At 42.5% G+C, this 53,099-nt stretch carries 56 protein-coding genes; 44 read left to right on the top strand and 12 right to left on the bottom strand.

All coding sequences use genetic code 11. From position 1 onward, the window contains the following. The first annotated feature begins 69 nt into the window (after positions 1-69). Positions 70-285 (top strand): hypothetical protein, encoded by a 216-nt coding sequence (locus MKY98_RS26895; protein WP_069011638.1) that lies wholly within the window; start codon positions 70-72, stop codon positions 283-285. A 61-nt stretch (positions 286-346) separates the two neighbouring features. Here MKY98_RS26895 and MKY98_RS26890 read toward each other — a convergent pair whose 3' ends face one another. From MKY98_RS26890 to MKY98_RS26875, 4 genes are all read right to left on the bottom strand, one after another. Further along, positions 347-2,101 carry a hypothetical protein gene (locus tag MKY98_RS26890; protein WP_069011637.1) on the bottom strand — a complete coding sequence of 585 codons (1,755 nt, stop codon included), beginning with the start codon at positions 2,099-2,101 and terminating at the stop codon, positions 347-349. Between the two features lie 804 nt (positions 2,102-2,905). Beyond that, positions 2,906-4,123: an IS4 family transposase gene (locus MKY98_RS26885; protein WP_218061469.1), complete on the bottom strand. Its 1,218-nt coding sequence runs from the start codon at positions 4,121-4,123 to the stop codon at positions 2,906-2,908. A 572-nt stretch (positions 4,124-4,695) separates the two neighbouring features. Continuing rightward, positions 4,696-5,070, bottom strand: coding sequence for a hypothetical protein (locus tag MKY98_RS26880; protein WP_069011636.1), 375 nt, complete (start codon positions 5,068-5,070; stop codon positions 4,696-4,698). Continuing rightward, entirely contained in the window at positions 5,067-6,287 is a 1,221-nt protein-coding gene (locus tag MKY98_RS26875) for a ParM/StbA family protein (RefSeq protein WP_256026087.1), read from the bottom strand. Before MKY98_RS26875 ends, MKY98_RS26880 begins: the two co-directional genes overlap by 4 nt. Positions 6,288-6,917: 630 nt before the next feature. Here MKY98_RS26875 and MKY98_RS26870 point away from each other — a divergent pair. The 15 genes from MKY98_RS26870 to MKY98_RS26800 all read left to right on the top strand — a co-directional run bounded on the left by MKY98_RS26870 (position 6,918) and on the right by MKY98_RS26800 (position 23,228). Continuing rightward, positions 6,918-8,291 (top strand): primase C-terminal domain-containing protein, encoded by a 1,374-nt coding sequence (locus tag MKY98_RS26870; RefSeq protein ID WP_069011635.1) that lies wholly within the window; start codon positions 6,918-6,920, stop codon positions 8,289-8,291. Between the two features lie 1,080 nt (positions 8,292-9,371). Continuing rightward, on the top strand, positions 9,372-10,115 hold the full coding sequence (locus MKY98_RS26865; RefSeq protein WP_069011634.1) for a MarR family transcriptional regulator: 744 nt from the start codon (positions 9,372-9,374) through the stop codon (positions 10,113-10,115). Next, the gene (locus MKY98_RS26860) at positions 10,116-12,332 is read left to right on the top strand and encodes a TraM recognition domain-containing protein (protein WP_069011633.1); all 2,217 of its coding nucleotides are present in this window, start codon (positions 10,116-10,118) and stop codon (positions 12,330-12,332) included. Between the two features lie 16 nt (positions 12,333-12,348). Then, entirely contained in the window at positions 12,349-13,404 is a 1,056-nt protein-coding gene (locus MKY98_RS26855) for a conjugal transfer protein (protein WP_208332845.1), read from the top strand. Positions 13,405-13,416: 12 nt separating this feature from the next. Next, positions 13,417-13,641, top strand: coding sequence for a hypothetical protein (locus MKY98_RS26850; protein WP_069011631.1), 225 nt, complete (start codon positions 13,417-13,419; stop codon positions 13,639-13,641). 12 nt (positions 13,642-13,653) lie between these two features. After that, positions 13,654-14,148: a TcpE family conjugal transfer membrane protein gene (locus MKY98_RS26845; RefSeq protein ID WP_069011630.1), complete on the top strand. Its 495-nt coding sequence runs from the start codon at positions 13,654-13,656 to the stop codon at positions 14,146-14,148. Next, positions 14,145-16,742, top strand: coding sequence for an ATP-binding protein (locus MKY98_RS26840; RefSeq protein WP_069011629.1), 2,598 nt, complete (start codon positions 14,145-14,147; stop codon positions 16,740-16,742). Before MKY98_RS26845 ends, MKY98_RS26840 begins: the two co-directional genes overlap by 4 nt. Before the next feature lie 4 nt (positions 16,743-16,746). After that, positions 16,747-17,223, top strand: a complete 477-nt coding sequence (locus MKY98_RS26835; RefSeq protein WP_069011628.1) for a hypothetical protein — start codon at positions 16,747-16,749, stop codon at positions 17,221-17,223. Then, the gene (locus MKY98_RS26830; RefSeq protein WP_341011468.1) at positions 17,223-19,976 is read left to right on the top strand and encodes a CD3337/EF1877 family mobilome membrane protein; all 2,754 of its coding nucleotides are present in this window, start codon (positions 17,223-17,225) and stop codon (positions 19,974-19,976) included. The genes MKY98_RS26835 and MKY98_RS26830 overlap by 1 nt, the downstream gene beginning before the upstream one ends. Then, entirely contained in the window at positions 19,973-20,575 is a 603-nt protein-coding gene (locus MKY98_RS26825; protein ID WP_069011626.1) for a hypothetical protein, read from the top strand. The genes MKY98_RS26830 and MKY98_RS26825 overlap by 4 nt, the downstream gene beginning before the upstream one ends. Next, complete coding sequence (locus MKY98_RS26820; protein WP_069011625.1) at positions 20,572-21,645, top strand: peptidoglycan DD-metalloendopeptidase family protein; 1,074 nt, start codon at positions 20,572-20,574, stop codon at positions 21,643-21,645. The genes MKY98_RS26825 and MKY98_RS26820 overlap by 4 nt, the downstream gene beginning before the upstream one ends. Positions 21,646-21,666: 21 nt before the next feature. Next, positions 21,667-22,242 (top strand): hypothetical protein, encoded by a 576-nt coding sequence (locus MKY98_RS26815; protein ID WP_069011624.1) that lies wholly within the window; start codon positions 21,667-21,669, stop codon positions 22,240-22,242. Positions 22,243-22,259: 17 nt separating this feature from the next. After that, positions 22,260-22,637 carry a hypothetical protein gene (locus tag MKY98_RS26810; RefSeq protein WP_069011623.1) on the top strand — a complete coding sequence of 126 codons (378 nt, stop codon included), beginning with the start codon at positions 22,260-22,262 and terminating at the stop codon, positions 22,635-22,637. 15 nt (positions 22,638-22,652) lie between these two features. Beyond that, a complete protein-coding gene (locus MKY98_RS26805) occupies positions 22,653-23,021 on the top strand; it encodes a hypothetical protein (RefSeq protein WP_069011622.1) in 369 nt (122 codons plus the stop codon). A gap of 81 nt (positions 23,022-23,102) precedes the next feature. Next, on the top strand, positions 23,103-23,228 hold the full coding sequence (locus MKY98_RS26800; RefSeq protein ID WP_256026086.1) for a hypothetical protein: 126 nt from the start codon (positions 23,103-23,105) through the stop codon (positions 23,226-23,228). A gap of 310 nt (positions 23,229-23,538) precedes the next feature. On the opposite strand, the gene MKY98_RS26795 is transcribed toward MKY98_RS26800, so the two are convergent. After that, entirely contained in the window at positions 23,539-23,982 is a 444-nt protein-coding gene (locus tag MKY98_RS26795; protein WP_069011621.1) for an AbrB/MazE/SpoVT family DNA-binding domain-containing protein, read from the bottom strand. 616 nt (positions 23,983-24,598) lie between these two features. Between MKY98_RS26795 and MKY98_RS26790 the strand changes: the two genes are divergently transcribed. Next, positions 24,599-25,975 (top strand): helix-turn-helix domain-containing protein, encoded by a 1,377-nt coding sequence (locus tag MKY98_RS26790; protein WP_069011620.1) that lies wholly within the window; start codon positions 24,599-24,601, stop codon positions 25,973-25,975. A 786-nt stretch (positions 25,976-26,761) separates the two neighbouring features. Continuing rightward, the gene (locus tag MKY98_RS26785; RefSeq protein ID WP_176715727.1) at positions 26,762-27,184 is read left to right on the top strand and encodes a hypothetical protein; all 423 of its coding nucleotides are present in this window, start codon (positions 26,762-26,764) and stop codon (positions 27,182-27,184) included. A gap of 202 nt (positions 27,185-27,386) precedes the next feature. Here MKY98_RS26785 and MKY98_RS26780 read toward each other — a convergent pair whose 3' ends face one another. Further along, a complete protein-coding gene (locus MKY98_RS26780) occupies positions 27,387-27,638 on the bottom strand; it encodes a hypothetical protein (protein WP_141695499.1) in 252 nt (83 codons plus the stop codon). Positions 27,639-28,542: 904 nt separating this feature from the next. Here MKY98_RS26780 and MKY98_RS26775 point away from each other — a divergent pair. The 4 genes from MKY98_RS26775 (at position 28,543) to MKY98_RS26760 (ending at position 32,417) form a co-directional block, all read left to right on the top strand. After that, positions 28,543-29,526 carry a helix-turn-helix transcriptional regulator gene (locus tag MKY98_RS26775; RefSeq protein WP_081317585.1) on the top strand — a complete coding sequence of 328 codons (984 nt, stop codon included), beginning with the start codon at positions 28,543-28,545 and terminating at the stop codon, positions 29,524-29,526. Positions 29,527-29,690: 164 nt separating this feature from the next. Beyond that, positions 29,691-29,984 carry a YkgJ family cysteine cluster protein gene (locus tag MKY98_RS26770; RefSeq protein ID WP_069011617.1) on the top strand — a complete coding sequence of 98 codons (294 nt, stop codon included), beginning with the start codon at positions 29,691-29,693 and terminating at the stop codon, positions 29,982-29,984. 11 nt (positions 29,985-29,995) lie between these two features. After that, positions 29,996-30,835, top strand: a complete 840-nt coding sequence (locus tag MKY98_RS26765; RefSeq protein WP_069011616.1) for a hypothetical protein — start codon at positions 29,996-29,998, stop codon at positions 30,833-30,835. Beyond that, the gene (locus tag MKY98_RS26760) at positions 30,825-32,417 is read left to right on the top strand and encodes a bacteriocin class II family protein (RefSeq protein ID WP_069011615.1); all 1,593 of its coding nucleotides are present in this window, start codon (positions 30,825-30,827) and stop codon (positions 32,415-32,417) included. Before MKY98_RS26765 ends, MKY98_RS26760 begins: the two co-directional genes overlap by 11 nt. 241 nt (positions 32,418-32,658) lie before the next feature. Here MKY98_RS26760 and MKY98_RS26755 read toward each other — a convergent pair whose 3' ends face one another. The 3 genes from MKY98_RS26755 to MKY98_RS26745 form a co-directional block, all read right to left on the bottom strand. Continuing rightward, a complete protein-coding gene (locus MKY98_RS26755; RefSeq protein ID WP_069011614.1) occupies positions 32,659-33,267 on the bottom strand; it encodes a hypothetical protein in 609 nt (202 codons plus the stop codon). A 17-nt stretch (positions 33,268-33,284) separates the two neighbouring features. Further along, positions 33,285-34,241 carry a hypothetical protein gene (locus tag MKY98_RS26750; RefSeq protein ID WP_069011613.1) on the bottom strand — a complete coding sequence of 319 codons (957 nt, stop codon included), beginning with the start codon at positions 34,239-34,241 and terminating at the stop codon, positions 33,285-33,287. A 617-nt stretch (positions 34,242-34,858) separates the two neighbouring features. Continuing rightward, positions 34,859-35,062 (bottom strand): hypothetical protein, encoded by a 204-nt coding sequence (locus MKY98_RS26745; RefSeq protein ID WP_069011612.1) that lies wholly within the window; start codon positions 35,060-35,062, stop codon positions 34,859-34,861. Positions 35,063-35,872: 810 nt separating this feature from the next. On the opposite strand from MKY98_RS26745, the gene MKY98_RS26740 reads away from it, so the two are divergent. The 16 genes from MKY98_RS26740 (at position 35,873) to MKY98_RS26665 (ending at position 47,079) form a co-directional block, all read left to right on the top strand. Then, on the top strand, positions 35,873-36,772 hold the full coding sequence (locus MKY98_RS26740; protein WP_069011611.1) for a sigma-70 family RNA polymerase sigma factor: 900 nt from the start codon (positions 35,873-35,875) through the stop codon (positions 36,770-36,772). A 548-nt stretch (positions 36,773-37,320) separates the two neighbouring features. Next, positions 37,321-37,581, top strand: coding sequence for a colicin E3/pyocin S6 family cytotoxin (locus tag MKY98_RS26735; protein WP_069011610.1), 261 nt, complete (start codon positions 37,321-37,323; stop codon positions 37,579-37,581). A gap of 328 nt (positions 37,582-37,909) precedes the next feature. Beyond that, the gene (locus tag MKY98_RS26730; RefSeq protein ID WP_256026085.1) at positions 37,910-38,035 is read left to right on the top strand and encodes a hypothetical protein; all 126 of its coding nucleotides are present in this window, start codon (positions 37,910-37,912) and stop codon (positions 38,033-38,035) included. 509 nt (positions 38,036-38,544) lie between these two features. Further along, positions 38,545-39,150: a recombinase family protein gene (locus tag MKY98_RS26725; RefSeq protein ID WP_245231707.1), complete on the top strand. Its 606-nt coding sequence runs from the start codon at positions 38,545-38,547 to the stop codon at positions 39,148-39,150. Positions 39,151-39,265: 115 nt separating this feature from the next. Beyond that, the gene (locus tag MKY98_RS26720) at positions 39,266-39,442 is read left to right on the top strand and encodes a hypothetical protein (RefSeq protein WP_176715726.1); all 177 of its coding nucleotides are present in this window, start codon (positions 39,266-39,268) and stop codon (positions 39,440-39,442) included. Positions 39,443-39,635: 193 nt separating this feature from the next. Then, positions 39,636-39,860 (top strand): hypothetical protein, encoded by a 225-nt coding sequence (locus MKY98_RS26715; RefSeq protein ID WP_069011608.1) that lies wholly within the window; start codon positions 39,636-39,638, stop codon positions 39,858-39,860. Positions 39,861-40,559: 699 nt separating this feature from the next. Continuing rightward, positions 40,560-40,943: a hypothetical protein gene (locus MKY98_RS26710; RefSeq protein WP_256026084.1), complete on the top strand. Its 384-nt coding sequence runs from the start codon at positions 40,560-40,562 to the stop codon at positions 40,941-40,943. Between the two features lie 768 nt (positions 40,944-41,711). After that, positions 41,712-42,554, top strand: a complete 843-nt coding sequence (locus MKY98_RS26705; protein ID WP_208332850.1) for a DUF4878 domain-containing protein — start codon at positions 41,712-41,714, stop codon at positions 42,552-42,554. A gap of 75 nt (positions 42,555-42,629) precedes the next feature. Further along, a complete protein-coding gene (locus tag MKY98_RS26700; RefSeq protein ID WP_069010081.1) occupies positions 42,630-42,914 on the top strand; it encodes a hypothetical protein in 285 nt (94 codons plus the stop codon). Positions 42,915-43,633: 719 nt separating this feature from the next. Then, positions 43,634-43,912 carry a hypothetical protein gene (locus tag MKY98_RS26695; protein ID WP_069012683.1) on the top strand — a complete coding sequence of 93 codons (279 nt, stop codon included), beginning with the start codon at positions 43,634-43,636 and terminating at the stop codon, positions 43,910-43,912. Between the two features lie 12 nt (positions 43,913-43,924). Further along, the gene (locus tag MKY98_RS26690; protein ID WP_069012682.1) at positions 43,925-44,200 is read left to right on the top strand and encodes a hypothetical protein; all 276 of its coding nucleotides are present in this window, start codon (positions 43,925-43,927) and stop codon (positions 44,198-44,200) included. Positions 44,201-44,293: 93 nt separating this feature from the next. Continuing rightward, entirely contained in the window at positions 44,294-45,181 is an 888-nt protein-coding gene (locus MKY98_RS26685; RefSeq protein WP_069012681.1) for an ArdC family protein, read from the top strand. Between the two features lie 69 nt (positions 45,182-45,250). After that, positions 45,251-45,598 carry a hypothetical protein gene (locus MKY98_RS26680; protein ID WP_069012680.1) on the top strand — a complete coding sequence of 116 codons (348 nt, stop codon included), beginning with the start codon at positions 45,251-45,253 and terminating at the stop codon, positions 45,596-45,598. Beyond that, positions 45,595-45,957 (top strand): hypothetical protein, encoded by a 363-nt coding sequence (locus MKY98_RS26675; RefSeq protein WP_069012679.1) that lies wholly within the window; start codon positions 45,595-45,597, stop codon positions 45,955-45,957. The genes MKY98_RS26680 and MKY98_RS26675 overlap by 4 nt, the downstream gene beginning before the upstream one ends. Positions 45,958-46,515: 558 nt before the next feature. After that, a complete protein-coding gene (locus tag MKY98_RS26670; protein WP_069012678.1) occupies positions 46,516-46,890 on the top strand; it encodes a hypothetical protein in 375 nt (124 codons plus the stop codon). A gap of 21 nt (positions 46,891-46,911) precedes the next feature. After that, positions 46,912-47,079 (top strand): hypothetical protein, encoded by a 168-nt coding sequence (locus MKY98_RS26665; RefSeq protein WP_014280161.1) that lies wholly within the window; start codon positions 46,912-46,914, stop codon positions 47,077-47,079. A 14-nt stretch (positions 47,080-47,093) separates the two neighbouring features. Here MKY98_RS26665 and MKY98_RS26660 read toward each other — a convergent pair whose 3' ends face one another. The 3 genes from MKY98_RS26660 to MKY98_RS26650 all read right to left on the bottom strand — a co-directional run bounded on the left by MKY98_RS26660 (position 47,094) and on the right by MKY98_RS26650 (position 48,570). After that, positions 47,094-47,405 carry a hypothetical protein gene (locus MKY98_RS26660; RefSeq protein ID WP_069012677.1) on the bottom strand — a complete coding sequence of 104 codons (312 nt, stop codon included), beginning with the start codon at positions 47,403-47,405 and terminating at the stop codon, positions 47,094-47,096. A gap of 249 nt (positions 47,406-47,654) precedes the next feature. Further along, a complete protein-coding gene (locus tag MKY98_RS26655; protein WP_014280163.1) occupies positions 47,655-47,822 on the bottom strand; it encodes a hypothetical protein in 168 nt (55 codons plus the stop codon). 67 nt (positions 47,823-47,889) lie between these two features. Continuing rightward, the gene (locus MKY98_RS26650; protein ID WP_069012676.1) at positions 47,890-48,570 is read right to left on the bottom strand and encodes a hypothetical protein; all 681 of its coding nucleotides are present in this window, start codon (positions 48,568-48,570) and stop codon (positions 47,890-47,892) included. Positions 48,571-48,800: 230 nt separating this feature from the next. Between MKY98_RS26650 and MKY98_RS26645 the strand changes: the two genes are divergently transcribed. The 6 genes from MKY98_RS26645 (at position 48,801) to MKY98_RS26620 (ending at position 52,878) form a co-directional block, all read left to right on the top strand. Further along, a complete protein-coding gene (locus MKY98_RS26645; protein ID WP_208332852.1) occupies positions 48,801-49,682 on the top strand; it encodes a copper amine oxidase N-terminal domain-containing protein in 882 nt (293 codons plus the stop codon). A gap of 883 nt (positions 49,683-50,565) precedes the next feature. Beyond that, positions 50,566-50,781, top strand: coding sequence for a hypothetical protein (locus tag MKY98_RS26640; protein ID WP_069011642.1), 216 nt, complete (start codon positions 50,566-50,568; stop codon positions 50,779-50,781). 152 nt (positions 50,782-50,933) lie between these two features. Then, positions 50,934-51,410, top strand: a complete 477-nt coding sequence (locus MKY98_RS26635; RefSeq protein WP_141695501.1) for a hypothetical protein — start codon at positions 50,934-50,936, stop codon at positions 51,408-51,410. 46 nt (positions 51,411-51,456) lie between these two features. Next, positions 51,457-51,627, top strand: coding sequence for an aspartyl-phosphate phosphatase Spo0E family protein (locus MKY98_RS26630; protein WP_081317587.1), 171 nt, complete (start codon positions 51,457-51,459; stop codon positions 51,625-51,627). Positions 51,628-51,811: 184 nt separating this feature from the next. Continuing rightward, the gene (locus MKY98_RS26625) at positions 51,812-52,315 is read left to right on the top strand and encodes a hypothetical protein (RefSeq protein WP_069011640.1); all 504 of its coding nucleotides are present in this window, start codon (positions 51,812-51,814) and stop codon (positions 52,313-52,315) included. Between the two features lie 71 nt (positions 52,316-52,386). Beyond that, positions 52,387-52,878, top strand: coding sequence for a hypothetical protein (locus MKY98_RS26620; protein WP_069011639.1), 492 nt, complete (start codon positions 52,387-52,389; stop codon positions 52,876-52,878). The last annotated feature ends 221 nt before the right edge of the window (positions 52,879-53,099 follow it).

Here is a 53,099-nt window from a genome sequence, read left to right as displayed (position 1 = left end):
AAAAAAAGACTTGACAAGAAGATGGTCATATGTGGCGAAGCCCCTTGAAAAAACGAGGAGGTTACGCCAATGGATGAGTACGCAAATTCCCTAAAAGAAACGCTGACATCCCTCATACGAGAAATGTCAGCCGCACCAGCACCTTATGTCAAAAACCCTGAAAAAGATTTTACCCGAAAGAAAAAGCTGCCCTTTGAAACGGTTATGCAACTCCTGATCTCCATGGGGGGGAACAGCCTATATAAGGAACTCTTGGAATCACAAGATACACTCTCATGTAAATAATGAGTAAAAATCATCGTGTTGAAGCACATCGGCTAATTTCTACCTGGCCGCTAGTTTGTGGCTATATATCCTTAGCTACGATAGTAACGCCGGACGAAAAAGTAGGTGCGTAGGTTGCGTTCTCTACGACGCTCCCGACTACCTTAACAGATGCCGTTCTGCCGCCCGCGCAATTTACTAACCTCTGCCCTCCGGTACCCTTGAACGTCACACCCATCATAACAAGGTTGGTGTTGCTGTAAGTCATACCCGCGGTGCTTATATTATTAAGTACGATTGATGTATTCGTTATCTCGCTATTTACAAGCTTTATTGTGTCGACGGGAGTAGTAGCTGTGATTAATCGAGGGATGTCAGTCTGCATGTGTATATTTTCCAAAATGATGTTCTTCTGAATGGGCGGTGTTGCATTTGGGTAGTAACTACGGGAGTAGTTGTCCTTGTCAAGGTGGAGACTAACTGCGACGGGTCTGTTTTTCTGTAGGTAGATGTTTTTCAGGTGTACATTTCTACAACCTGCCGTATAGGTAACATCGTCCTGTATCATCACCCATTTAATATTACCGTCGAGAGTGACCGTCCCGTTTACGTGTGTAGGTGCCGTCATTGATGTGTACTTAGTGCCGTCGGGATTCGCGACTACTCGGTACAATCGCCCATTACTTACCACCGTGTCTGACTTTTGTAGCTCCATGCCGGAAAACCAATCAACCCAAGCGCCGGCGAGGACACGTAAGAAGTATCCAGTCGTAGATGCAGCGGCTAAATCGTAGCAATTTTCTATTAAGCCATTCTCGATCCAACCAAGCTGTGGATTTCCTGTATCGTAGTCATGCCCGTTTAACGCTATAGGATCATCGTACGTTTTAAATTTTCCATCACGGACTACGAAATTACTGCCTCTACCAAAGTGTACCGCGTCCTTGCCTCCCTCTACTCGTATCTTGTCTATGATTACATCCTCGAAGGTGCATATCTGTACGCAATAACTATAGGATAGGAGGTCGAGACATTCGAAGTTTTCGATTGAGAGATTTTTAACATAGAAAAAAGAGATTTGACCTCTCAACCCCGTAATTAAGTCTGAGCCCGCAGTGGATTCTTTACCGTTGCATATTAGCTTTAAACCTCTTATTACGATGTTTTTGTTGTAACTACGAGTAAATGCACCCTTATTGACGAGTACGTACCCGTTTGATGTGGTGCGCCTTAAAAAGACACCTGGACCAAAATTTAGAGTGACGTTGTCCCCGATCTTTATCGCTCTGTCGATATCGTAGATGCCTGGCTGTTCTACCCTTATCATGCCTCCCGCATCAACGGCCCTTTGTAGTGCAACCGCGTTAGTTGCCGCGTCATTACTTGGCATAAATCCAAATTTAAGTGCGCTAGGTATAAATATAGGTTCTGTCGTAGTTGTGACGTCTACGGCGTAGACTTGATAAGATGTTTTGCTTGTATCGGCAACTACAATTCTTACAAAGTAAACGTCATCATCGACCGTGTAATAATTAATATCAAACGCAGCTTGCCGTAGCATCTGCTTCGCCGCGTTGTATAAATTAACCCTGTACATAATTGTGTTATTTTCTAGCCTGAGTCTCTTCACCTTCGACACGTCGATGTATCCGGATCTATAACTATTCGTAACACTCGTCTCCATACCAGCGCTGGTCAGTCCACCTATTGCCCAATTGGAAGGTATCGGGGTGGTAATCTCCTCAGCTACCTTAGTGGTAGTTTGACCTATTATCTCGCCTACTTTAGCGTCTGCTTTCCTCGCAATCGTTCGGGCCACCGTGTCTTTTATCGTCATTTAGCCAACACTCCTATTAGATACCCGGACGTAACCGCTAAACGGATATCTTGCAATTAGTTCAGTTGAAGCATACTCACGTGTTTTTGCCATAATATTTAACCTCCAAAGTTTTTTTGTTTCACTCGAGTTGAGAACTGCGCGCTTTAATTGCTCTTCATTTATAGGGTAATTAACATGGTTATTTAACAACCTAAACGAAGAATCTTTTATATAATCTTCTGTTGTCTTGCATTCATAGAGACAGTGCAGGAAAAAATCCGGCTGCCGAAGATTAAAGTAACATGTTAAAAGTGTTGAATGATGGATCGGCTCTTAGTTGGACAGAAAATATAAGGGCTAGTAGAACGAGCAGATAAGAAGAAGGGACGGAAAAAGTGCCCTCATAGGAGTTGTTCAGTTTTGTGTTGACAATCCAGAGTTAAGAATTACATATTGAAGTGCACTTATTGAATAGTACCTATTGAACAATTTTATTATCACCACAGGCTAAAAAAATGATTTGAAGACAAAAAAAGAAACCCCCAAGGGATCAATGTCATTAAGATAAGCTCAAAGACAATTCCGGGAATAAAAATGAAATCCGAAACGGCATGGGAAAAGCCCCGTGCCGTTTGTTTTTTGTGCAAGCAAGGAAAAAAGCGTACAGCAAACAAAGCGGATAGAGTATCCGCTTAAAAAAATGTTCATGTGAACCGAATTATGCTACTCTGTAGACGAAGCTAACAGCTGATTTCCAGCGGATTTTGCGTGTATTCCTCTGCCCTGAGCGAATGGGTCGAATCGGCAAAATGTTTTTGCGAATCAGCGCTTCAACATCGGGCGAGGGGCATCGTGCCGAGAGCGCAGGAAATATCTACAAACGTGAACGGCAACCGTAAAGTTGACTTGGTAGGGATGCCGTGTATCCATTTGGGAAATGACGACGTGCAAGGTCATCATTTCAGTGAAATTGTACATGATCATTCTTGCGAATATCTCTTGGATGATGGACTCTTGCTTCTTTGCATGAAAATTCGTCAGACCGACGGTGTATTTTAATGCCCTGAAAGAGGTCTCAATCCCCCATCGCATGTTATAAATGGACTTGATTTCATCGGGTGGGAAATCAGCGGTAGAAAGACTCGTAATAACGGTTTCATAAGTGCCATTAGGCAGGATGAAACGAACAACCCGAAAGGAAATCGGATAAAACAAGTTCTCCTGCAGATCCAAAAAATCAAAGGTAGACGTGGAAGGGACGAACTTGTACATCTCAGGATGAGCCTTGACCTCTTTGGTTTGTTTTTTTGTGAGTGTCAGATGAATGTCCCAATCAAACTCTCCGCTAGAGGGCACACGCAAGCCCGAAAGAATACCATTGGAATCCAAATCCTTTACCCGTATGACATAGTTCCACCCTTTGCGTTCAATATGCGCGAAATTGTTGTAACTTTCATACCCTCGATCGGCAATAACAATGGTTTTGCTTTTGATCGGGGAACGGTCAACCATAGCAGCCAACGCCCTTCCCTCGTTGCAAAACCTTCGTGGCTGAACAATGGCATCCACGTAAAGTCTATTGCACAAGTCATAGGCTGCGTTCAAATGCAGAAGGTTATAGCCTTTCGTGTTCGGTTGACTTTGAAAATAGGTTTCCGTGTCCGCAGAGTCCGTTGCGATATGCAAATCCGAACCGTCAACAGCAAGTAAACGATACCCCCGGTAGTCCTTGATATCCGTATATGATTGCGTAAATTGGTGAAACAAGAATTCCACAGCAGACGGCAGGATTTTATTCCTCTGTTGGACAAAAGCAGAAGTGGTCGCGGTATTTACGTCATAACCTTGTGATTCCAAGAGTTCCTTATATAGGCTGTTCCCCCCCATGGAGATCAGGAGTTGCATAACCGTTTCAAAGGGCAGCTTTTTCTTTCGGGTAAAATCTTTTTCAGGGTTTTTGACATAAGGTGCTGGTGCGGCTGACATTTCTCGTATGAGGGATGTCAGCGTTTCTTTTAGGGAATTTGCGTACTCATCCATTGGCGTAACCTCCTCGTTTTTTCAAGGGGCTTCGCCACATATGACCATCTTCTTGTCAAGTCTTTTTTTCCTTTTTCATGCAAAAAAAGAGCGGGCTATCTTTTCGATAACCTGCTCTTGTTCCTGATTTAGAACCTGCGTCTTAACTTAATGACATTGCCTATATAGGGGAAGGCTTTAGTGAAATACTCAAAAGCAGATGGGATCAACTAACAGACTATAACACATTCTCTGTGGCATATTCCAGCTATACACACCTCATAACAGACACTATGACAATCAAAAAATCCCTGTGGACCCTGAGCCTTAATAGGTTGGACTGATCTAATTATTACTTGCGGACGTGCATAGGTTGTTACTGGGTTCTGTGCTACTGAACGATAGTTATTTGCCAAAAAGTTCACCTCCAAATTAGGCTTATTATTCATGATAATATATGAGGTAACTCTACGTGGGTGTTTTTAGTTCAATAAAATGAGTCAAATGCCTAAACTACTTACAATAATAAGACTGGTCGGAAGAGGTCAGTTAGCAAATAAAGCCTCCGGCTAATTACCGGGGGCTTTATTTACTTAAAATGATTTAGGGTTGATCTGCTTTAATAACGGATCATCTTCCTCTTCCTGGCTTTCCTCTTTAGGGGGATTCTTCTTGGCCGCTACCTGTTCGTCTATAGTTGCGGCAGGCTGTGGCTCAGGAATAGCGTACATAGCAGAAAACGGCGTTAAAGGTGCTTGTAATCCATTGAGCAAAGGTTCCTGATAGAGAATTTTTTGTATGTCATGTTCTGTGATGTCTCGATATCCAAACCGATCAATCATGTGCAAGACGATACTTGCTAGGGATAGTTGTATGTTAGACTGTGCATCAACCCAACGATTTACTTTCTCATGCTCTTTTAACTCGCCTACTCGCCAAGAGACGTGTTTACGGGTAGGTTCTGTCAACCTTCAACACCCGCCTCTTGAAAGAGAACTTTTTTATGCAAAATATCCAATCCATGCACATTCAAGTTTACAGCGTATTCGCCTGGAATCCAAACTAATAAGCAATGGACTGCATCGGCAAATTCCTTTGCTTCTTCGTACAGATCAGGCTCAAAGGTGATACTTCCACCACCGAACACCATAATAAATTCAATGTCGCCGCCAATCTTACTGTAGTGATCTTGCATAGCAACCAGGATGTTGTTAGCTTCTCCATATTGTGCTTCTTCCATAAAGCTAGTTGCCATTTTATATAAGTTATCTTTAGGGTCTTGAAGTATTTGGTCAAAACGTTGACGGTTAATTTCCAAATATCCTTGAGTTTCTTCTGTTAAAAGTTTGGCTGCTGCTTCGGCTGCATGCCCAACTCCATGTTTTTTTCCATCACAATTTTCGAGAACAGGGTTCAAACCATGTGTATGAATTAATTCAACCGTTCCTGATCCAATATCTACTAGAAGTCCTTTTTTAGTTGCGAAGTCTCGCGGCGTTAACTTCAAAAGTTCCGGTTTGTCAGCATATGTTTCTCTAAACTTAGAAAGTATATGGGGCGATTCGATTTTCTCTGTAGCGTCTTTTTTTGGACTTTTCCAGAATACAAAACCGTAAAGGCCAGTTAACCCTTCTTGGGTTACTTTGGACTTTGTATATTTCAAAGTAACAACAACGGATTTCTTACCTATGTAAACCGTCACAACATGTGTGTTTCCTGTGAAGCGTTTCTCTAAAATCTTAGCCTTGGTAGGGTTCCATTCCGAAGCAGGGATGGAGCCGGCAAGAGAACCGTTTACTTCAATGGTATCAGGCAACTCATTGTGAGCTGAATAGTAATTTTGGACTTCATGAGCTGCTTGCATAGCTAGAGTCATTACCACGGGAATATCATGTTTATGTTTATTTCCGAGTCTAATATTCATATTGTCTGATGTGCTTGAGGTCAGACTTGCATGGTTTCCTACTGCATAGATTCCGTCTTTTTTGATAGCACCACTACTAATGTTAACAACAAGCTCATTCATTAAATTGTTAACAATAGCGGCGATGCTTTTATCCGATTCATCGGGTTTGGTATACAATCTCTTAATGACTGCAGGTTGGGAATAGAGAGTACCATTAATAATCATTTTGTTTGTCGAGTTACCAAAATCAGCATTTGACTCATTTTGTTTGACTGGCACCGTGCAACATCTCCTTTAAGTTTATAATGAGTTTAAAATAAGTTTAAATAAACTTCGATATTCTATCTTTTACTAGTATAATATACCAAAACTAATATATCAACCTGAAATGAGTTCGAAAATAAATTTATAATGAGTTTAAAACAGGTTTTTATAAACATTTTGAGTTTATTATAAACTCAAAATGGATTTTTAAATAAACTCATATAAAGTTTTTAATAACCTCATTTTGATTTTATTTTAAATAAAAAAAGTGTTTTTTGCCGATTGGTAGGCAAAAAACACTTACGGGAGTAGGCGGGACTATTAAAAGTTCTTGCAAAAAAACTAGATTAGTGGCAAAATCGGAGTATATCCACATATCCACAACATTTTTTTTTGCGAGAATTATAGAGCGGTTTTAACATAAATACATAACAAAAAAATACAAAAAAAAAAGCACCACCCAAATTTTATGAAGAAGTCATGTTTGGCGACGCGACCTTCATCATAAAACCCCAAGAGTGTGCTTTACTCGTTTTTTTGCTTCTGGGTACATTATACCCTATGTGCGAAAAAAAAGTAAAGCATAAACTCTTAATTTCCTATTGCCTTTTTTTAGGCGTGGTGCTGGAAATGGGAGTTTTTTTAATGTCTACCTATGCAAATTTACCCAAAATCGCCTATAACGCATTTTGGGACTTATATCATAACCAGCTTACGGAGCGGCCAAAGCGCTTTGAAAAAGCTGAAATTCGTGACCACAGTTTGGGGTGGGTGTACCTCAGCAATGATTGCCAATCTGCCAAAGCTGTTCGCACCTACCAAACTCTATTTGTCCTGAGTGACCATTATACATACTATACCCCTAATACCTTCTATCGGAGAGGTTTGCGCAATCAGGAGACTTTGCGCTGGCTTAATGCGATTGTATTAGACGTGGACACAAAGCGTGGTGTAAATGTCGGCCTTTGCTTGCCGGATCTACTCGAACAGATCCGGTCTGCTGGTCTGCCGCTGCCTACCATGATTGTGAGAACCCCAAGTGGGGGCTACCATGTCTATTTTGTGCTTGATTCCCCCCGTAAAGCGTTCTCTAATGCCGTTGATACTTACAACAAGCTTCAGCTTGCTATGGCTGTAGCCATCGGTGCAGATCAGCAGGCAGTTGGAGCAGAGCGCTATTTTCGCATTCCTACAGAGGAAAACGTTGTTTACCGAAGTGAACGCCGGGTAGCCTTTGAAGAATTAAACGATTGGTACTGGCTTAACCATGAGCCGGAGCAGGAGAACGTCAAAACGGGCGTTTGGACGCGGTGCGGGCTTTTGGAACGTGAAGCAGTTCAAGCGCTCCTACGGGGCGTAGAGCGCGGCAAAAGAGACAACGCGGCTTATACCCTTGCTTTGGTTTACAAGGCTGAAGGTTATGACCAGGAGAGCGCTGAAAATGCGTTGCATACCTGGAATGCTCGTCTTGAATCGCCGCTTTCGGAACGCGTTATTTGTCAGAAAGTACGGAGCGCGTACAAGGCTGGCGCTCCAGCTGGACCAACGGCCGATTGGATTCAATATCTATCCGGGGTTTCTTTTGCGCACGCAGCGAAGTGGGATGCGGCCAAGCCGAGAGCAGAGAGAGAACGTAGCCATTACACAGAATGGGCGACTGACGTACTCGAATTTTTAAAAGAGCAACCCGGCCAACAGGTGACTGGATCGCAGCGCCAGCTTGCCGCTTCTTTCGGTATGTCCCTGTCTACTTTTCAGGAAGTTGTATGTAATTTAGTGCAAAGAGAAAAAGTAATATTAGAGGTATCTGGAAAGGGACGTGCAGCATGCACAACCCTTCGTTTGGTATGCCCGAAAGACCCGACGAAAACTACGGCCAAGATCATCCCTTTTCCAAAACAAAATTTTACAAATAGTTACATAATTAATGTACCAGTCTCCAATACATTTAAGATTCTAGGGGGGTTGGTGGGTGGGTTATTGTCTGCTTGCACTACCTTACCTCCTCCTCTGCCTTAGTGTATTTTTATGTGGGTCTTTTTCTTGCTGCTCTCATTTTCGTATTCTCTTTCTATTCCGGATTGCGCTTCTCTATCTATTTCTACTTTTTGCCTAACGGGGCCTATTTTCGATTTAGTTCCCTTTCCCTGCTCCTTGTTTTAATTTCCTTTTGCTCCCTGTTATTTTAGTCCTGTGTGTTCCTGATCCTTCCATACAATTGACCTAGCTAGGCCTGTCGCTTTTGGGAGTATCTGTTCATTTTGTGTCGTTTTTGTTCTTCTCTGGCGGCATGTTTGTTATACTAAATTGCATGAAACACCGAAAAACCACTCTAACTTGAGCCGAAATAAGATGTATCCCTATGTTCTATGTAAGTTGCACCCCCACCCCCCGCGAATTGCTTGGTGCCACTGGTGAGTGGGAGTAATATAGCCACTCGAAAGCACTTCCTGACCCCACCCTCACAACGTCATGAGGATGGGGTCAGGAAGACGAGTATCTATATTACTCTAAGTTACTATTTGGCGGGGGGTGGGGGTGAGGGTAAAGATTAGAAGTGAAGTGATTAGTAGAGTGGATGAAAGAGGGAGAAAAGAGAGAGGAGAGATTAAAAGATAGAAGATAAAAGATAAGAAATTTAAAGATGAAAAGATGAAAGATTAAAACAAAAAACCAAGATCAAAACCTAAAAGCAAGATCAAAACCTAAAACCTAAAGACGTGTGAGTGAATGCGAGGAAGTAAACCTGTGGGGGTTGATCGGGGAAGAAGGTTGACATGCTAACGCATGTTCTTGAATAACATTGTATTTTTATGCATTGGAGATTCAATATGGAAAGTTGCTTCTATGATGTTGTCTAGTGGTAGCGATAGTGAAAGATTGATGGAAAAGTTTGAGATGTTTCAGTTGGGGGAAGTTCCCCCGGTATAGGGTGGCAGGATTGAACAAACAGTATGCGATATGAGCCTTTATTTTGTTGGTTCAGTTGCACTTTCAATTACACTATTTGATGTTTGGAAGCAGCGGGTTATTCTAACTAGAAAAATGTGATAGTGTACAAGGGAGAGTGATTTTGAAAACGAAGTCGGAGGAGATTTTTTGATTACGAAATACAGTGATTTTAGAGACGATGATTTTCTTATTTTGAGATTCATTTTGAAGCACGGTATTGTTACAACCAGGCAAATTATGACGCATACAGATAGCATGTCACGTCATGCTGTTTATCGCAGATTGAGGAAACTCGAAAATGCACGGTTAATCTGGAGAAAGAAATTAGCGTCCAAACTCAATGTGTATTTTCCGCATCGAGACGCACGAGATTATTTGAATTATCCTGTTACGGTATCGAATGATGCTTCTTTTTATACGGCGCAACATGATTTGATTATTAATGATCTAATTTTGTATTTGAGATCGGCGGCGGCATCGGATTTTGAGTATAAAACGGAGCGTGAATATCGGTTTGAGCTGCTAAAGGGAGTCGAGGATCGGCAGGCCATCATCACACGTACGAACGAGACGCGTGATTCGATTCCAGATTTTATTTTGTATCCTCCAAACTTGGCCATCGCCGTTGAAGCAGAGCTGACCGTAAAAAAGGCTACTCGCTTGAGGAAGAAAATCGACTTATACGCCAATCAGCTTAAAAATGGAGAGTATACAGATGTATGGTATTTTGTTCCTGATAATTCGGTGGGTAACGCTATAAAGAAGGCGGTTGATTATGTACACAAGGCGTGGGCGGCTTCGGCCCGGACTATGACCAACGCAAAGGGGATCAATGTTTTCCAGCAAATTCAAATCCGTGCTTTACCTTCAGAGGTTAAAGGGGAGGATTAGGTGCAAAATGATGGGTTCGAGGATATGTTCCGAGGGCCGACCCCGGAACAACAGGAGCAAGAAAAAACATTAGGCTACATGGTTATAGCAGCTGTTTTCCTGATCGTATTTTGTTTTGCGATGGGTGGTATTATTGCAGGGTTGCTGATTTACCTGGCCGTCAGGTTTGTTATTAAGCGCTATTGGGTATTGTACGCGATGTTGCCGCTTGCTCTTTTCGGGATTCTTGTATTACATGGCACGGGCGAATGGCTTTCATCACTTGGTTTTTTATCGGCTGTGCGCCTGCCGTTCGTGGCAACACTGGCAGAAAAATATCTTCATGATGGGAAGCCCTTCCCACTCACTGGTTATTCTTTCGTTTCTGCTGGTGTGGTTGGTATTATCCTGGCGTGTGTAGTACACCCGATTATTCAATATTTCGAGAGTAAAATCATTAAATCCAAACATGTCAGCCTGCTGAAAAAACGGGCTGACCGAAAGTATAAAAAATTCCGACTAAACCGATTTAAATACAATGATCTGGCGCAGCTTAAATTTCGTAAATCTGAATCCAAAGCCAATTTTATTGGTTATGACGAGTTTGGAGAACGGGTTGAGCTGGATGATGAAGAACTCAATTCGCATATGTTAGTCATTATGACAACTGGCGGCGGGAAGACCGTAATTATCGGCACTGTGATTGAAAACGCGATCCGGCAGGGTAAACCCGTATTTTTCATGGATGGCAAGGGTGAAAGAGAATCCATGCTGGAGTTTAAGGCGCAGGCTGAAAAATATGGCCGTAAAGTACATCTGTTTACTGATTTGGATGAACTGAATTTCAATTTTTTGCGGCACGGTTCACCTACGCAATTACGTGACAAAATCATGAATCTGTTTGAATGGTCTGAACCTTTCTACAAAATTAATTGTTCCCGGTTTCTACAACTGACCTTGCGGATGCTGCGGGAGTTTGGCGAAACCTTAGACTTGGCAACCATTTACCGCATGACATTCCGCTCTAAAGTAGCTGCTTATATTTCGGAGCTGATCGAGCGTGAAGAAAATGAATTAAGTCGGATAACAACGGAATGGGAACATTATGAAAAAGCGTTGCACCGAGCTGAAAGGGCCAAGAATGGGGTTTCTCTAACACCTGAACCAGAGGAAGAACCTACAGAAAACCTCGAAGATGTTGCTGAACCTGTTCCTGTAGCTGCCGATGATTTTTTTGGGTTCCGGCAGGCAAGGCAGGATAAAAAAGCAGCAGTCGCAAGTGAGGAACCTCAACCGGAGGAAGCCGATGAAGCGGAGCCGAATGTATCCCTCGCAGCTCCTAGGGTGGATCTGATCAAAGAAGAAATTGAGATTCCACCACAACCGGATGTGTCCAGAGAAGAAGGAGCGGAGCGGTACCGGGAACGGATGGAGAAAATCGAATACTATCGGGAACGTTTTTTTGGTGAAGATTCGGAGGACGAAAGCGAGGAAGAAGATACAGGGATTAACTTCAATTCGCTGGTGAGTCTTAGAAATCAGGTTGCGGAGCTGATGGAATCCGATTTAGGGCCGCTTTTTGAGGAAACCGGGGGCGGTATGGATTTACTGGAGGTCACGGATCGAAACGAAATGGCTATTTTTTCGTTGTCCGGTAACAAGTATCGTGACTATATCAAAATGCTTGGCCGGATCGTTATCTCTGAATTTAATACGATCGTTGATTACCGGCAAAAAGCCGGCAAGAAGCGAATGCTTATGGTCTGTGATGAATTTTCTGCATATGCCAGTCATGAAATTGTTGATGTGGTGAATAAATCGCGTTCAGCTGGTGGGGAATGTGTTATCTCAATGCAGGGTTTATCAGATACAGACAAAGTTGATCCAAACTTGACCCGGCAGATTATCAATAACTGTAATACGTATTTGTTTGGGCGCGTGAATGATAGTGAAGATGCATCCATACTCGCTGCTACTTTAGGAACCTATGAGGATGGTGATATTACGAGTCAGGTGAAAAAAGATCCGCTGTACAAACTGAATTTTGAATCAGAAATGGGCACGGTCAGAAGCGTACAGCGCTTCAGAGCGCATCCGGACGAAATTAAGGAGCTGTCCAAAGGGGAAGTATTTTTAGCCCGTAAGCTGAAAAAACGGGATGATGGACAGCCATATGTAGCCCGTGTGTATGTACGGAACGGCCTTGACCTGGAAGGGATTCAGGAAATTGTTTCATGAAAGGAGGAATTGAGCTATGGCAAAGAGTTTAGAAAAGCGTAAGCAGCGAAACGAAGGAGAGAAACGCGAAAAAGTGTCTTTGTGGACTCATATTAAAAATTTGAGTAAGCGCGAAGAAAAGCCCGTGCGAAAAGCTTATCGCCCAAAAGGATATGTGGCGCGGAAGATGGGTTTCTGCCTGTTCTGGATTATGTTTGTCTTCATGTTCCTGGTCGTATTTGTTACCGTGATGGCTCCTAAAGGATCGTCTCAAGCCGATGCTAAAACGGAAAAGAAAGCGACCTTGAATCCTGCGACGACGACGACAGGCGTACAGTACGCGCAAAACTTTACCAAGGAGTATTTTACTTGGTCGCCGGGTGATGCGGCTTTAAAACAGCGGCAGAAGCGTCTAGAGCCATTTCTAGCGAAAGGGCTGGACAAGCAAGCGGGACTGGAGACACATGGTTTGCAGACTAAATCCACGTTTCTCAAAACAGAGATTAAAAATATTGAGGAAAAAGGCGAGAACCGCGCCTATGTAACGCTCAAGGTATATCAGAAAGTGGAAGTGCCGCAGCAAGTTCCAAACCAAAAAGCCGGAACGGGCAAGACAGCTCCTTTGGTTAAGTACAAGCCGGTGGAAGTTCAAAAATTTTTCGTGGTGCCTGTGGGGTACGACCAAAGCTACGGCATTTATGATTTGCCCAAATTTAGCTTTATGGATTCACAAACCACGCTTGAGAAGGACGACGCAGCCAAGGGGCTAACGGATGCGGAAAACAGTCAAGAGAAAGCCAATGTACGTAATTTTTTGGATACTTTCTTTAGTTCATATGCCAGCGATCCACGAGACAAATTGGCTTATTTGCTGGAAGACCCTAAGCATCCGAATGGACTCAATAAGACAATGGACTTTGTGAGTGTGAATGCAGCTCAAGTCTATCAAGGGTCTGCACCTAAGCAATATATTGTGTTGGCGAATATTACGCTGGAAGATCCTAAAACGAAAGACCGTTATAACATGAATTACCGATTGTATGTAATAGAGAAAAACAGTCGGTATGTCGTGACAACCCTGGATGAGAAATAGGAGGTTTGTATTATGAGTTTAGGTGGCCTTGTAGATTGGTTATCCGAAGAAGGGAAACACGCGATATTTATCGCTGGTATCGTTTTTGCGATTGTGTTGGCGTTCCGAAGACAGTTTATTGGAGCAATTGGCACTTTCCTCGTTCTCTTAGTGGCGTATGCCTTTGTTGCCAAACCTGAATTGTTTGGTACCATATCTGAATTTATTACAAGCAAGCTGAATTTAGGCGGGAAATAAGGGGGCCTACAAGTGGAACCGCAGCCGCAACGAAGAGACTTGTTTGTTCTCAATGAATTTTTGGTATTTGAGAGACGATTATATCAGTTTGCAGGTTTTGCCTTTGGTAGAGCTTTAAAGATCAAAACGATAGGTTATTTTTTTGCTCTTTCGGTTGTGATGATTATTTGGTATCACATTCCGCTTTTGAATATTCCTTTATTAATTTTACCCAACGCATTCTCCTATATGGCGCCGTTTTTAGGCACCTATTTACTGGTTGATGTGGGGACCGAGAATCGGCCCCCTATCAAATTTTTTAAAAGCTTTTGCGCCTATCACTGGCGCAGGAGTAAGCGAGTGACCTATTACAAGGGAATGGAGCTGGGACAACCTCAATCCTATGGATTTAGCGGCCAACTGACCGCGAGAGAACGGCAAGCTGCTAAAAAGAAACTCAACCCGACTTACCGTTTTGACGGTTACTTTACAGTTGGAGAAAGACCACTAAAGAAGGTGAATTCATGAAAGTTTTCACACAATTCCCGGTTAAACATGTTGAAGGCAATTTGGTATTTGGTAGAGACGGTACCGTATGGGCCTATTATCAGGTTGAAGGTTTTGCCTATGATTTTAGGGATATGATGCAGAAGTTTGAGCCGTACAGCAATCAATTGTCTTTTTACGTAGAGAATATGAACGATTTGCATTTTCTGATGATTCCATCCTTAACGGATGTGAACGGCATTATTGATGAAACCTTATCCGAAATGAACCGAAAAGATTATGCGCTGAAGGAATATGGTATCCAGTATTTTGAGAGTTTGAAAGAAACCTTGTCGAGTCAGCGTTCTTCTCGCGATACGAACGAGTATCATTCTTATATCGGAATTCAGTTGATTGAAAAGAGAAATAAGTTTCATGGTGATGGAAATGCCGCATTAATGCTTACTACACAATTCCAGCGGTTCATGCAGGGCTTCACGTCTCCCTTATATCGGGCCGTGGGCTTGATGCCCCAAGACATACTCAAACGGGACATTAAAGAACGGCAGGATCAGGCCGAGGCCCTACGTGAAATTCTGACTACATCTATGTCTTGCATGGTACGACATACCACCAAAGAAGAAACGGTATTTTTAATTGAACAAAACTTTAGTGTCACGCCAAACGATACACAGCTTCGCAAAGGCTATGAAACGAGTGTTGACGTTAGCGGGATTGATGAAAATAACCAAATACATGAAGCACGGCGCGGCCAGGCCCATTCATTTTATGAGCTGCAAAATGCGGAGATTAAAGAATACGACCAAAAAACGCTCAAGCTGTACAAGCTGGTCGGGGAAGAAATTAGGGAGAAATATGTTCAATATTTAGTCGTAGATAAGATGCGGCCCCACTCGCTACATCCAGGTTCCGAGTGGATGTTTCATATACAGAACAGTTTGAAATTTCCGGTAGCGGTTTCGATTAAAGCCAGCTTCTTACGAAATGACCAAATCGTTAAAAGATTAAGTAATGTCCGGCTTTCTTATGAAGACCAACGATCTGAAGCCGCCAAAGGGAACAGTGAAGTGGATCTAAGTGTTGAAAAGTCCGAAAGCGGCGCAATCCAGATGGAAAGTCGTTTTGGGGAAACCGGATATCCAGCTTATGCATGTTCTTTTGTCTTCCGTGTGGCGGGTGACGACATGGAGGAATTGCGAGTTAGGGCTAGCGAGTTAAAGCGGCAGATGCAGAAATTCGGTATCCATTTGCAAACGCCATACGGGGAGTCGATTTCCTATTTTATGGAGTTCATTCCTTCAGCTCCAAGACTCAATGAGGATTACTTGCAATATTTAGAGCCGACAAAGTTGGCGGGTATGATGTTTGCGGCAACCACGAATATCGGAGACAACCGAGGATTTTATATCGGTCAAACGCTCAAGCTGAACCGGCCCGTATTTATCCGGCCTGACTTGGCCGCAAAAGCTTTTGAAGGAACACAGAATGTAATGGATTCTTTGGCCGTTATGGTCGCTGGTATGACCGGGAAAGGTAAATCATTTTTCATTAACCTGTTTACGTATCTTTCTGTACTGACCGGATCGCTTGCCCTGATTGTAGACCCGAAGGGCGACCGGAAAGGGTGGGCCAATGGATTACCTTTTATTCCACCAGATTTTATATCGGTCTGGACGTTGGGCGCTGATGAAGCAGATGCGGGCTGTCTTGATCCTTTCCGCACTAGCACCAACCCCGAAGAAGCGAAGGACATTGCCCTGGATATTTTGTCTTTTTTGTGCAACAAGCAATTAGGTGATGTCGGGTTCACGCTACTAAGTGAAGCATCCGAACGAGAAGCTTATCATGACGATCCTTGCCTGGGGGGATTGCTGGAAGACCTGGAGAAACGATTGGTAACCGTGGAACATCGGGCAGATCGCCAGGAAGCTGCTGCACAAATTATTGAAACGCTGCATACGCTCAAGCGGAGTAACATTGCAAGATTGCTATTCGGGGAGCGCAACCAGGACTACCGGGTGCTTGAAGTCAGTAAACCTATTCAAGTGCTGATGGTGCAAAATTTGCAGTTGCCAAGAGCAGGGAAAGGTTCTGTCCGACCTGTAGAAAAAATATCCGAAGCCATTTTAATTTCCATAGCTGCTTATACCAAACAGTACATGTTTAATCAGGATCGTTTTATTCATAAGGTCATCGTACAAGACGAAGCGAAAACCGTTGAACGTTCATCTGAAGGTAAAGCACAAATGGATTTCATTACACGGATGGGGCGTTACTACAATACCTCTTTGGTGAAAGGTACGCAGAATGCTACGGACTATGACGAAGATGTAGCCAATATGGGGATGAAATTTTCTTTTGCTCTTAAAAAATATGAAGAAGTGGTTGAGATGCTTAAATTCTATAACCTACCTACAACACAGAGCAATATTGACTATCTCACTGGTTTAGGCCGGGGAACGGCTCTATTTCAGGATATCTATGGCCGGACAGCAGCTGTCCGCATTCATCCGGTTTACAAAGAGATTGAGCAGGCTTTTGACAGCTCCACGTCCACGGAAGAAGAACGTCAATACGAAAATGAACGTCTGGAACGCATCACAATGGGAGGTTAAGCAGATGGTCAAACAGATGATGATAGTCCTGGGTGTAGTTCTGCTGCTGATCACGGGTTGTTCTAAAACCCCAACTCAAGACACAGCGGAGGTCGGCGCTGCTGATGCGCTGGCCCTCAAATATATTGAAGCCAGCACCGAAGGGAATCATGATTTATTCAAACAAATCTTGTCACCTGATGATCCGCATTACCTGAATTTAAAAGATGGCCGTCATGTGAATCCGGGGATGTACAAAGCTATGGGGGAACGATATACCATTCAGCGCTTTGAACAAGATACGGATGATGCCAAGGAACTGTACTACAAGGTAACTTACTATAGTCCCAAGCATAACGGGTATTTTACAGATTACCTTGAGATGAAAAAAGAAGCGGGAGACTGGAAGATATCTGAAATCGATTCGCGTGACGTTTCACGGAAGATTACCAATCCGGAAGGTGGCGTGATTGTACACGAGAACAAAGAAGGTGATAAGTAATGATGAAGAAGCTACTCCATGTTCTTTTATTATTACTGATTTTCATCCTTCATGTTACGCCAGCTTATGCAGCAGACCCGGACGTGGTATATGGCGGCGGTATTTCAGACAATCTCTTCAGCGGGGATCATGAACAAACGAGCGACGGTTCCAAGGCATATTACCAAATTGATGTTACGTCCAAAACGCCTGGAGAGGAAGAAGGCGGATTTTTTAGTACCCTTGGGAGCTGGATTTCCGGTGATGCCGTAAAAGATGAAGTCCTGGCCCAGTTCTATGAAGGCATGAATTTTATGGTCAATACCATGTTTAAGATGAACGTGTTTATGACCAAAGGCATGCTGTCGGTTCTTGATTTTGCCTTTAAATTCGACATTGTGAATGACCTGATCGATGGCATTTCAGGCGTGATGGAAAAACTGACAGGGATATCCGGCGGTAAATTTATGGGTTCAGGAATCTATGGGAAAATGCTACAGATCATTGGTATATCTATTGGCATTGCCTTTTTGTATAAATACTTTTTTGCGCGGGCGCAGCTGCAAGCTACAAGCATGACCGCTAATTCTTTACTGATGCTGGTTGTTGCGTTGCTGTTTTTTTCAAATTATGCGCCCACACTTAAAACGGTCAACAACGTGACCACGGAAATGTCGGCTGTTGTCATGGGAGCTGCATCCGGTTTAACGAATGACGGTCAGACCGATACCAAGACGACTTTAGGCGACAACATGTGGAATCTGTTTATCCACCGGCCTTATTTGTTTCTGCAATACGGTACCGATTCGGAAGGGAGCATTGGGAGCGGCAGGGTGGATGAGCTGCTGGTCATACCCCCTGGGAAACAGCGGCAGTCTTATATAGAAGATAATGAGATTAAAGAACGGTCGAATACAAATATGACCTACGCTGCCGTGCCAGATCGGTTGGTATTTTCCGGTTTGTACAGTTCCGTCAATGCGTTTACGTCGATTCCTATTTTCGCTTTGGCTATTGCGATTCTGGCCTTTCAGTTTTGGTTTTTGGGTGTTGCAGCCGTGGCCCCGTTTTACTTGGTTATCGCGGCCTTTCCGAACCAAGGCGGGATTTTTAGGCGCTATGCGGAAGAACTGTTTTTGCCTTTGATTCTCAAAGTCGCAATGTCCATTTTAGCACTTATTATTTTTACGATGTCGGCCATTGTATACCAGACTAGTGACACCAATAATTATGCTTATTTGGCTACGGCCGTTGTTGAATTTATCGTTTTGGTGATTATCATCTTTATCCGCAAGCGTTTGATGCGCATTTTGTTTGCTGGTGGGGCTATGGCGCGTAGTGTTGCTATGGAAGCGTCCAAAGCCGATCAGTACATTACATCTAAAATTAAGGACATGAAGCGTAAAGCTGTCCGCACCGTAGCGCAAGCGGCAGGCACAATGGCAGGAGGCCCAAGCGCTGGAGCCGCAGCCGGGGCTATTGCTGACGGTATGATGGGGGATCATGGCCGTGAAAAACCTTTAGAGAATGTGCCTTTGAACGATAAAGAGGGCGGCGATGTTGTATCTCTTGCGAAAGGTTCCAAGGGAGAAAGCAGTTCACAGCATGAAGCTAATCAAGTAGATGATTTGGATGCGGATTACAACGAAGGGGATACCAAAGTACCTTCAACAACAGAGCTACCTAAAAGTGATTCTATATTTGTTCCAGGTACATCTACAGGAGGACAAGCCGTTGGCGCTAAAAAGCAAGGGCGGTTGGCTCAGGTCATGGGTGCATTGGCGGCTCAAGAATCAGCGGCCACAGCGCAAACATCGGGCAAGCCTGCCGGAACTGCTTCCAAGTTAGCTGCTGAATCTGTTTCTACTCATGGAGCTGCACCTATACCGTATGACGTTCCAGAGACAATCAGTTCAGGCGAGGGTTCGCGAGTGGGGGCTTTACCTGTTGAATCTTTGGCTCCTGCCTTATCCACTGTCCCAGGTGCGGTACCCTCAGCGGAACCTATGCCCGTTCATATACCGGGTGGCATGGGTATACCCTTGTCGGCAGCTCATGCGGCTTCACAGCTGGCCCAGGTCGTAAGTCAACGGAAGAATGGGCAAACAGGGCCAATCGCGTCTCCAGGCCAATCTATAGGCCATGCTAGAGGGGGGCAAGCTCGGTTCAATGGTGGGGAACTGTATGATTCGCAGCAGCAAAGTACGTTTGTAGCGTCTGCACAAGAACCTATGATGGGACCTTATCCAGCAGGGGCAGCTAACAACTTGCCAAGTGCTGTTATTGGAAATACAGGTGTACCCTTGTCGGCAGCTCATGTAGCTTCACAGATGGCTCAGGTAGTCACTCAAAGGAGAATAGTTCCAAACGTATCTCAAAGTCGATCTATGGGTACAGGCGGGAGATATCAAGCCCGTTTAAGTGGAGAGACGATATATGCGCCGCAGCAGCAAACCGCATTTGTGCAAGAGCCTGTTATGGGGCCAGATCCGAGTAATGTAGCCTCAAACACCATTATGGAAGGAAATGTTGGTGTGCCGCTGCCGGTAGCTCCTATGGTCAGCCAAAGAAGGAGCGAGGAAGCTATCCCGGTTGTATCTCGAAACCGATCTTCACGCGCTGCTGCTGGTAGACCGTCTGAAACCATACGTACCGCAAAAGGGTTAAGTTCTATCCCTAATCTATTTACAAACAAATCTAAGACAACTGTTGCGCAGCGTCCGGACGAGCCTAAAAATGTTGAGCCAGACGATCAGGAAGGTGACGTTTCATGAGTTCAAACATTCCTGATCGGGCCAAGCCGTGGGTTAGTATTATTGTTGCTTCTATCATCATAGCAGTTCTACTTTTCGCTACGATCCGTTATTTTTTTTACAGCTCTCCTGACCATGAAACGCAGAAAAAGGCAAATCAGCCAGTCAAACCACCGGGCCGCGTACATCAGTATGCGGCACCTGATCATTCAAAGCAGGAAGAAAAGAAATCCATTGATGCAACAGATATGAGCCAGGCACAGGAACTTATTCCTTTATTTCTAAAAACGTATATTCCGTTGGATGTGAAGCAGCAGCCTAATAGCAATATTGAAAAATCGAAAGAGTATATGACCGAAACCTTTTACAAGAAAGTTTCTGTCACTCAGCAGCGGTACACCTTAGATGTGAAGCGTCGAACCGTTACCAATATTGAGCTGACACCTGCTGATATTAGACAAGCCGTTCAGTGGTGGGATGCGGATATAGAGGTTCAACAGACAGATGCTTCAGGAAAAGTCAGTACCAACTATCTGCTTTTTGTAGTAAAGGCGAAATGGGAAAATAACGCTTGGAAAATAGATGATGTAGGCGTGCGAACCGGAGAGTGGAGCCTATGAAAAAATGGCTTTTACTTCCGGTTATTCTATCTATTTTATTTGCAATCGGGTTATTTGCTATTTTTATGCTCATACCCTTATTTATGATTGGGGGCGGTCAACAAGCTTCAGCGGGTACGGGTTCCTGGGGAGCCGGTACCATATCCCAAATTGCAGAAAACGAAATCCCGGCCGAATTTATCCCGATTTACAAAGCGGCAGAGGAAAAATATGGTATTCCTTGGAATTTGCTTGCAGCAGTACACCGCATTGAAACTCGTTTTTCCACCTTGAAACCGATGATATCCAAAGTTGGTGCCGAGGGGCATATGCAATTTATGCCGTGTACTTTTATTGGATGGGGAGCGCCCGGCTGTAAGGGAACGAACGGAAAAGGCCAATTTTCTGATGAAGAAAAAACGAGCCTGGCGCTGATTCAAAAGTACGGGGGATATGGGGTAGACGCTGACGGTGATGGGAAAGCAGATATGTGGAATGTAAAGGATGCTATTTTTTCGGCAGCTCATTATCTGGCCGCTAATGGCGCGGCCAACGGAGAATATGAAAAGGCCGTATTCACATACAATCAGAGTCAGGAGTATGTGGCCGAGGTTATGAAATATGCAACTTTGTATGTCCAAGATGGCTATAAGCCCATTGAAACAGTTGAACCAGGAAAAGGAGGGTTTGCACGTCCAGTAGAAGGGCCTGTAACGTCTCCATTTGGCCCGCGTGTGCATCCCATTACTGGACAGGTCGGAAAGCCCCATAAAGGTGTAGATATAGGATGCCCCAAGGGAACTTCTATACAGGCAGCCAAGGCAGGAAAAGTCACTTTTGCCGGATGGCAGGATGCCAGTAACCCGAAAAAAGGATATGGTCAGTACATTTGGATAGATCATGGTGGTGGATACCGAACGACATACGGCCATTTGTCGGCTATTGAGGTTTCTGTCGGCCAAGATATCCAGATTGGACAAGAGATTGGGAAGTGTGGTTCTACAGGTGGAAGCACTGGCCCTCACTTGCACTTTGAAATAGCTATTAATGGAACACACGTCAATCCGGCTCCTTATATTGGACTTAAATAAATAAAGAGGAAGGCGAACGGTTTGTTAAATGAAAAAATCATTGTGCGTGTAGGCAAAGACGAAGAAGGAAAGACCGTGGGGATCGCTAGGCAAGACGATATATTTATATTCCGAAATCCACCGGGTCCAAGATTTGAAGGAGTCGAGTATCTGACATGCTATAAATTAGGTAAATCCGACTTCATAGAACCCTTTAAACGCTCCACAGAGAGCCGATGGTTGGAGCAGGAAGAAAAGTACCAAGATTACTTGCGAGAGCTTTACAAGCGATATATACCGATCTTGCAGGCATATTGCCGGGAGAACCGATATGACATGGAATTAGCCTGGTCGATCATGGAGAAGCATGGAGTTGAAAGCAATTATAAAGGACTTACATTGTTTTCCCTTTTCTTGAGGATGGAGTGCAGGAAAATAGAAGGGACTGACCGAGAAAAAAACAAAGAGGATATGAAGTATCTGGATCAAATATATGAAATGCGTATGGCCGTGGCAAAAATCTTTGAGTTGCGATCTATTGACGATATTACGATAGAATCAGATTCAATTTACTTTAAAACGGATTATGCCACATTTATGAAAGACTATTTCTATTAACGAAGGGGGAAAATCCTGTGCAAGTTACAAACCATTTTTTTGCGGGGCGTGTGCTGCTGGACGAAAGCTACAGTCATTTTTCGCCTAAATCATCCGTGTACCAATATGCTTATGATGCCGAGCAAAGTATCATCCATTTGCTTGATCCACCTGGGCAGAACTACGGAGAGATATTACAGGTCGTTACACATAAGCAGTTTCAAGATCGTATTCACCAGCTGATCGAGATTGCAACCGGGATCAGCAAAGAAGATATTCCGGCCGGACTACGCTGTATTGTATACGAGGATGTAGGCGTAAGGGAATACTTCTTCACCGGGCCAGAACACCGGGGCTTTAATAATGTGGACGAGCAGCTGATTTATCGGCCATTTGTGGAACAGTTAAAGAAATAGAAAGTAGGTGGTCTTATGTTTTACGGTATTCGGTATAATGAGCACGGCCAATACCATAGTAAGGAGGAACTGGACGATGCAAAGGCCATATGGGATTATATACAGCTCCACAAACTCAATCATCCGGAAATATTAATTACGGACGTTTGGGATTGCATTGTCGCATCAACCCGAAACGGATGGATTAACTACCCAACACAATGGGTTTTACAAGAAATTCAACAAGTCTATATTTTGGATGCATCTCATTTTGACCCCGCGGCTTTCTCTGAATCTATGCTTCGTGCAGGATTCGATATAAGAGGGGCGCAGCCGTCTACTTTGTATGAAGCTTCTGAACTTTTGAAACGCATGTACTCCAGCTTACCGCAGGATATATCATGAATCCAAAATATGCTATAATGAGAGGGACAAGGTAACCGGTGGGGAATGACACGGCGAAGCTGCCCGAAAGGGGGTGCTGCCGTGTCTCTTGATTTGTGTCTGAAGCTTTTGGACGTTGTGCTGAAGCTGGTCGGTATTATTACTGGCCTAAGTAAATTAGTAAACGTCTATAAGCAAGCGCGAGACAAGAAAAACCACCGGGAATAGGTTTGGGAGCCTAGCTATCCGGTGGTTTTTCGTATCCGTATGAAATTCTCGCCGTGGTTGCCCACCGGCCTTTGTCGGTAGCCGTGATGCTCTAACATCGCGGCTACTCTTATTTATACCCATTATACCACAAATACATGAGGATGAAATGTCTGCTAATCATGCAGGCATTTTTTTATTATATGTGATTGTTCGGAAAATAAGTGAATTTGGATCTTCAGACAGCTCATGGCCATCCAGGTATTTGCTTTAAAATCCGAATGTTCATGTTATGGCCAATCGAATAATAGCTTTAAAATCCGAACGTGACCTATAATAACTTTTTAAGCTGAGAAATACGGCCTTGTGACACGCCAAGCCATTCGGCATATTGACTTTGCTTGGCTTCTGGATGTTCGCGTAGGAGCTTCCGTAGACTTCTAAGCAATTCTAACGTAGGCCGATGGGCTCTCGTTTTTTTTGGTTTCTCTTTAACAGGAGGAATGGGAATGAGAGTAATACCTACGTTCCCCTTCATTTCGAGTATACATTGCCTACATAAAAGAGAACTTTTGAAATAGCTTAAATCCTGGGCCGAACTGCACAATTTACAGGAAACCCCGTTATACTTTCCTATGCCTAAAATTTTTTTTTCTTCGTCCATATAAAATTCCAAAGGATCGCCAATCTCAATCCCTATTGTGTTCCGGATTTCTATGGGAATAACAATTCGGCCTAGCTGATCTAAGGGACGTGTCATACCTGTATTCTTCACTTGATATCCTCCTTCAAACTAAATTTATTGAAACCAACCTTAATCTCCTAATCTATCTCTCGTTGGCTAAACATTTTCTGTATGAGTTGGCTTACACGGGACTTTGATATACCCAACATATCAGCATATTCCTGTTGTGTAGCAGTCGGATGCTTTTCATGTAAATCTAAGAGCATTTGGGCCATAATCTCTTTTGGTTGTAAAACCTGTTTATGTAGAAGGAGTCTTGAGCATACAGGTACAGCTTTTACAAATAAGAGAACCCTTAAAGTAACTTAACTCTTCGGTGGACTGACAAAATTTACATGACTGTCCAATGTACTTTTTTAGGGAAATTGTACTCGTTTCTTCATCTACGAAAATTTCTACCGAGTCATTCGAAAAAATGTCACATGTAATGAGTACCCCTTTGGGAATTACAAGTCTACCAAAGGTGTCTAAATTCCTTGTCATTTTTGCGTACATCATCCAATGTTCTCCTAATATAAGTATTTATTGTTGTTCCAAAAGATGGTATTATCGTGAGTGTAAAATATTTAATTATATTACAGGATTTCTATTTTCGACTTTTATTAGATTTGCACATTCTAAGTTCATGCTGAAAGGGTGGTTTATCATGGAAAACACACCTACGATTCGAGCAGAAATAGTAAAATACTTAAAACAGAAAGACTTAACCATGACCGAGTTCGGTCACATCATTGACCTAAACGTAGGTACTATTAGTGGCATTGTGACAGGAAATCGTTCTATATCTGTTCACCAACTGGACAGTATTACTATGGGAATGAATTTACCACTGGATTATTTTTACGAACGTTTTATAGAAGAGTGTATTGAAGATTGTTCACTCAACTGGCGAAAAATAAGCCCGTTCTTATACCGATGTGTTGAACTTAATCGGTTAGATTGCGTACAGCGAGTTGTAAATATGTTACTGGATAATCCTACTTATCCCCCGCTGCTCTTTGAACTAGCAGAGAATTCGTTTCAAAAAGGATACAAGGATACTGCGGCTTATCTGTATGAAAAAGTAGCTGAGAGTGAAAAACATCAGCATTCAGAGCGATTGGCGGTCTGCCAGTATCGTTTGTTTACGATTCAAATTGGGGAAGACCAGATTCAAAATCTTCAAATTGCTGCTAGATTTGAGCCTTTTATTGATCGTCTGGATGAAGTGGATCAATTGGACGCTTTGAAAGACTTAGCTAACTTATATAGAGCATTGAGTCAGTGGAATAAAGTATATGAATTGGCTCAGATGATGAGAAAAAGAGCTAAGCTTCGTTATGGTATGAAACAAGAATTTCATAAAAAGCCAAAAGACGGACCACTTTTTGCCTACATAGCTTACGGAGATCTGTTGTGTGCATATGCTTGTGATGCAAGAGGTAATTACGAACAGGGCTTAAAGCACCTGAAGGCTCATACTGATTTAAGTTGGGTAAAAGAAAAAGATCCGGAATCACTACATTGGTTAGGCTTATTCCAAGGTTGGGCTAAAATTAATACGTACGTAAATAGGCTTATGTCTGGAGATGCTAGTGTATTGCCAGATTATGTAGAGTATATATCTGGCGAAAAAGAAATCTTTGCCGAACTTCTGAATGTTGTTGAAGCGGCTAATCGTTACAATTTAGATATTGATCACATTTTAGATCGCTTTGAGCCTCAAATTGCAGCATACCGTGAACCCGAATCTACAGATATTTATACTCAGCAGGTATTATCAGACGAATACGCTCGTTTTTGGTACAAACTCGCTAAGTACAAATTATTCAGGAAAAAATACCCATGCGGTTTTAAATGTCTTATGGACGCTTTTGAAAAATCCGTTAAAATAAATAACGTACTACTAATTTCCAACTGTTCAGGTTTGTTTGAGCGTTTCAGGGTTCATACAGACCCTGAAACATTAGCTCAGTATCAAAGTATGCTTCTGGAGGTGTGGGAAAAAAATGAGAAAAAAGATGGTTTTCTTTTTAGCAGTTAGTCTTGGTTTTGTACTGGTGTCTGGAGCATCAGCACTGGCTCCAATTGAACACAATCAGGCTCCTGGTATAATTTCGACTCAAGGCTATGTTGGTGGATTCTGATGTTTCAGGAGGTGTATAAAAAATGAAAAAAAAGATGGTTCTCCTTCTGGCAATTGGTTTCAGTTTTGCACTGATGTTTGGAGCATTGTCACAGTCTCCTGGTGTAATTTCGACTCAAGGTTATATTGGTGGGGCATAAGTCAGGCATACGCATTTATAGTTTCCTTGACCAGCTTTTTGGCTGGTCTTTTTATTTTTATATAGGTAGCTTTCTATGCAAAACTATTTCCCACACCACACAATGAATTATTATTCAATAAAATGTCTTATTTGAAAATGAAATACATATGTCATGTCAAAAAATGTTAAAGTGTATTAGGGTAGCTTTTGTACTTGTAGTACCAGGAAAATAATCGCATGAAATCGATTGCTCAGTATGGGCCGGACAAGCCGCCGGGAGGATCCAGAAGATTACTGGATTTTCCCGCGCTGGTCCATGATTAGAGACGCAGCCAACTCGAACAAAGAAGAGGCTCCTGCATCTGCAGGAGCCATTCTCTGAACGAGCACAATTATCTTTTGCGTGTCCCTTTTCGGTGCTCTGAAAGAATAGCAAATTGTTGTCTTTAATATCTAAATTGTTACATGTTTTACTGTAAAGTATAAATTATTATATATATAATAGAGGAATCAATCGAATTATATTAATTACCATGTTTTCAAAAAGGGGATGGTATTTGAATATGGTTAATAGAAAATACAGGAAAATTGGTCTAATTAGTGCGATTTTTGTTGAGTTAACCATTATTTTTGTTTGTTCTTATCAAGTTTATCAAAACGTAGAAACTGTCCATAATTACTTCTCTCCTAAAACGACCTCAGTTATGGCTATTGAAAAAGAAACTGATGAATGGAACAGCATTAAATTTGATGGTCAAGATTCTATCAAATTTGATAGTGTTTTTTGGGATAAGACAATCATAAATGATGCAAACAGTGCAGGTAATGCGCTCGTGAGAGTTAAAGATGAAAAGGGAGATATCGTGATTGATGAGTTTCAGGTGTCTCCTGGCAATAGCAAACAACTGAATGGTTTAAACAAAGTTGAGCAATATTACTTTGAGATCAAAGCTGCAAAAGGACAATTCACCATTAATGCAATATAGTGAAAGAAGGGCATCTCTTGGGGGATGCTCTATTTTTGATGTCAAAAGAAAATAAAGTTATTAGACTGACGCTGCTTCATTAAGCTAACGGGAAACTTTAGTTTAATTCCATCAGTGGCAGTCTAAAACTTTATTTTCACCAAACAATGGAACAGGAGAGCAGCTCCTGCATCTGTAGGAGTTGCTTTTTTAGCAATCATAATTATCTTTTGCGCATTCCTTTGCGCTGACGATAGGGTCTACTACGTTTTCTCCCCCGTTTTGGAGTACCTGAATGGGAACGGCGGCCTTTAGGTGGTGCGTCTACAACTTGCGGCATTACAAAGGGAATGAGATCAAGAATTATTTTGACTTTTTTGAGCCAATCGAAGAGGGTGTTTATTACCCCGTTCCAGTCGATCTGTGCTATCCATGTGAAGACGTAATGAATTTGTTCAAGAATAAATTGTTGCATTTCTAAAAAACCCCTTTCAAATTTAATAGATTTGTTGTGTCCTACATCAAGAAACCGTATTGGGTTTCTATTGCAATCAGCTGCATTTCTCCACCTGAAAAATTTGTAGGAATACGAGATTATAGGATAAGGTGGCTGCATTTTATAACATCAATTGTGTCTGACCCCTGCCCTACTCCTTCTCCTTTTTAGGTGAACGAAAAGTGCTGATATACTAATAAAGGGAGAAGTCAAAAGTTTACCCCCGTTTTATGGATGTGTTCACTAAATTGTCACATTCAGATAGTTCTGATCTTTGATATGTATATGTCCCTACCGCCTTTGTCTGTTGAGATGATCATACGGCGAGAAAATGTGTACAAGGTGAAAAAAGTAGCTCCTGCATTGCCTGCAGGAGCTACTTTTTGTTAGCGTATTGAATTTGTTTCAATTATTGATGAAATGCGGCGTTCCTAAAAGCATAGTATCTCAAACAAACTTAAGACCAGCGCCATTAGACGATCAGAACAGACGGGATGTACTATTCCAAGATGCTAACGTTTGGTCCATCTTCTGGAACAGGTTAAACAAAGAGAGATAACTTTATATAAACTGCTGAAAGAGTATCAAAAAAATGCGTTATGAAATGGTTAAAAAAAGAATCAGAGAAAACGCAAAGCGGTTAACCAAAGAGAGGAACTATATTATAATAAAATCAAAAATCATTGAGTTGTATGAAAAGGAAATATGAGGGATGAATTGAAAGAAAGGCGATTGATATACATAAGTGTGATAAAACCAATATATTTCGCGACTATTTTTCACCTTTAGCGAGACACAATTTGAAAATTATAAAGATCAAATCCAGAAGCATGGACAATCAGTGTCTATGTAGTTTTGTTACGCTACGTCGGAGGGTGAAATTGTGAAGATCAACCAATTCAAAGGTGATTTAAAAGCCAAACGAATACTAATTATGTACGAACGATTGGTTAGAGGTAAAGGTATCAATAAACAGATCATTGCAGAAGAATTTAAAGTAAGTGAGAAAACGATACAACGTGATCTAGAAGACCTCCGAAGTTACTTAGCGGAATGTTTCCCTGGGCAAGAGGTAACCATTCAATATATAAAAGGAAAGGGTCACTTGTTGAACTGCCCAAAAGGCGCCGGATTAACTGGGGAAGAAGCGGTGCTGCTTACTAAGATTTTATTAGAAAGCAGGGCCTTCCCAAAAGATGAGATGGAAAAATTATTGGATAAAGTCATTGGTCAGTGTGAAGAAGAGGAACGTAAGAAAGTCTATAAGGCTATCCGAAATGAGAGCTTCTTGTATAAACCTGTCGGACACAATAAGCCTCTTGGACGTATAATTGGGGACCTGAGTCATGCTATTTCTGAGCAGAGATTGGTAACTCTCTGTTATTTGCGGCCTGTTTTGGTAGAACCCTTTTACAGACGTATTGAGCCGCTCGGAATACTGTTCTCCGAGTATTATTTCTATTTGATTGCTAATATCAGTGGATCGGATAAGGAATTTCCGGCAATTTATCGCCTGGATCGTATAATAGAGTACACAGTAGAGAAGGAGCGTTTTCACAGGAGTGAGCAATCCCGTTTTCAGGAAGGAGAGTTTCGAAAACAAATCCAGTTCATGCAAATGGGGAAACTAATGCATGTTAAATTTAAGTTTTGGGGAACGCCAGTCGAAGCCGTAACTGATCGATTGCCGAACTCAATTGTTACAGAGGAGGTAGACGGTTCCTATCTGGTGGAGGCTAAAGTTTTTGGTAAGGGTGTGAAAATGTGGCTTCTTAGTCAGGCTGAATTTGTAGAAGTTCTTGCTCCACAGGAATTGAGAGAGGACATAGCAGCCTCAATTAAGAAAATGGATCGAAATTATAGTTGATTGGCAATAAAAATCAACTATAATTTCGATCCGAGATAACACTACGAAGGTTGCCTAGCAGCAATTTATAATAGAAGGAGGAGAACGCAGTATGTCTTTGTGCGTGGTGAATAAGCAAGAACACCGATCCTTTCTGCAGCTCACGCATCTGGTTACTGTCATCTATGGATAGCTTTCCGTGCAACAGTTGCGGTTTATGCTGCAGCAAATTGGACCGTGTGCCGGAGCTAGCCGTCTATGATCGGGGCGACGGGATTTGCATTCACTTGCGAGATCAACAGTGTTCCATTTACGACAACCGTCCGAAGCTATGCAGAGTGGATGAAATGTATGAAACCTTTTTCAAGAAAAATTATGATCGAACGACGTTCTATATCGAAAACTTGAAGGTTTGCCGCTCTATGCAAGAGGAGGCAGGACTTCCAGAATCACAGCATGTACAAATTCCAAAACCCTAGGAGGAGTCACTATGCCTTTGCCATTCCTTATCGGCGGTGCTATTGTCGCAATCGGAGGCCTTGTAGGTGCCGCCGCTAAATCGGTCAACCGTGATTACGAAGAGGAGCTTGTCTGGATTAATCGAAAAATTCGCAGCCTCGCCGAGGAGACGAATCGTAACTACAACGCGACACAACAAGATGTGAAGAGCAAGCTGGACAATTGGATGTTCATTAAGAAGGAAGCACATACGCATTTGTTACCACGCTTTGTTGACAGCTTCGGCAATCTGAAGCAGGTCGACTATGATACGAATGAGGTGCTGACGCCCGACATTGTGAAGGACATCAAACAAACCAATCTCAAGTATAAAATGAACCACAAAGACGGCGATGTCGGTACGGAGAGCGAGGCAGCTCTAAAAGGAGCGATCTTGGGTATAGTAGGAGGAGGGGCGTTCCTCCTTGGCAGCGTCATCAAGAATGTGAAACTACAGTATGCAATTGAAGAGGCAGAAGCAAATCTGGCGAAGATGAAGCTTGAAGCCGAGAAGGTGAAGACGGTTGAGATGAAGTTGAGACACTTAGGAAAACGTGCGGGGGAGCTGACGAGCGTGACGCAGGTGCTGAGCGACTTGTTCAAGCTTGCGCTACATCAGCTCGAGTGTAATATCGCCACGTACGGTACCAACTATTCGCAGTACGATCTTGAGACGCGAAAACGGGTTCATATGGTAGCAGAGCTCGCGAAGACGGTAAAGACCGTTGTCAGTACAGAGCTGTTGAACGACTCATGGGAGCCGAATCCGAAGTTGGCAACGATCATTCGTACTTCGCGCGAAGCAGTGGAGAAATTCAGTCATGGTGGATAAACAAGAGAAAGAGCGGTGGCGAAAGACCGCATCGAATGTAGTGCAGACACAGCAGACACAGGAGACAGTGCAAAAATTTGGAGAGGCAGCTTTCCAGTTCGTGGACGGATACTTCGGTGATATGACTGCGGGGCGAAAGGGTCTGAAGCACATTAAGTTACAACAGATCACCGACCCAGAGCGAAATATTCCCCAGCAGGCCGGCTTCGCTGCAGAAATTTATTATACGAGCCAGACGAACGCTGATAATATCCTTCGAGGGAACAAAGAACGCGTAGTTCGTACGGACGATGTCGGTGAAGTTAACAATCCAAACTACGACCACTATACGAAGGTGGACGGACATACAGTGAGACGCTCCCAAATGAAGTTCCGCGGTGACGAGAGCAATTCGGAGCTTGGTGCTAAGCAGAATCTCTCAAAATTAGTCGGAGACAAGGAATATAGGAAATACAGAGACGCCGACGATATTCTTGTACCTACCGAGCAATTTCCATACGCAAAGCAGCATGCGTGTGTTAAGGCAGAGAGTCTAAGGCAGCAAGCCAAAGCACTCCGCAGGAAGGGGAAATCTGACGAGGCGTCGAAGATGGAGTTGATGGCGAAGCGTTACGAGGATGTGTCAGAGCGGATGAAGGATAGCAATGTCACGCGTGAGAAGACACGCAAGCTACGTCTGAACCCAGAGAAAGTGGTAATGAAGGATCCACTGCGTCTCGCAAACAAAGCTGGGATGAAACAGGCGAAGGCTGGAGCGATTATGGCTGGTGGATTCTCTACTGTTCAAAACCTTACTTCTGTCATCAAGGGTGAGAAAAGTGTTGGCGCTGCAGTCGTCGACGTTGCTGTCGATACAGTGAAGGGAGCGACGTTCAGTTACATTACGACCGCCAGTGCTTCGCTTGTGAAGGCGGGTTTGAAGGAGGTTGGTAAGCGAGCAGCGACGCAAAGCGGCAAAGAGGTGTTCGCCGTGCTCAGTAAGGGGAACGCACCGGCGCTTATAGTGACTTCGACCTTCGAGGTCTACAAGTCCGTCAAGCGGTACCTCGATGGTGAGCTTGATGCGAAAGGGCTTGTTGCCGAGCTCGGTGAGAAGGGCACTGGTATTGTTGCCTCCACTTACGGTGCGGAGCTTGGCACTTTGATCGGCGCGGGTATTGGCTCCATTCTCTTCCCAGGCGTTGGCACTGCGATCGGTGGGGTAGCAGGAGGTCTCATTTGCAGTATGGTCGGCTACATGGTCGGCACGCAGCTGTATCATTCTACGCTTCAATTTTTGTCAATGCCGATTGAAGCGGAGAAAGTACGTCGCGCAAAGGAAATGTGTGACCAGGCACGCAAAATAATGGAACGTGAGCGGTTGGAGCTGGAGCGACAATTCGAGGTCTACTTCACCAAGCGGCAGATTGAACTGCGTGATCATTTCGAAGCGATGCGGAGGAGCATCCTCGCGAACGACTCGCAGGCAATCGTCCGTCAGCTAGGTAGTATTGCAGTAATGTTTGGCGGGACGCTACGCTTTAAGAACTTCGAGGAGTTTGATGCGTTTATGCTAGATGAGGATACGGTGTTCGAGCTGTAGTTTGAGTCATGTGTGTCTGTCCATAGGAACAGGGGGGGCAGCTTATTCATAGTCTTGTTTACTTGTAAAAGGATGAGAAACGTTGTAGTAATTGTGCAGTGTCGTTTTTTATGGGTTGTTGGAGTTAAAATAGGCATTTGGAAAGTGTGCTATAAACTATATGGACCAACGGGCGGATTATGGGGCCATGGTATTAAAACAGAAAACAAGACTGGATTATATTCCAGTCTTGTTTTGTATATTATTTAGATACTTTATAGGTGTAAAAATCATTTTTTGATAAGCTAATATTATAAGTCAATCCGTAGATGCTGATTTTTTTATTAAAGCTTTTTTTGTCTTTTTCAGAATCAACGATTCTAGGTATCAGGCCAAGAAGGTTCCACACTTTAGTACTAACATAACTGCTTACTGTTTTCGGGTTTAGTGTATTAACCATCTGTTGGTTAAACATCATCCTATCTACTCCTAAGTCACCCTCAGCCTCTTCAGCATCTTCTGTAGTCATATAATAAACTTTGTCTGTAAACGAGACATTCTTCAGGCTATTATCAGGGTTAACCACGCCTGTTAATACTTTTGTCTCTCCCATACTAGCTTTAAAAGTCTTTAATCCATTTGCACTGATAACCTTATAGCTGTCAATATGATAATTTCCTACTGAATCGCTACCCTCTTGGTTGAATTTCTTTACAAAACCTGATACTGTGTTGAAAATTCTAGGTTCTTTCTTGCTTTGAGAAGATGAGATTGCAGAAATGCTAGCTGATGCTTCATTAGCAAACTGCGTAAAAATTCCTGTCACAATAATAGCAGATGAACAAAGTATAATTATTCTTTTTAAATTCATGTTTTTTTATCCCCTTCTCATAATTTATATAGAATGCTTTGTAGGTCACTGAATCCTCTGCTGTATGGCTTGATTAAGGCCATATACTGGTTGCCGTAGCTAGTATATAAGTTAGATATTCCTGTGTGGGATAATTCCTTCATTTGGATTGCTGCTCCGTTTATATAGTCTTCTTTTGTCCAAGTATCAATAATGCTATTAGTATTATAATTATCACCTTTAGTAGTAATTGATCCACTACTTATTTTAGAATCGTTAGTGAAAATTCCCTGTTCTAAAGATTGTTCTGATAGTGAAAGCTGCTTCAGCAGAGATTGTGATATTTTTTTTGAGTAAAAAAAACTTAGTTTTTCAGGATAATCTGATGAAAAGGCATTTTTAAAAGTTTTATTTAAGTTTGGAAATTCATAAAATTTCTGATCTGTCTCTAAACTTATGTTTACATTCCCATCAGTATAGGATAGCGTATTTAGATCCCTACTATATCCTCCACTATACCCTTTAATGAGTTTGTTATTTTTAAATGTTCCTTTTTTTACATTAGCTGAATCATCATTAAATTGTTCTTCATACTTTTGAGTGTAGTCTGAGTGTACATAGTCTCTATAAGTGTTTTTTTCGGTGTATGTTCCTTCTCCGTTATACTTATCGTTTTTCCAGCTTCCTTGGTAAACTATTAAGGAACTTTCAAAGTGGTTAAGTTCCCCATCTTCTTCGTTATAAATAGGAGTAGCCTTTTTATATATATACTTTCCTTTTCCAGAACGTAGCCCATTACTCCACTGGCCTTGGTAGGTCTTATAAGAATCGTATTTCATTGTACCACTACCGTTCGGCTTACCATTTCTTACTTGGCCATAGTAGATGGCCCCAGTTGAGTATTTAATGTTTACATTCTTAGAGGTTGCAGCTTCTACATTTGGGTTGAAACAAAGAGAAAACAAGATAATAGCTGATAGTAAGGCTTTATACATAACTAACTCTCCCATCTGATACTTTATGGCTATAAACACACCAACACAATATACATCATTTTTCCTATTTATCCAACTGTAAAGGTTTATAATTGATAGGGGGAAAGCAACTATGAGTCTCACTTTTGATTTGAATTTATAAAGGAGAGTGATTCCTTAAAAGTAGATCTATGGGGACAGGAGGGAGATATCAGGCCTGTTAATGGCAAAGCCGACATGTGGCAACTGACAGATACCATCTTCTCCTGCGAGTGCAAATTAGTGTCTTCTTGAGTGCAATTCCTTACTCAAATTGGAGGTATCAATATATGCAAATATCCCCCTCCCCATCACACAATGAATCGTTATTCAATAAAATGTATTATTTGAAAATTAAATACATATGTTATGTCAAAAAATGTTAAGTATATTAGGGTATAAGCTTTTGTATTTGTAGTAGTAACCAGGATAAGATAATCGCATGAAATCGATTGCTCATGTGAGCCGGACAAGGCGCCAGGATGATTCAGAAGATTACTAGATTTTCGCGGCGCTGGTCCGTGATCAGAGGCGTAGCCAAGGTGCAGTTAGAAAAACAGCTCCTGCATCTGCAGGAGCCATTCTCTGAACGACCACAATTATCTTTTGTGCATCCCTTTGCGCTTTCTTACCCGCTTTTGCTTTTGAGCACCAGGATGAGCCTTTGCGAGAAGAACCAGTTTAAAAATGGTAAGGGATTTATCCAGCCCGTCAAAGAGGTTATCTGTCACCTCTCTCCAGTCTACGTGTGTTGCCCAAATTAAGGCTGAATGAATGAGATCGTTAATAATAATGTGTTGCATGTTCAAAACTCCTTTCAAATTCAAATAGATTTAATGTCTGTCCAACATTAAGAAATAAGACTTTCAGTTTGATCCCTTTTTTGCTGTTACCGTCCTTTCATCCGATTTATCACTACAACAATGTGCAAAGATACAAGATCATAGGGTAAAGAGCACACGTTTTATAACCTGTTTGCGGTCTAACCTTGTTTTACTCTCTATATAGCTGAAATATAGATGTGCTCGTCTTTTTGTGACATGCTCTTCACACATGGAATAAAAAAAGATATCAAGTAAACAGGGTTTTGATTTTCAAACTGAAAGTCCACATTTCTCTCTTCAGAATTAAATTTCAAACTGTAAGATATAAGGAAAAGACCGATTTTCGAGAAATGTCATGCTATAGCGCTCGATTGTCGTAATTTAGACACATTTATTTTCGTAAACTAAATTGTTTACAGCTAAATATTGAAACATTATGGACCAGGGAAGCGCCAAGGCAAAAAAAAGTAGCTCCTGCTTGCCTGCAGGAGCTACTTTCGTGCATGTTTATCATATGAAAAAAATGTTCAGGAATGGGGAACTAACCGTTGAAGCATTATACATTTTGTATTATTGGTTTTATAGAACTATCATGAAAAACCATCTTACATACGATTGGGTAATATTCTTACTCGCCGTGGGCTTGGTGTAGGAACTCACTGTGTATCAATTCACCTACCTCCGTGGAATGGGGGAAAGTGGCCAAAAGGCCATACTTCAAGCTTTACTGGAGCATGCGATTCCGAGTGAACCTCATGATCCTGAGAATTAGCGTAGGAAGGTGAATTCTTGATAAATAACTATCAAATTACAGGAAAACACATGACGGGTAGACGTGTGAATGAAGTGGTACAAGCGATAAGTGAAAAACATGCTTTAAGTATCATACATGATAAATATGGAAAGTTATTTGGATTGGAAATATCGAAGATCAGCTTTCTGGATTCACCGGTCGAAAATATACCTGAAGTAAAGAATTACTACACAAGCTCTCAGTATGAGGATAGTGGAATATTGGAGATGTTAATTCGGCTAAAAGCCAATAAAGGAAGCCAAGTTGACTATATGGCTGTTACAGAACACTTTACTCCAATCTTGAATGCTGCAGTTGGTAATTATCGATATAATGATCTTTCTACTGCAGAACAAGGTGATTTCAAGATACAGTTGGTTTATGACATCATCAATGAGTTTGCTCCAAAATTCTCTGCGGATCGCGGGAAGTTATTGCAGTTCATGAAGATGAAGGTCCGAGATCGAATGAATGTATATTACAATCGTAAAGTAAATGTCAATTCAAACAACAAAGAAAAGAAGAGATCTCGATCTGAAGTCATAAGAGAGTATAATGAATTCAGCAACTTACCACGGCAGGATGAAGATGTAGAGGCAGCCCGATTGAGTTTGATAAGCAATATTCAGCGAATAGGCAATACGGAGCTAACAGGGATCCCTCGTAAAGTTATTGAAGATACGCATGAGCGGATTGTTGATCTAGAGTTGCATTATCTCTTGAACTTGAAGAAGCAGAGAGAAGTCTACGCACTGGCCTATGGGCCAAATCGGTTCAAACAACTAGATATAGCTGAGCGATTAAGCATTAAGCAGCCTACGGTGAGCGTCACTTTGAAGAGGGCTAAGAATAACATTTGGAAAAAAATCTTGAAAATAAATTTGGAAGCTGAGTAAAACGTCTATATTTTTGAGTCAAGCGTGTGAGATTTATGTATGTATATATATATTTATTATATTAGTAATACTCTTTAAATAATTAGGCTCTGACGAGCCGTGGTCTGAATGAATTTATCTCGTGGCCCATATTGGTCTCAGGGGCAAAGACCATTTTGACTGAAGACGCCTGAAAACTGAATATATTAAAATGAGCTCCCCTTTCGCCCATTGGCGAGAGTGGGAGTTTTTTTGTTTCTATCCAAAATTCTTACCAATAGGGCCCAAGTGACTGCTTATTCAGCAGCTGCTTGGGTCTTTTTTTGTTCTATTGCATTTTTACTTGTAAAAGTGAAGCTGAGCTAACTACATAAACGAAAGGAGCAACAGGAAGCTAAAATTATTTGTCTCTAATAACTTTCAAGATAGAGACCATATCCAGCAAGCTCAAAGAGGCCACTTCTAGTGGCCTCTTTGAGCTTTTTTGTGTCCAAAAATAACAGAAACGATGAAAGCGCTGGGGGATTCCCCGGCGCTTTTTTTCGTTTAACAAAGGAGTTACGAGAATTATGGAAAAATCGAATGTTAACTGGGCTGAAATGCCGGCAAGCCAATATCCTTTTTTAATGGATAAGGAGCGAACTAGCCATAAATGGAAAAAGGAACGGATTTACCGGGATCGGAAAACGGGGAACCTCTACCACAAGGACGGTTTGCATGGGGAAATTGAAGTTTACAATCGAAGAGGGAATCACATCGGAGTCCTGACGCCCGAAGGGGACAAGCACCCTATCAAAGGGGTAGTCCCTGGAAGAAGGATCTCCGTCTAAGTAAGTCGAGGTAGGGTTAGCGAGGTCCAAAGTTGTCTGCCAAGGCAGCCTGCCTGGGCCTCTTTTTGCAATATATGCAATTTTCGTGTGTAGAAATGAAAAAATTCTGAATGAACAACCTATTAAGGCAAGTTTAAGGGAGGTGCATCAAATGCGAAATTAATGGTTCAACAATCGCTTTAAAGATTGAGGTCACAAATGCCTGGAGGTACCGCTAGCTGCGAGTAGCCTTTGGGCTTTTTTTGCATCCAAAAAACATCAGAACGGACGAATTAAGCCCGGAAGATCTCTCCGGCGCTTTTTTGCGTTCAAAAAGGAGATTTCATTAATGAGCATTGATTGGAGTAAAATCCCCGCAGAGCAGTATCCATTTCTCAAAGACAAGATTCCTACCCGCCGAAGATGGGGAAAAGAAGGATTTTCACTGATAGAAAGAAGAAATTCTACACCATAAGGATGGCGCGCATGGAGAGATTGAAAAATACAATTCACACTATGAGCACATCGGTGTACTTACTCCTGAAGGAGAGCCGCATCCAAAGAAGAGAAAACGGAAAGACTGAGATATCAAGGATGAGATGCGATGAATCAGAGAAGTAGGGTCATTCATTAGAAAATGGAGAATTCCTTCTGTTACTTCTTGATAGCACTTTTGGAGGTCGCCGTATTAGGTGGCCTTCTTTTTTTTCGAACCCTCATGTTATTGGAATTTGCAAACTGTATAATTTCGTGTGCCGAAGTCGTTACTTTTGGTCTTTATATTAAATCACCTCTACCCTCATCATGGTCAGGGTTTTATAGCCTGAAAGCGATATATTGACCGTTCCTAAAAGCATGCTTTTAGGAACGGTTCTAAATCAGTCCATTTAACGTCCCAAAATATGATTAAATCACTATTGGAACGTTCCAATATTAATGGTACACTTTTATGGAACTGAAAGGGGGAAGCGTCAATTGGTAGATATGGCATATGGCCGTGTGTCGGCCAAAGACCAAAATCCAGAACGGCAGCTCCTAAAATTTCGGGGGCTTGGCATCGAAGAACGGTTCATTTTTGTAGACAAGCAAAGCGGAAAGGACTTCAACCGGGAAAGGTACAACGCTATGCGGCTTATACTTCGGGAAGGGGATCTGTTATACCTGGACGCACTTGATCGGCTTGGCCGTGATTATGATGGCATTTTGCGCGAGTGGAAATATATTACCCGTGAGCTGAAGGCTGACATTGTGTGCCTGGAGAATGAGAGTTTATTCGATAGTCGCCGTTTCAAAGCCCTGGGCGATATGGGCAAGCTGCTGGAAGACCAGTTCCTTAGTATGCTGGCATGGGGGGCCGAGCAGGAGCGGAAAAAGAATCGTGTCCGGCAAGCAGAAGGGATCGCTGTTGCTAAAAAGGAAGGGGTGAAGTTTGGACGGCCCAAGAGACAGATCGGGCCGGAATTTATCCGAATATATGATAAGTGGAAATCCGGGGAGATTACCGCAGCCGATGCCATACGTGAATTAAGATTAGGCAAAACGAGCTTTTATAGATATGTAAATGAATATGAAAAGTCGTCTATCAATTAATAACAGAGGGATGTAAAATTGAAAACAGTAACTTTGCCAGATAACAGGATTAGACAAAATGTGAAATTGGCCTTTATTCGTCCTCATGATACTAAATGAATAGGAGAATATATCAATGAAAAAAAGATGGATTGCAGTAGGAGCAGTCGGTGTATTCTTGGCTTTAACGGGTGGTGTGATAGCTTCAACAAGTTCTTCTACAGATACAAATTCGCTAATTACTGGTCTTTTAGGAGGTACAGCCGGATTTCTGCTAATACAATCAAGTTTTAAAAGGGGACATAAAGATTGACTGGAATGTCAATGGAAACATGGCAAATAGCCTAGCAGGTGCGACCTTCAAATTGGATGGTAAACTATGAAAATAGATGGTACAAAAATAAAAATACTTAAAAAAATTGAAACTGACCATTCAGCAACTTGTTGATCAAGTAGGGTTATCTCTAGAAAAGGATCAACAATCTGGTATATGAGAAAATTCAAAAATGAAAGAGGCGTTGGTATTGCTGGATGAATATTACTATCGACAGAAATTTGAATTGGATAAGGCTCATGCCTTTCCAGTTGCGATCCAGTTAATTCAGGAGGTTACTATAAACTTACCTTTAGAGGAACAAGAACGAGCCATATCCATCATTAAGAAGATTGCAGAAGAGTATGGGATTGAAATTGACGATTGTTCGGAAAGAGGCGTAGGCAATGGAAGATAAGGAAAACTTACTCAATGCTATTTGGCGCGCGGAACAAGCGTTTCTGTTTTTCCATAATATGCTAATGTAGTAGAATGGACCGATATACCTAAAACATGGAACATGATATACTTAGTCACGAGACTTATAGGATGTTCAAAACGGTGCAGTGAAAGTCTTCCGGATCATAATCCGGGGGGTGAAACAGCATGAAGAGCGTGTCTATTGTAACCAGCATTCTACTGGTCGTTTTTGCGGCCATTAATTCGATCTTATCGTTGCTAACATTTATGATGCTTATAAAATAGTAAAAGGACTGCCCACACCTGGAAAGTTTGGCAATCCCTTTACGGTCCTATTGTGTTGTTCTTGTATCACAAGTACATACAAATAGATCGGTTTAAACCGGATTACTTGTATATACATTGCTTCGTTAAAACATTCCGAAGGTCTCAGCCGTAGCCATTAGGTTACGGTTTTTTTTGTGAAAAAAATCTACATTTATTCGACGTGAGTATTGAAAAATCCCCTTTTTATCTAAAAAGGAAATTCAGTTCCACAAAATTATACCATGTCTTATAGTTGAGAACAACGGATAGATTCCAGGTCATTGGCCGCAGTCATACTTAACTTCATAAAAGAGCCATGTTCTTTATTGCTCTATAAAGGGAATAATTTTAAACAAAAGTGAAGGGATAAGAGCTGGGAATATGGGGTGCGGTGAAGTGGAAAATGCAGAAAGATAGTGCGGAGGATTTACGGCTTGTGATCGAGTACGTGGAGCTGCCCTTTTTGTTGACGATACTGGAGCTGAATATCAAGAAGATAAAGGAATCAAATTTTAAGCTTGGCCCGCTGTTTGAACTGCACTTGAGGACAATACAGGATCGTGTATCAAAGGAACAATATCGAGTACGCCAGGAAATGAGAAGGCGTGGAATCAAAGTTCTGGAGCAACATCAACTGGAGGATCGTATTACGGCCAAGTATCTTTGCCGGGGGTACACACACGAACTAAGACTTCTCTGGAGCAAAGTCAAAGCAGATACAGAAATGCGGCTTGCAGAATATTTGGGCGTAGATATTAGCTCACTAAATGTCTGAAGCTTATTCAAGATAGGGGGATTTGTCCAGACTCAAAGAGTCCGTCCAGATCCCCTTTATTCAGGAAGCTACGGACAGGAAAATCAACTGAATACATAAATGAATGTGTTACAGAGCGATGCAAATCGCTCTTTTTGTCGTGCCCAGGTATTCTGCCGTAGCCAAGTGATTCAGCTTCACATGGATCATCTTCTTTTGAAAAATCTATCGTATATGACTAAAGCGACGACTATAGTAAACACCTGGATTAGAAACTGTGGTACGAACATCAAAAAGTCCATGTAAATTCCTCCTTCAATTCCTTATACTTCGAATTATTGCTACTAATAAAAAAAGAAAGGTAGTCATTTTAATTGTAATTTATTTCCTTATTTATAGCAAATATTCTATCTATTGTACTATTTTTGGCTTTAGTTGAATTTAGACGGTTTTGCCCTACTTTTCAGTGTAACAAACTTGAATATGTTAAGTATTTAGGATAAAAGATTCATTTCATCTCAAAAAAAATATCAAACTATCAAATATAGGAAATGACATGGTATAATTTACAATGAAACATTTTACATTAACTATTAATTTATGGGATGGTGGTGTGTATTCGGATAAAGTATTATCCTGCTTTAAGTGAAGAAAGAACGTTAAAAAATTGAGAGTTGATGAAAAAATTTATTGCTCTCAGGGTAACAAAATTTTCACATGGTTGTAATGTACATTTATTCCAAAAAAGCGTAAGGTGATTATGTAAAAAAAAGAGAGGATGGAAGATGAATGAAATTCTTAAGTTTTAATGGTAAAATAAAAAAGACAATGTTATTGGTTCCTTTGCTTGCAATGTCAGTTTTTCCTGGTCTTACGGGCGCAGAAGGCGTTTCGAATCAGGAATTAGCTAAGCAGGCTATAAAAAACTTTGTTGAAGCAGGAAAATCTGGAGATGGTTTGGAAGCTTCAAAATGGGTGATAGATACCAGATTCAACAACAAAGAGGAACAAGTTAAAGTATACAACGAATCATCAAAAGATAGCCCATTCTCCGATGTTAGTATTACAGATGTAGCTTCTGCCTCTGATGATACTTATAAGGCCACTGTTGAACTAACCAGGAAAGATGACGGTTCAATCAATACAGTCACATATCCAATTATTAAAAAGGACGACAGCTGGAAAGTCCTGATAGATGGACAACAAGAGACAAAAAGTAAAAAGGTTGAAAAATTATTGCAATCTCAGGAAGAGAATAGCACTTCGTTGGTCAAACCTATGTCTACTGAAATCGCAAAGTATGGTGTTGGTGGTAAAGAGTGGGTTAATGCGGGGGATCACACATACAGTGATCAGTTTAATATGACCCAGGACAGAGTAGGTGTTACAGGGTGGCAGCAGATTCCTGGAAGCACATCAAAATGTTCTGTGCGTTATAGTGTTGTAAGACAAGGTCTTTGGAGTGATGAACCTTACGGGCAGGCATTCCATACAGGTTTCAATTATTGGAATGGAGATGCTTTCTATGAATATGTATACACAGGCCGCTCACTTTCCGGCGTAGTCTTAAAAGTTACAAATGAGGAAATTGGTAATTCCGTGAAGGTAAGAGGACATGTTTACGAGAATTAAGATTTAGGTTGCAAGGAGATCTGAAGCTTTGTTCTTCAGGTCTTCTTGCTACTTTGTTTTCTAGGGAGGTTGCAAATGGTTTTGCTAAAAGATAGTTCTACTAAAGAAGCAATTCGAGAGCACTATGAACAAATTTGGAGTGAACTTTTAAATAAAGATGAGGAAAAAGCGGAACATGTCTTAAAGAAATTGGAATATGAGCTGTTGCCTACCCGTCAGAAAATCCTAAGACGATGGGGGAAAATCCTATCTCCATTTAAAAAACGTTTTATCTGGATTATCCTTTTTAGTGTGATTGGGTTCTTCCTTTTAGCTTACGTATTATTTATCTACGTATCATTGTGGGTTGAAGATTATTAAAGACGTTTCTGGGAAACCGGGAGCGTCTTTTTTTTTATGAGTCGGTTGAAACCTAAAGGCTGGTTTTAACCAGCCGGGGTATCTGTAGCAAATAGGCTCGCTGATCGGCAAGTAAGGGAGCGAGCAGGACAAGAGTGGGGAAGCTGGCTCATGCTACTGGCTCTAAGGCGGCAAGAGCGTTCGCCTAAGAGCCAGTACGCACCGCTGGGTGCTACTCACGCCGATAACTAGAGCGCCTACGCCGGGAGAAAGCGCCCGGCCAAGGCGCTCTACATTCCTGGCGCTCGCTTAACGCACCCACGGAGCGTAGGGCTTTGAAAGTAGATCAAGGAAGAAGGAGAGAACCGGCAGCCGCCGGTTCTTTTTTATTGAAAGCATTTTTTTCCCTTTTGCCTTCCGCATGGTAACCCGGCCAAAGCCTACTAAGCGTCCGGCAGGCCGAGCCTCCGGCTGCGCCCCTCACCCTGCCGGACACTAAGTAGGCGGTCAGGCGGTCAAGGGGCAACAAAAGATTTTCCTTCCGAATGGAAAAGGCAAGAGCGGAAGGAAAATCTTTTGTGTGCTTATCCCTTGACCGCCTGCCATTGTCCTGGTTCCCAAGCTCACGTCAAAAGGGAAAAAAATTCCCCTTTGGGGGATTCAGGCCATGCGGCAGGCAACGTCCAAAAAATACTCTTTTGACAACCCAAAATCAAAAACAGAAAGGAAAGAAGAACATCATGCTAAACATGGTTAGAAAATTCCGTTTAGGGAGAGTTGTAGGAACGCCAAGATGCCTGCAAGCTGTTGCAGAGCATGAAATTTTGTTAGCTCTACGCTGGCATATTTCGGGGAATTGGGGCGAGATATCGGAAGTGGACAAGGAAAGTAACGAGCAGGCTCTAAAAGATGGCGGGCGGCTGCTATCGGCCTATAGAGCGGCGAGCGGGGTCCGGTTTTGGATTATTACAGAAGCAGATCGCAGCGTGACCACGCTGTTACTGCCAGAAGAATATTAAGGGGGAGTAGCTATGAGGGAAGAAGATTTTACAAAGGTTTTTAAGTATGTGCGTGAGGTCGAAACCGAAGATTATTGGTCTTTTTTAGAATCGTTGGTCCTTGCGCGGATTCAGCGCTGTGAATCAAATATATGCAGTTTAGAAATGCAGCATGCAGCGGGTGACCAAGAAGAAAATTTGGACGAACTCCTTATTGATTGCCGAGCAGAGTTAGCAGCATTTCAAGACTTAAAAACATTTGTAGATCAAAACAAAAATGGAAAAGGCCCCAATCGCGGTAACGATTGAAGCCGGATACAAACCTCGCTGAAAGGTTGGTAGGAACGGATGCTATCCGTTCCCACCTCCTATCATAACACGTGAAAAAATGGGAGGGCAACTATGAAAAATGATGTATACGAGCTTGTAACTAAACGCATTTTGGATATGCTGGCGGCAGGTGTTGCCCCGTGGCGAAAGCCTTGGGTTGTCGGCGGCGCGGTCAACTGGAAAACACAAAAGCCCTATCGCGGCATTAATACGATGTTGCTGGATTCTGGCGAATACGCCACATTCAAACAGGTAAAAGAAGCGGGCGGCAGGGTCAAGCGGGGAGAGAAGGCGCAAATTGTGGTGTTTTGGAAGTGGCTGGAGCTGAAGGACAAAGACAGCACAGAAGACGAACCCAAAAAAATACCGTATTTGCGTAAATCTCCGGTGTTCAATATTCAAACACAATGCGAAGGACTGCAAAGCAAGCGAAAGGCATTAGCGTTTCAGCATGACCCCATTGCCGCTGCTGAAGCGATCATAAATGGTTATGTCGGTGCACCGCCTACGAATTTTGCATCAGGACGAGCTTTCTACAGACCGAGTACGGATATAATCAGCGTACCGCCGTTACAGGATTACCCGAAGGCAGAGGAATATTATAGCGTTCTCTTCCATGAGATGGTGCATAGCACAGGAAACAAGAAGCGGCTAAATCGTCCAGGCATTGAGCAATTCGGGGAATTTGGCGATCACAACTATACGAAGGAAGAACTTATTGCCGAAATGGGCGCGGCCATGTTGTGCGCTACCAGTGGCATTGACAATAGCACGATTGAGAACAGCGCGTCTTATATAGACAGCTGGAATCGAAAATTAAAGCAGGAACCGATGTGGATTATTCAGGCTGCGGGACTCGCTCAAAAGGCGGCTGATCACATTTTGGGCGTAACATTTGACGAGGAATCCGGGGTAGCAGCTCCGGCACATAGGGAAGCCATAGCGCAAGCGAGAGCATAACCGCCAACCGGCACAAACGCGGCTGCGGCCCACAGGCCGCAGCACACACCAAGAAAGAAGGGAAAACCCATGATCTATAGATATTACAAACGAGCAACCACCGATCAAGCTATAAGAACGGTACGGCGCTTGCTGGAGCGGGGCCGCTTGCGACCAGCGGACATTGTAAGTGTCCGTGGAACGTACAGCGTCCAGCGCTGGTACCGCTTGACCATCCGCACCCGACATGAGCAATTTCAATTCACAGGTTTTGCATGGTTTTACTACGGTTCGGGGCCGCTTGCCCTTCAGCTTATCTCCCGCTGGTTGCTTTTGCCTGAAGCCTGGCGCAGCCGCTTCACGGATATTCAGTACCAGGGCGATACGTACCAGCCTAATAGCTTTTTTATTCCCGCTAATCAGGAGGATGTAACATGATGAAAGCCCATAAGCAGAAGGTTATTGCCGCTTTTAAGGTAGCTCATGGAATCTATTATCAAGCACGGTTTATTATCGACGGTCAGCCGATATGCGTACAGTTTCAAAAATCGAATGAATATGAAGTCACGGCGCAGCAGCTCCGCGAAAAAGGTGTATGCAATGTGGAAGCGATGCTGTTGCGTGTTAATCCACATGTCCCGGTGTATTACTGCATTTGGCAATTCGGGGAGTCAATCTATCATTTTGTCACTAATCGTATAAATGAAATGCTGGAGCATTTGACCGAGAGCGGCCATGACCGTATTTGTGATTTTGAGACAGACACGCTCTCTATTGTAGAGCGGCGGTATGTGTAGCTGTAATGAGGAATATTATATCCCGCTTATTCGGAAGGAGGAGCGCGCCAGACCCTGGCGCACTCCTTACCCGCTATTTATTGAAGACGTACCCCGACGAAATAGAGCGGCGGCTGGTGAGCATGGAGCCGTTCGCGCTAGATTACTACTACTAGCGGTAGTTTTGGACGGCGAGCGGTCAGGGGGGAATTTCCCCCCTGAACCCCCCCACATTAAAAACCATTCCAAAGGAGCTGATTCGTCATGCAGGCGATCTATGAAACGGCCAAAAAAGGTCAACAGATTGATTACTTGTTTAGCCAATGGCTTCCATCTTTTATGGTGATATCCTTCATCGTTTAGAAAAAGAGTAATGTAAGACTCACGGCCACAGATTATCCGGTCAGATCTCGCGCAGATTTGACGCTTAATATAGATGCTATAGGAAAAAAGGATGGTAGGTTAATCTGAAAATGCCATTTCTTGTTATATATTTTTATTGAAAAATATTGCGTAACATAACGAAACAAAGTATATTATAAGTAACAAAAATTTAATGTTTGATAAAGGAGTGTAATCGTGAAATATAATATCAATTTGTTTGGAAACAACTTTGATTGTGAGTTGGACATACAAGATGATACCCTAACTATTGCCTTAAATCAGGATAATCAGAAGGCTTTAAAATCCTACCTATCCAGAGTTCTTTTAAAATATACCGAGTTTAATGATGCAGAAAAGGATTCTCTCGAACTAATGATTAAAAAAGCGATTCAAGTTGAAAAAAATATGGGGGGGAGGATGTCTGAGCCAAAACTAAAACTGCCCTATGAGTTTGCTCCGGAAGTGAAAGAAAAGCTCATTGAGTGTGCTGATCTACAGGATACCTCAGCTACTCAATTGTTAATTCGCCTCATTGATCAGAAGTATCAGGAAGTGATGAATAATGACTGAATTAAATAGGAGGGCTAACCAATGGCTTATGGAAATAAAGTTAAATTCCACTATGATGTTCCTGCATATATCAAAAAGGAATTAGCAGAGACAGCTAAAAAACTGGGAATTACCGCTACAGAGCTATTAACTAGAATTATTGAAGAGGAATACCAAAGAGTAAAAGGGGCAAAGCAGGACTCTAATTGAGTCCTGCTTTTTTATTATCCTTTGAACAGTTCAGACAGGCAGCTATGTAGGTGTAGGCTCTCGGTGATGGAGAAGGTATGATAACGATACTGCTTATTATTTCTCTCTACCTGATCCATATAAAAAAGGTGAGCATTCCAATAATTTTCTTTGGCATTGGTTGTTACTAGAAGTAAACTAAAAAAATTCGGTTTGTCAACAATATTCATAGCAATCTTGGTGTCGGCATCCTCGGTGTTAAGGATTTCATGCACATGTAGCAATAAAGGAGAAGATGGCAATTCTTGTAGCGGAGAAAAGCTTTCATTGAGAGAAACGAAGTCCATTGTTAGTTATTTCCCCCTCGTATTTCCTTTTATTTGATTATATTACGCTACGTGTAATAACGCAATATAGCATAGGGATTTTTGCATTTTTTGTGTCTTACTATATTATATACGAACATATGTTTTCGTTCAATACTTTTTGATACTCTATTAAACGTATCATTTTTTCCAAAGGTTTCAAATTTTGAAATGAATCATTATGAAAATAACTCCATAAATAAATATGGAGTTATTTTCATTTCTTTTCTTTTATTTATTCTGTTTTTTTATTGTTTCTAATAGCTCGTTCATGGTCTTGTTTAATTCATCCAGGCGCTCTTGGATGCTGCTCATTAAATTTCTTAATAGAAGAATAGCAATGACTATTGGAAATCCTACATTGCTAATTAGGTTTACCCACAGATCCAGATTTTCCATATAAGCACCTGCTTTCAAAAATAGTGATTGTTGGGTGACCAATCACTATTTTTTTAAGCTATTTCAGCTATACACTCATGGAAACAGCGTATCGTCCATTTGCCAATTCATTACTAACCCCGTTGAAATCTACTGGTGAAGGAGGGGTTAATTGCACTGGAGTATGAGTCAATCTTGCTGTCGCATTTCCTGAATTTACGTTAACCCAAGCACCTGCTGCGTTTTTAAACATCATCTCGGAAAGTTGAAGTCTGGAGAAGGACAGATTCCATTTTGGAAGACTGGAGGGAAGAGTTGGATAACGAGTTATTTCAGTCCCAATGATATAACGAGCGCAAGTGTCATCCGTTGCGTAGGTGCTCTCACCATAAGCATTCGCAGAAGTGAATTTCACAGCGCCGTTCACAATAAATTGTACGTGTTTATCATCCAGTCGAACCAGCTTAATATGGACCGAATCGCCATCTCGGTATTCGCACATTGGACCGTTCTTTATTTCAGGACCATTTACGAACCAGTGCCATTGGTAGGTTCCAGTTCTGGAATCCTTAAACTCAGAAGCATATTTAACCGAAACGCCACACTCAAATCCTGCCATACCACAATAGGTATTAATGTATGATCCCCCTTGTGGGAGTGATTTGGACGAAGGTAAGCTTACGCGGGCCTGAAAACCTTGATTGGTGTATCTTCCTGTAGTAGGGTGAATTTTAGCAAATTTAGCGTATTCATAAGATGGTGTTCCCATGATAGTATTCCTCCTAAAATTTTTTTATATTGGTTAAGGAGTTTGGAAGGGGAACAGAATGGGGTGCTTCCCGGCACTCATTAATCATTCTGCAACAAACGCTTACCGTGTTTTTATTATATTATATAGCGTAACGTTACGCAATATGTTTTTTTGGAAAAACAAAACTTTTTCTTGTCTGAAACGTTTATAATTTAGTGTAATTACAAATTATTGGAGGTTAGTTAGGTATGAAAAAAATTTTTCTTTCATCTATGCTTACTTTAGGTTTGCTCTTAACATTTGCTATTCCGCTTTCTGCTGCACCGTCGATTCAATTGGTGATCAATAGCGAGGTCGTTAATTCAGATGCTCCACCTGTTTCTGTCGCAGGAAGGACTATGGTTTCTTTGGCTTCATTGAAGCCGCTAAAGCTTAATTTAGTCTGGAACGCGGACAAGAAGACGGTGACTGTCAATGCTCCTGGGGTGAAAGAGAAACTTGTGCTTACGATCGGTCAAAAAGAAGCTTCTTATGGAGAAAAAACTCTTACTTTGGATGTGCCTGCTCAATTGAACAAGAATCGCGTTGTTGTGCCTTTGCGTTTTATCAGCGAAGCCTTTAAGGCCGACGTAGACTGGAAAGCGGAGAAGAACACTGTCATTATTCGAAGTGCTGACCAAGTAGAAAAATATAAGAAGCTATATCAAGGTACGGATTTGGTGGCGGCACGTAAAATCGCTGTAAACCTTCCTTCGAATGATGAAAATACGCTTCATAATACCGAGGAGGGTGTTTATTATCAGTATATTTTCCCTGAAGGGGAGGCTTTAAGATACTATTCTGTTGTAGGCAACTTACTCACTTATTATGAAATTAAGGATGATGTTAAACATCTAGTTTGGGAAGGTATAGAAGTAGATTCAGGGAAGTATGCGAAAGAAAAAGGGAAACGACCACCGGTAGACAAAACGCAATATTTTTTCTTAAAAGAACGTGTGGATAATAGTGTCACATATGGAAAAGTGGGGGCCAAAAAGCCAGTAACGCAAGCTTTACCTGATAGTGCTTCGGTATTAGCGGATATTATTCTACCTATATCCGGGGAAGTAAGGAAAGATCAAATTAAATAGATTTTTCACTTCATTTTGGACGTCCCGAGCAATAAGGGACGTCTTTTATTTATGTTTTCCTTTTAAGTTTTCTGATCCGAGCTTCAGGAAGTCGATAGGCTGAAGAACAGCAGGACAAGAGCAGGGGGGAAACAGGCTCATGCTACTGGCTCTAAGGCGGCAAGAGCGGCCACCTAAGAGCCAGTACGCACCGCTGGGCCGCTACTCACCCCGATAACTAGAGCGCCTACGCCGGGAGAAAGCGCCCGGTCAAGGCGCTCTACGTTCCTGGCGCTCGCTTAACGCAACCCACGGAGCGAAGGGCCTTGAAAGAGTGATCAAGGAGGGCAAAAAACACCATGAACGCTACATTTCGCCGCTTCCGCATTCGCTTCACCACTCCATTTCGCTCATCATCGTGTTTTTTGCACAGAGCAGCACCATGATTCCGCTGCGCTCCATGATCGTGCTTATCGATTAAAACCGTTTTGAAAGTAGATCCAAGGAAGAAGGAGAGAACCGGCATACTGCCGGTTCTTTTTTATTGAACACGCATTTTCGCTTTTGACATCCGCATGGTAACAGGGGCAGGGCGACTAAGCTTCCGGTAGGTCGAGCCTCCGGCTGCGCCCCTCCACCTACCGGAAGCTAAGTCGCCAGGGCAGATCATCAAGGGGACACAAAGTTTTTTCTTACAAATTGGAAAAGAAGAAGCGGAAGAAAAAACTTTGTGTCTGGAACCCTTGACGATCTACCCAAGCCCCTGTTCCCAAGCTCTGCGTCAAAAGACGAAAATTCGCCCTTCCGGGACCCGATCCCATGCGGAAGTCAAAAGGGCTGGAGGTTACGCCGCCTATGTGCTTCCACCGGACTTTGACAAAAACATTTGAAAGGATGAAGGACTATGCAAGATGCAAATTTCAGCTTTTATGAAATGGAGAAAGGACGCTGGATGTTGCCGCAGGGTGTTTGTTGTGTGTGTGGTTACGATACGGATTTTCTGGAGTTTACAAGTGAGGATGAAGCAAGTATAGCAGCGTTTCAGCTTACCGAAGTAGGGAAGGAGGTAGACATGAGAAATGCATGCCCGGCCTGCTATGATGAGTTTTTTAACGGATAATCCAGACAGTTCAATTAATAGAAGGAACAAGTATGAAGATCCGCCATTCGACCGGATTTTCACCATAAATATCCGAAAGTGGAAGTAATTCATGCGGGTGTACGATTACGAAACTATTGCAAAAGAAAGCGAGTGAATATGGATTGAATCAAATGAATAGAACCCTAGTGATCGGCTGGATTAAGTACATGAAGCGTCGGGGAAACACCATCCGAAGTATTCATTTTTTGGACGAGCTGCTAAAACAGGTGAATGATCTGGCTTATCAGGAATCGGAACACGAACTCAATTCCATGAAATTAATGGATTGGGTGGATAAATACAGTAAAACTTACAACAATCCGGATATCGGCCCGTTAGACGCGGACACCGAAACGACGATAGAAAGCTTCTTTGAGAACGTAGAGTTTGGTCATTTTGAAACAGGAGATGAAACCAATCCGGAGATTATAGAGCTTTCCACTTTCCAGGTGCTGGAGCATGAAGACTATGGATATTACATGGGGCAGGAATCTATTATGAGCTGGTCACATGGTGAGTATGTGGAGTTTGATCGGCAGAGCAGCTATTACGAGCAGCATGAGGATGCAGAAACCGAGATGTATAACCAGCTTGGTCTGACAAAGTAGAGGCCACCCGAGCGGCCTTGAATCCCTTTAGAAAGGTGGTCGTCGTATGAATAATGCGGAGCTAATACAAAAGATGGAGCGAGAGCGCCAAGAACTGCATGATCTGGTCGGGCGCTATGGGTTTCAACACCCGAGCGTCATCAGAAAGAGCGTGCAGTTGGACCAAACGTTAAATGTTTTTCAGCGGCAGAAACCAGAAAGAAAGCCGTCTGTATAGCAGTACAGACGACTTTCGGGGCGAGCTTTTTGGGGACTCGCCCCGTTATTATACCACAGCAACAGGGGAGCGCGGCATGCCAGGCATGAAACGCGAACATATAGCAGAGAAAGCCAGCGGCGTACTGTTCTGATTCTGGGACGCTTGCGCTAGTTTGGCACTCACCGAGAAGGGAGCTAGAGCAATGAGGGTAAAGAGAATAAAAGACCTTTCAAATCAAGAGTTAGTAGCTGAATATAGCTTTATTGTGGCTAAAGAATCTTCATGGATACCAGGCCCGAACGTGAGAGGAATCAAGGAATTTGAAAAGACGATGCAGCGAAGCCAGCTGCTTCGTATAGAGCTGTTAAGCCGCTTGGGCGAGCCGGAGGAATCTATTTTTGCTTACGCTTGGGAAAAGGAAACATGGGCGGCAGATGCCAAGCGCTCCAGCCAGCTTCAAGATCACTTGAGAAGTTGGGAAATCGATAAGAAGCGGGCGCTCACGCTCTCAGACGCTATACAGGAAGCTATTTATTTATTAGGTACATTTGATGAAGTCGGCCATGCGAACTATGATTTAAAGAACGGTGAAGCTGTAGGCAGTTCACAGGAAGTAGAGGAACAAAAGGAAACTGCCCGTAAGGAAATGCGCCTAATTCGAGCATTTATACGTAAACATACGCGTTCGCGTCTGACCAAGAGGTAGAGAGTATCCTTGGTTGGATGTTCCCTGTCTTTAATAAGGGAGCGCTCTTTACTGATCAGGGAGGTATGAGCATGAAGACATGCGGTTATTGTGGTTCGGCGGTGGAGCGGAGAGCCAATATGTACTATTGCACTTTTTGCGATATGGAATTGTTCAGGGAAGATGTGCAGGAGGATGGGCAACGCAAACCGGTATCTATGACGGTAGGTGCTACATTGGCCGGAGCTGAGCGCAGCACACCTGAATTGATGGAGCTGGACAGCTATTACCTAACAGAGCTGCTTACACTGGTTCGTAGCCAACGTAAGCAGGTGTACAACAGCTTGCGGATCGTCAACAAGGGAGCTGCTCTATCCTCTGGCTTTGAACAAGCTCAAGAGCAGGGCGGCCAGAATTATCACTACTGGACGCGAAAGGCGTGGACAATAGAAAATATACTTCGTGAACGTGCCGGATTTTATCCGGCCAAAATCACGGAAGATTATTTGAACCGGATGCGACAGCAGATAGACAAAGCAAATGAAACACCGATGCTGATACAGTCGGATTCCGTGCGGAGGTAAAGTATCGTTTATTTAGCATATCAGAATAAGACTTCAATATTTAATTCAATAAATTTTTAAAACTTATAACCCATGCACGTAATAATTCCAACTGACCTACTAAAACTATAAAAAAAGCCCTCCTATATAGGCAATGTCATTAAGATAAGACGCAGGTTCTAAATCAGGAACAAGAGCAGGTTATCGAAAAGATAGCCCGCTCTTTTTTTGCATGAAAAAGA

This window comes from Paenibacillus sp. FSL M8-0228 (genome assembly GCF_038007385.1).
Classification (GTDB): Bacteria; Bacillota; Bacilli; order Paenibacillales; family Paenibacillaceae; genus Paenibacillus; species Paenibacillus polymyxa_D.
This window is presented reverse-complemented; position numbering and strand designations above follow the sequence as displayed.

Coding starts and splice junctions, on each gene's coding strand:
- MKY98_RS26655 (WP_014280163.1), bottom strand. CDS start 47,822: ATGGAAAATCTGGATCTGTGGGTAAACCTAATTAGCAATGTAGGATTT.
- MKY98_RS26890 (WP_069011637.1), bottom strand. CDS start 2,101: ATGACGATAAAAGACACGGTGGCCCGAACGATTGCGAGGAAAGCAGAC.
- MKY98_RS26625 (WP_069011640.1), top strand. CDS start 51,812: ATGAGGGTAAAGAGAATAAAAGACCTTTCAAATCAAGAGTTAGTAGCT.
- MKY98_RS26640 (WP_069011642.1), top strand. CDS start 50,566: ATGCAAGATGCAAATTTCAGCTTTTATGAAATGGAGAAAGGACGCTGG.
- MKY98_RS26685 (WP_069012681.1), top strand. CDS start 44,294: ATGAAAAATGATGTATACGAGCTTGTAACTAAACGCATTTTGGATATG.
- MKY98_RS26750 (WP_069011613.1), bottom strand. CDS start 34,241: ATGTATAAAGCCTTACTATCAGCTATTATCTTGTTTTCTCTTTGTTTC.
- MKY98_RS26720 (WP_176715726.1), top strand. CDS start 39,266: ATGAAAAAAAGATGGATTGCAGTAGGAGCAGTCGGTGTATTCTTGGCT.
- MKY98_RS26855 (WP_208332845.1), top strand. CDS start 12,349: ATGGCAAAGAGTTTAGAAAAGCGTAAGCAGCGAAACGAAGGAGAGAAA.
- MKY98_RS26660 (WP_069012677.1), bottom strand. CDS start 47,405: ATGGACTTCGTTTCTCTCAATGAAAGCTTTTCTCCGCTACAAGAATTG.
- MKY98_RS26780 (WP_141695499.1), bottom strand. CDS start 27,638: ATGCAACAATTTATTCTTGAACAAATTCATTACGTCTTCACATGGATA.
- MKY98_RS26835 (WP_069011628.1), top strand. CDS start 16,747: ATGGTCAAACAGATGATGATAGTCCTGGGTGTAGTTCTGCTGCTGATC.
- MKY98_RS26735 (WP_069011610.1), top strand. CDS start 37,321: ATGGAAAAATCGAATGTTAACTGGGCTGAAATGCCGGCAAGCCAATAT.
- MKY98_RS26850 (WP_069011631.1), top strand. CDS start 13,417: ATGAGTTTAGGTGGCCTTGTAGATTGGTTATCCGAAGAAGGGAAACAC.
- MKY98_RS26650 (WP_069012676.1), bottom strand. CDS start 48,570: ATGGGAACACCATCTTATGAATACGCTAAATTTGCTAAAATTCACCCT.
- MKY98_RS26705 (WP_208332850.1), top strand. CDS start 41,712: ATGAAATTCTTAAGTTTTAATGGTAAAATAAAAAAGACAATGTTATTG.
- MKY98_RS26885 (WP_218061469.1), bottom strand. CDS start 4,123: ATGGATGAGTACGCAAATTCCCTAAAAGAAACGCTGACATCCCTCATA.
- MKY98_RS26695 (WP_069012683.1), top strand. CDS start 43,634: ATGCTAAACATGGTTAGAAAATTCCGTTTAGGGAGAGTTGTAGGAACG.
- MKY98_RS26680 (WP_069012680.1), top strand. CDS start 45,251: ATGATCTATAGATATTACAAACGAGCAACCACCGATCAAGCTATAAGA.
- MKY98_RS26895 (WP_069011638.1), top strand. CDS start 70: ATGGATGAGTACGCAAATTCCCTAAAAGAAACGCTGACATCCCTCATA.
- MKY98_RS26620 (WP_069011639.1), top strand. CDS start 52,387: ATGAAGACATGCGGTTATTGTGGTTCGGCGGTGGAGCGGAGAGCCAAT.
- MKY98_RS26840 (WP_069011629.1), top strand. CDS start 14,145: ATGAAAGTTTTCACACAATTCCCGGTTAAACATGTTGAAGGCAATTTG.
- MKY98_RS26730 (WP_256026085.1), top strand. CDS start 37,910: ATGAGCATTGATTGGAGTAAAATCCCCGCAGAGCAGTATCCATTTCTC.
- MKY98_RS26690 (WP_069012682.1), top strand. CDS start 43,925: ATGAGGGAAGAAGATTTTACAAAGGTTTTTAAGTATGTGCGTGAGGTC.
- MKY98_RS26745 (WP_069011612.1), bottom strand. CDS start 35,062: ATGCAACACATTATTATTAACGATCTCATTCATTCAGCCTTAATTTGG.
- MKY98_RS26765 (WP_069011616.1), top strand. CDS start 29,996: ATGCCTTTGCCATTCCTTATCGGCGGTGCTATTGTCGCAATCGGAGGC.
- MKY98_RS26755 (WP_069011614.1), bottom strand. CDS start 33,267: ATGAATTTAAAAAGAATAATTATACTTTGTTCATCTGCTATTATTGTG.
- MKY98_RS26790 (WP_069011620.1), top strand. CDS start 24,599: ATGGAAAACACACCTACGATTCGAGCAGAAATAGTAAAATACTTAAAA.
- MKY98_RS26760 (WP_069011615.1), top strand. CDS start 30,825: ATGGTGGATAAACAAGAGAAAGAGCGGTGGCGAAAGACCGCATCGAAT.
- MKY98_RS26715 (WP_069011608.1), top strand. CDS start 39,636: ATGAAAGAGGCGTTGGTATTGCTGGATGAATATTACTATCGACAGAAA.
- MKY98_RS26770 (WP_069011617.1), top strand. CDS start 29,691: ATGGATAGCTTTCCGTGCAACAGTTGCGGTTTATGCTGCAGCAAATTG.
- MKY98_RS26665 (WP_014280161.1), top strand. CDS start 46,912: ATGGCTTATGGAAATAAAGTTAAATTCCACTATGATGTTCCTGCATAT.
- MKY98_RS26630 (WP_081317587.1), top strand. CDS start 51,457: ATGAATAATGCGGAGCTAATACAAAAGATGGAGCGAGAGCGCCAAGAA.
- MKY98_RS26830 (WP_341011468.1), top strand. CDS start 17,223: ATGATGAAGAAGCTACTCCATGTTCTTTTATTATTACTGATTTTCATC.
- MKY98_RS26825 (WP_069011626.1), top strand. CDS start 19,973: ATGAGTTCAAACATTCCTGATCGGGCCAAGCCGTGGGTTAGTATTATT.
- MKY98_RS26675 (WP_069012679.1), top strand. CDS start 45,595: ATGATGAAAGCCCATAAGCAGAAGGTTATTGCCGCTTTTAAGGTAGCT.
- MKY98_RS26725 (WP_245231707.1), top strand. CDS start 38,545: ATGGCATATGGCCGTGTGTCGGCCAAAGACCAAAATCCAGAACGGCAG.
- MKY98_RS26645 (WP_208332852.1), top strand. CDS start 48,801: ATGAAAAAAATTTTTCTTTCATCTATGCTTACTTTAGGTTTGCTCTTA.
- MKY98_RS26805 (WP_069011622.1), top strand. CDS start 22,653: ATGTTTTACGGTATTCGGTATAATGAGCACGGCCAATACCATAGTAAG.
- MKY98_RS26820 (WP_069011625.1), top strand. CDS start 20,572: ATGAAAAAATGGCTTTTACTTCCGGTTATTCTATCTATTTTATTTGCA.
- MKY98_RS26700 (WP_069010081.1), top strand. CDS start 42,630: ATGGTTTTGCTAAAAGATAGTTCTACTAAAGAAGCAATTCGAGAGCAC.
- MKY98_RS26635 (WP_141695501.1), top strand. CDS start 50,934: ATGAATAGAACCCTAGTGATCGGCTGGATTAAGTACATGAAGCGTCGG.
- MKY98_RS26870 (WP_069011635.1), top strand. CDS start 6,918: ATGTCTACCTATGCAAATTTACCCAAAATCGCCTATAACGCATTTTGG.
- MKY98_RS26785 (WP_176715727.1), top strand. CDS start 26,762: ATGGTTAATAGAAAATACAGGAAAATTGGTCTAATTAGTGCGATTTTT.